Source organism: Mycobacterium sp. Marseille-P9652, assembly GCF_902652685.1.
Classification (GTDB): Bacteria; Actinomycetota; Actinomycetes; order Mycobacteriales; family Mycobacteriaceae; genus Mycobacterium.
In genome coordinates, this window is the sequence record NZ_CACRUY010000007.1 from 1 (window position 1) to 57,671 (window position 57,671).

Sequence of the window (57,671 nt, forward strand, 5' to 3'; positions counted from 1 at the left end):
CCGCCCCCCCGGCCCCCCCCACCAGCCCCCCGCCGGCCCCCCCCACCCCCCCCGCCCCCCCGGCCGCGGGCCCCCACCCCCCCCCGGGGGGGGCCGCCGACACCGCCGCCCCCCCCGCCCCCGCCATTACCGCCCACAAAGCCGCCGGCACCCCCGGCGCCGCCGCTGCCGCCGGTGCCACCCGACGCGACAGCGGCGCCCCCGTCACCACCCGGGCCGCCGTCGCCGAAGAGGCCCGCGGGCCCGCCGGGGCCACCGGGCTGGCCCGGCGCGCCGGACCCGCCGCGACCGCCGTTGCCGAACAACAATCCCCCAGGGCCGCCGGCCTGCCCGCTCCCCGGCGCGCCATCCATGCCATTTCCGATCAGCGGCCGCCCCAAGAGAGATTCAGCGGGCGCATTGATTGCTGCCAATATGTTCTGTTGCAGGGCTTGCAGTGGCGGGGCGCTCTCGGCTTCGGTGGCCGCATAGGCCAAACCTCCCCCGCTCAACGCCCGCACGAACTGGTCGTGGAACCGAATTCCCTGTGCGCTCAGACCGTAATATTCCTGCGCGAAATTTCCGAAGAGCGCCGACACGGCGGCTGACACCTCATCGCCGGCCGCCGGGACAATCTGCGTGGTCGCATTCACCGCGGCCCTGTGCGCCTGGCGAACCGCCAACCCCAGACCGGTGAGCTCAGAAGAAGCTGGAGCGAACTCCTCCGGCATCGCGACAATAAAGGACATGGATACCTCCGAACAATCGGCTCGCGATGGCACGCACGACCTTATTAGACATGCGCCAAACATGCGCGGCGACTAGCGCCGGATCGTCGATCGTTTTCCGGGGTCCGCGTCGGTTCACGGGCAAGCCGGTCGCCAACTCCGGCTATTTTCACCGCATCGGAGGCCACAGGTTGAGATTGCCAATATGTCTGTCGCGCAGCCGGTTGCGGGTTACGCCGCGGGGGAAGCCCAGCCCTGCCGGCCAAGTGGCACCGCGCGTCCGTGGTCAGCAAGTGCACCTTGGCGAGCCCGGGGCACGCGCGGTCAATGAACCGGACGTACGCGCTCGGTCGCCGTCGATGAAGACGTGCCCACGCACGAGTGGTCGGCCGGCGCTGCGGGCTGAGGCACCAACCCACCAGGATGCCCCCTGGGGCGTCAACCACCAGCAAACGCCTCGGATACCCAGAATCGCGGCCGGGTCAGCAGGTCGCGGTCGCCGATCAACGCGTCCGGCGCCGACGATGGACCCCCTGTCGTTCCCGACCGCAACCTCTATGCTGGGCCGGGTGCCGGCCAACGATGGCCACTCGGGACCGGTTCGACCCGCAGGGGGCTCGTCGTGGCCGGGGGGGTTCGGTCCATGACGTATGTGAATGCGCAGCCGCAGGGGATGGCGACGGCCGCGGCGGATCTCGCGGCGATCGGCACAACGATCGACGAGGCCAGCGCCGCCGCGGCGCGCACCACGACCGGCGTCGCCGCCGCGGCCGCCGACGAGGTGTCGACCGCCGTCGCCTCCGTGTTCGATGCCTACGCCCAGGATTGGCGGGGACTGCTCGGACAGGCGGCGCTATGGCAGGCAGACTTCGCCCGGGCGCTCGCCGCCGCCGGCAACGCCTACACCGGCGCCGAGGCCGCCAACCTGGCCGCCCTCGCGGGCAGTCCCGCGACCGGTGGCCCCGCCCTTTCCGCACTGACGGCGCCGGCCTTTCCGAACCCGTACGTCACGTTGGTGATGGGCGGCAGCGGAATGCCGATCCCTCCCCCGGATTTCGTGGCCAACATCGTCGCCAAATACGTCACGCCGAACTTTCCCGCCGGCCTCGTCCAGGCACTCGCCCTGCCGGCCGGGGAGTATCCGGACAGCGGCATCAAGGATCTGCAGCAGAACATCTCGATCGCCCGCGGCTTGACGATCCTGGACAACGCGATCCACCAGCAACTCGCCGCGGGTTACGCCGTGAACGTCGTCGGCTATTCGCAGAGCGCCAACATCGCGTCGCTGGAAATGGGATTTCTGGATCCGACCGGCACACCGAGCAAATTGCCCATCGATTTTGTGCTGCTGGGGAATTCGATGAATCCCAACGGCGGATGGGACGCGCGGTTCCCCGGCCTGAGCCTTCCGACGCTCGGGCTTTCCACGCTCGGCGCCGCTCCCGCCAATGATTTCCTGACCAAGGCCTACACCATCGAATACGACGGGTGGGCCGACTTCCCGCAGTACCCGATCGATGTCTTCTCCGACCTGAACGCCATCGCGGGCATGGTCACCGTGCACACGGGCTACGACAGCCTCACGCCGACACAGATCGGCTCGGCGACCGTGTTGCCGACGCAGGGCCCCACCATGACGACGTACTACATGATCCCCACGCAGAACCTGCCGCTGCTGGAACCGGTCCGGTACATCCCCTACCTCGGCAACCCGATCGCCGACCTGGTGCAGCCGGTGTTGACGCCGCTCGTGAACTGGGGATATGGCAGCCCGGACGTCGGCTGGTCGACCGGGCCGGCCAACGTGCCCACGCCGTTCGGATTCCTGCCACCTCTCAGCGACACCCTCGCCCTCGGGCCGGCCCTCGCGAACGGGGTACCGCAGGGATTCGCCGCCGCGGCCCACGACCTCCTCGTCCAGGGGCCGCCGCAATTGCCGGACCTGTCGCAGGTGGTCGGATTGCTTTCGTCGGGGACGGGCGCGCCCGGGCTTCCCGCAAGCCCACCGTCCATCACGGGCGTCCTGGCGGCCCTGCAGACGGCGAACTCTCAGATCGTCGGCGCCGGGACGACCGCGTTCTCGACGGCCTACTCGACACTGCTTCCGACAGCGGACATTTCGACCGCGGCCCTCGTTTCCCTGCCGTCCTACGACGTCAACCTGTTCCTGGACGGGATAGGTCAGATGGTCGATGGCCAGCCCGTGACGGGGCTCATCAACGCATTCGGCAATCCCATAGCCGCCGACGTGGGACTGCTTCCGTTTCTCGGCGGTCTGGAACTCGCCGTCCTCGGTGAGGCGGGTTATTCAATCCTGACGGGGATGCCGTACGGGAGTTTCTGAGCGCAGAAAAGGCTAAACGGTCGTCGGTTCCAAAAGGATCGACAACCGTTGCGCGAGAAAGTCTGGACGCGATCAATTTTGCGCGGCGCACGGTGTAGATAAAGCATGTTTCGGCCGGTTGAGAGCCTTTTCGGATTCCGTTGTTATTCACGTGTCGAACGGTGCTAGGCTTCGCCGCGTCGACCTTGCTCGGTGTTCGGTTTCGGGAGCTGTTCAACCAAGGGAGGGTGCCATGTCGTTTCTGAATGTCGCGCCGGACGTAGTGAATGCGGCCAGCGGCGACCTCGCGAACCTCGGCTCTTCTCTGCGCGCCGCGCACGCTGCGGCGGCGGCCCAGACGACGGCCATCGCCGCCCCGGCCGCCGACGAGGTCTCGGCGGTGGTGAGTTCCTTCTTCGGCAGCGCCGGCCAGCAGTTTCAGACGGTCGCGGCGCAGGCGGCAGCGTTCCACGACGAATTCGTCGGCGCCCTGAGCGCCGGGGCCGGCCAGTACGTCGCCGCCGAAGCCGCCAACGTCCAGCAAGCGCTGACGAATGCGGTCGAGGCGCCGCTTCAGGCCGTGTCGGGGGCGTCCGGCGCCCTCACCTCGGCCGCCAACACCGTCACCATCCCGCCGCTATCCATCAACCTCCCACTGCTTGGGAATGTTGCGGTGTCACTCAGCGGAACTTTCCCCACTTTGGGCACAACCGGCCCCTTCTCGGGTATCGCGAACGCGACCAACCAATTGATCGGCACAGCAAGCCTGAGCGTGAACGGGACGGTCGCCGTCCTCGGCCCGGCGACGGAGGAAGTCCTAGTCACCGGGGCCAATCTCAACGCCCCCACGCTGATCAACTTCCTGGTCGCCGGCGCCGGCCCCACGGTCACGGGCAACCTCTCGCTCCTCAACAGCACCGAGACATTCTTTTCCCAGATACGCCGCGGCGACCTGCTCGGTGCCGCCATCACGGGCGTCACCGCTCCGGCCAACTACTTGCAGGCGGTGACGGTCGGAAGTACGACGGTCAGCGTGCCGATCGACACCAGCGCGTATGGCGGACCGGTTGGCACGCTCAACATTCCGTTCGAGGGGGTGTTCGCGCCGCCTCAGCCGATAACCGCATCGTGGCCGACGTTCCACGTGACGAACGGGCCGGTCACTATCCAGGTCGACGGCGTCACCAATCTGCCGATCGGGAGCACCAGCGGCTTCTTTCCCTTCCTGGGGCAGACGCTCCTTAGCCTGATCTGAGTCGGCTGACTGCTGTGTCCGGGCATCATCGAATAGCGGGCGGCGCCAACCGTTTCGCCAAATAGGGCGCCGTGCGGCTGTGCTCCGCGCGTGCCACCTGCGCCGGCGCGCCCGCCGCGACAACCCGACCGCCGTTGCTGCCCGCCCCCGGGCCGAGGTCGATCACCCAGTCCGCGCCCGCGACCATCCGCATGTCGTGCTCGGCCACGACGACGGTGTTGCCCGCGTCGACGAGGCGGTGCAACTGACGATCGAGGAGATCGACATCGGCGGGGTGAAGCCCGGTGGTCGGCTCGTCGAGGACGTAAAGGGTATGGCCACGGCGGGGTCTCTGCAGTTCGGACGCGAGCTTGATCCGTTGCGCCTCGCCACCTGACAGCTCGGTCGCGGGCTGTCCGAGACGCAGATATCCCAGCCCGACCTCCCGCAGTGTGGTGAGGCTCCGCGCCGCCCTTGTCACGTCGGCAAGAAAGTCCGAGGCCTCGTCGACGGTCATCGCGAGCACGTCGGCGATCGTACGATCGCGGTAACGCACCTCGAGCGTTTCGTCGGAGTAGCGCGCTCCTTGGCATGCCGGGCAGGTGGCGTATGTGCCTGGCAGGAACAACAATTCGACCGACACGAACCCCTCGCCCTGACAGGTGGGGCAGCGGCCTTCGGCCACGTTGAACGAAAACCTACCCGCCGTCCAACCGCGGCGACGGGCCTTCGGGGTCGCGGCGAATTCGTGGCGCACGGCGTCGAACAAGCCGGTGTAGGTCGCCAGCGTCGAGCGCGGGGTGCGTCCGATCGGGCGCTGGTCGACGGACACCAGCCGATTGATCTCCTCGACACCCTCCGCCGTGACGCCGACGCTGGCATCGTGATCGAGATCGACGACCTCAGTGTCGGTTTCGTCGTCATCGGTTGCGGCCGGCTCGGCTGCGCGTCCGGTGCCGAGATGGCTGTTCACGACGTCGCCGAGGACCTTGACGACGAGCGTCGACTTGCCCGACCCGGACACTCCGGTGACGGCGGTGTACACGCCAAGTGGCAGGTCTACGTCGAGATCCCGCAGGTTGTGGAAGCAGATCCCGCGCAGCCGCAGCTGCGCGGAGCGCGCTCGCGGTCTGCGAGGCGGCGGAGTGACCTCGTCGAAAAGGTATCTGCGCGTGATCGATTCCCCGACGTCGGCGAGGCCCGGCACCGGCCCGCTGTAGAGGACATTCCCGCCAAGCTCTCCCGCCCCGGGTCCGACGTCGACGATCCAGTCGGCACGGCGCACCACGTCCATGTCGTGCTCGACCACGAACAACGAATTGCCCGCGCGCCGCAGGCGATCGAGCACGTCGAGCAGCGGTTCGGCGTCCGCTGGGTGCAGGCCGGCCGACGGCTCGTCGAGCACGTAAAGCACGCCGAACAAGCCGGCGCGCAGTTGGGTGGCCAGCCGCAATCGCTGCAACTCGCCGGGTGACACCGTCGGGGTGCGTCGACTCAGCGTGAGATAGCCGAGGCCGAGATCGATGAGTACCTGCAGCCGTGCGACGAGGTCGGCGGCGATCATCGTCGCCACCTCCGTCAACTCACCGGATTCCGTTGACTCGTAGGCGGCCACGGCATCCGTTCGAGAAGCCGTCGGGCGCAACGCGTCCGCGAGGTCGGCCAACGGCATCCCCGTGTAGTCGGCGATGGTGCGGCCGGCGAATGTCACCCTCAGCGCCTCCGGTCGCAGCCCGGAGCCGTCGCATACCGGGCACTCCACGGCGTCGACGAACTGCAGCACGCGCCGGCGCATCATCGCGCTGTGTGAGTTGGCCAGCGTGTGGCGGACGTGGCGTTCGGCACTGGAGAACGTGCCGTTGTAGTAGTAGTCGGCCTGGACGGGGTGCCGGCTCGGGTTGATCTCGACCGTCGGCTGCTCATCGGTGAACAGGATCCAATTGCGTTGCCGCTTGGGCAGTTTCCGCCATGGCTTGTCGATGTCGTACCCCAGCGTGACCAGGATGTCGCGCAGGTTCTGACCCTGCCACGCGCCGGGCCAGGCGGCGACGGCGCCTTCGCGGATGGTCAGCGAAGGGTCCGGTACCAGTGTCTCTTCGGTCACCCGATGGATCCGGCCCAACCCGTGGCATTCGGGGCACGCCCCAACCGCGGTGTTCGGGGAGAACGCGTCGGAGTCCAGTCGTTCCGTGGTCCCCGGTGGGTAAGTTCCGGCGCGGGAGAACAGCATCCGCAGCAGGTTCGACAGGGTAGTGACGGTGCCGACCGTCGACCGCGACGTCGCCGAACCGCGGCGCTGCTGCAAAGCGACGGCGGGCGGTAGACCGGTGATGTCATCGACCTTCGGCGCGCCGGCCGGCAGCAGCAGCCGACGGGCGTACGGGGCGACCGATTCGAAATAGCGGCGCTGGGCCTCGGCATAGATGGTCCCGAAGGCAAACGACGATTTGCCGGATCCGGAGATCCCGGTGAACGCCACCAGCGCGTCGCGGGGCGCCGCGACGTCGACACCCCGCAGGTTGTGAACCTGCGTCCCGTAAACGCGCACGCAGGAGTCGAGTTCGTCCGTGCGCCGGTCAGACATTGCTGGCATCGTGCTCTGACGGATACCCGTGCTGCAGCCGCGCAAGCATGCTCGTCTAGCTGTTGATGGAAACCCGTCTCCGCAGCGGGGACGCCAGTGCCGCCGCGGCCACGCTGGTCAGCGCCGCCGCCGAGGGCTTCGGTGACCAGCGCAGTGCCGACACCGCCCAGCCGAGCGGCTTTTCGAGTTGCGGATCCGAGCCGTTATGGTTCGTGACCGTCTGCGATTGATCCGCCGACTCGGCGAAGATATCGAGCGTCGCCGGCAAGAACGCCCTCATGTCCTGAGGCCCCCGGCTCGTGACGAGGTTGCGGTCACGCACAACCTCGCGGTCAAGCCAGGTGCCGCCGGCGTTCACCAAGTCGTCGCGGATGCCCGGCCACGATGTCAACGTGCGCCTAGTGAGCAACCCTGCCGACGCAAGCACCCACGGCCCGTGGCACAGCGTGGCGATCGGTTTCCCGGCGTCGTCGAACGCGCGGACGAAATCCCGGGCAGGCGCCGACTGGCGCAACAGGTCGGGGTTGATGAAGCCGCCTGGAAGCAGCAGTCCGTCGTATTCACCAGGGTCGGCGTCGGTGACGAGCTTGTCCACACCGACCCTGGTCGCCGGCATATGCAGATTGACCCCACGGATGCGGCCACGTCGCAGCGACACGACATCCACCTTGGCGCCGGCCAATTGCAATGCGCGCATTGGAACCACCAGTTCCACTTTTTCGAAGCCGTCGGCTGCCAGTGCCGCGATTCTTCGGCCCGAAAGTCGTCGTGCCTGTGACATCTTGCTCTCCCTCACGTGATGGCGCTCGAAGCGCCGGTTTACCTTCTTCCGCGTCGGCTGGCTGCTCAACCGACCGCGACGTGTTCATCTGCGCGAGTGCGGGGTTCGCTCAACGCGCCTGTCCCGCCAAAGCCGGACCGACCCGCGGACGCCGCCAAAGTTCCCAGACCAACCGGCAAACCCCGATGCCGGCGAGCAAGCCGAGCGCCGCGAGGGCGGGCATGTGCAACAAGGCAGGCAGGCTCGCCGCGGCGGCCATTCCGGTAATGGTGCGATCGGGCGGGGCCTGCCGGTGATCACGCCATCGGTAAGCGACATCCGCGAAGTAGAACAACGCCATGCCGCCGGCCAGTGCGACCGCGGGCAGCAAGGGCAGCGGGACGGTGGCGTGCTCGATGGTGGCATGCGCTCCGACGGCGAACAGCATGATGCCGGCGACCAGCGGTAGATGCAGGTAGCTGTACGCATCACGGGCAAGATGGGCCCGTTCTGTACCGGTGGCCTGCTCCAGCCGCTGCCGCGCTCCGGACGCCAGACCGAAGTAGGTCCACCAGAAGGTAGCCATGACGGCCACGCCCAGCACCAGAGCAGCAACGACCTGCCATCGGCCGAGATCCTTTGCCGCTCCGCCCAACTCCACAACCGCCTCACCGAGCGCGATGATGATGATCGAGCCGTGACGCGAGACGAAGTAGGACGGCGAGACGCGGAATCCGCCCAGGCCGAGAATGCCCGGTGCGCCGTAGTCGATCAGCGCCGCGGGCGACCCACAGCAGTTCGCGGCCGGGCGAGTCGACGAAGGCGGCGGCCACGATGCATGCGGGGGCGGCGACGAATGCCGGCGCTATTCGACGGGTGCCCCGCCGCGGCGCGGCGTCCGCGCGCGAAGAAAGCGAGACGAACTTCGCCCCGTGGATCAACCGAACCACCAGCAGGGCGATCGCGAAGACCAGCGCGCCCGCCCCGAACGCTGTCGGAAGCGCTGCTGAGGCGACCAACATCGCAGCCATCGCGGCGATGACTACCGCTTCGTGCCACACGTTGGCGGTGTCGAACGTGTTGATCAGCCACGTGTAACCCACCCAGGGCCACCACACCGCAAGCAGCGCCAGCGCGGCCCGGCCGAATCCCGTCGGCGAGAGATCGTGCAGCGCAAGTAGCGTGACCTGAGACATGGCGAAGGTGAACACCAGGTCGAAGAACAACTCGAGGTTGCCCTCGGAGCGTCGGCCCTGGGACTGATCGGAATCGTCATCGCCGTCGCCCATGGCGTGAACTCCCCCTTCATGCATCAACGCGCCGCGAGCAATCGTCGAGGGGCGCACCGATCGACCGCGAGCCGCGCTCAACACGCGGTCAACCACCACCCGGGGTAACCCGAAAGACTGCTGTCAACCGAAAAATTCGCCAGCCGTGACAGATTGGTCCCACCGCCACATGTTCGGCGCGTGTTTTCGGGTGCCTCATGACCTGTCAGGCCGAACCGGCAAGGCGAAGTTGCGCCTGCGGGTCCGGTTGGGTGCCGCCGACGACACCGCCAATGTTGGGCTTAAGCCTGCCTGGCCGGTTCTGATTTGGGAGGGCATCGAGTGGTTCTTTCGCTCGGCCGCGAGCATCAATCGACCGGAACGACCTAGGTCGTTCCCAAGACGTGAATGATCAGATCGACGACATTGCCATCGCGGGTCACATCTCGGCACAGGCGAACGCACGCGAATGTCCGCATCTCATTGTGGCGCAATACCTTCAGATAACCGAGGGCGTCCAGGAGCGAATGCGCGATTCGACAAGTCAGATCGATGTCGTGCCAAACTCAATGAATTCACCACGGACGTTTGGCCGCGTGGGGTACGGGTATGCCGGGGACCAATGCCAAGCGCTCCGTCATCGATCTTGCTCATCGCCGACCCCGGTGCTCCGGCGGCGATCGCCGAACGCCTTTCGGATTCGCTCCCGAGTGCGCTGTTGAACGGCGATGCCGCAGATGGCAAGTGGGACGTGTCGGTGCGACGCGACTCCTATCCGGTCGACGAGCATGCCGAAGTCTCAGACGTGCTACGCATCATTGACCCGGCTGGCAAGCCCGAGGACATCGTTATCTACCTGACTGATCTACCGAGACGTGTCGGGACGACGCCGGTGATCGTTGACATCAGCGTGAATAACCGGTTCGGACTGATTTCCATCCCTGGAGCCGGCGGTGTGTTCATCGATCGCCGCGTGCGGAACCTGGCGCAGACAGTCGTGACCGAGCTGACATGCCAGTCGCGGAGGCAACACGGATCCATGAAGCGGCTGAGGCGGACACAGGACGACGACGATGTTGTCCGCTACGTCGCGCCGACCGCCCTGTCACGTCTGCGCCTTCTGATGGGGATGGTTTACGCCAACCGCCCCTGGCGATTGGCTGCTGGTTTGTCCAAGGTGCTGATGGCGGCGTTCGCCGCCGGGGCCGTGAGCCTGGCATATCCGACAATGTGGCAGTTGTCCGACACGATGGGCCCGTGGCGTTTGAGCGTGGCGACGATCTTGGCGAGCGCAGCGATGATCGGGTGGCTCATCCTCCACCACAACTTATGGGAACGGCCGCCGTCGGCCGGCGAACGTGAACGCGCAGTGTTGTACAACACAGCGACCGTCGTCACCCTGACCATCGGCGTCGCCATTCTCCACATCGGCCTATTTATCCTGCTGCTGGTGACCGCCTGGTGGACGCTTCCGCCTCAACTGGTCGCCCACAACATCGGGCACCCCGCCGGCCTGTCAACCTTGTTGCTGATGGCCTGGCTGGTGTCTGCGGTCGCGACATTGGGCGGTGCCCTGGGATCCGGGATGGAGGACGACGAGGCCGTCAAGGCCGCGGCATATGGGATTCGGCAACGCCAGCGATTCGACAACTCGGACTGACGCACTTGCCCACGTGGTGCGTCGGTTCCATCGCAAGCCGACTCACTCGACGGCACCGGTCGCCGGTATCGCCAAACCATTCGTCTGCAATGGATTTGCGATTCCGAGAATTCCTTCCGCCGCTGACGACAGCGCCCCACCCTCACACCGGCGTCCTCAGGCGTCCTCAGGACCCCTTCCCCCCGAGGCCGATTGACGACGGCAATTGGCAGCTGCGAGCCGAAGGCGCGCCTACCGTTTCCCGAGATCGGTTGTCCCGCCCGGGCGTTGGCGCCGTTAGCCCCTACTGGTTGAATCGATGCTCCCCGGCGGCTGCGGCAGGCTCCGACAACTATCGGCTAGTGTCTGCCGCCGCGGCCGCCTTTCCTACCCGCGGCCTTCAACGCTTTTCTCGCCAGGGAGGCGATGCCCTGGCCGCCCAGGATCCATGGGCCGGCCACGATAAATGGATCCATCCAGATGTGGGCCAGGTCGCTCCGCTTGCGACCCAACCGCGACGTGATGCCGTGATGTGTCAGTTCGCTCTTGATTCCCGTCTCCGTCACAGGATTGTCGGGACGCGTGGTCAAGAACGAACGCAGGTGATGCTCGGCCGCGTCCACCCGATCCGCATAGAGCAGAATCAGCCAGTGTGCCGCACGGCCCTCGCTGAATGTGTAGGCGTATTTGCGCAGCATGCCGGAGATTCCGCTGGGCGGCTGTGCCGTGCCGAACACGGGTGTGAGGAACCGGTGTTCTGTAGACCGCTCCCGCGGCCACTTCTCGGGTTGCCGCTCGGGGAAGTCCCAGTGCGTTTCGGTGGGTAGGTCCTGCCGCAGCTTGGGATTTGACGGCCGGTCCTTCGGGTCGAGGTCAGCACCCCAACCGGGGATCTGTGCCCGCAACTCGTCGCTGCTCGGCGTCGGCGGATGTGCTTCGGTGTAGGCCGGTAGCCCTTCTGTCTGAGTCATTTCCCTGCTCCTGTCTGTTCAGCTTGCCTGCGGAAGTACGACCGGCTTGATGATGTCGTCGAGCTTGGATGAGAAAATGTGATACCCCTCTGCGATGTGCTCGAGCGGGATCCGGTGTGTCACAATATCACTCGGCTTCAGATAGCCGTTCTTGATGTGGGAGAACAGCCGGGGCCACTGCCGTTTGACCGGGCACTGATTCGTGTGAATGGTCAGACCCTTGTTCATGGCATCGCCGAACTTGATCGCGCTGAACATTGGGCCGTAGGCGCCCATGACAGAGATGGTTCCCCCCTTCCGGACCGAATCGATGGCCCAGTTCAGGGCGACCGGGGAGCCGCCCTGCAACTTCAACTTCGCCGCCGTGACGTGTTGCAACAGGTTTCCGTCGGCCTCCGCCCCCACAGCGTCGATGGCCACATCCGCACCGAGGAAGTCGGTGGCCTTCTTCATCTCGAGCACGATGTCGTCGTAGTCGGTGAAGTTGTATGTCTCGGCGTGAGCGAAGCTGCGAGCCTTGTTCAGTCGGTACTCCAGGTGGTCGATCACGATCACGCGGGCGGCCCCCATCAACCACGACGATTTCGCGGCGAACAGGCCCACCGGGCCGGCGCCGAAGACGACGACGGTATCGCCCTCGACAATGTCCCCGAGCTGAGCCCCGAAGTATCCGGTGGCCAGCGCGTCGGTGCACAGCAGCGCGTCCGTATCGTCCATCCAGTCGGGAATCGGGGATGGGCCAACGTCGGCGAAGGGCACCCGCACGTACTCGGCCTGCCCGCCGTCGTATCCCCCGCAGGTGTGTGAGTAACCGTAGATTCCGCCCACCGCGGTGGCGTTCGGATTGACATTGTGACAGTTCGAATACAGCCCTCGGGCACAGAAGTAGCACGACCCGCAGAAGATGTTGAACGGCACCATCACCCGGTCGCCGCGCTGCAAGTTCTCGACGGAGGAGCCCACTTCCTCGACCACGCCAATGAACTCGTGTCCGAAGGTGTGGCCGACTCGGGTGTCCGGCATCAGGCCGTGGTAAAGGTGCAGGTCCGAACCGCATATAGCGGCCAACTGCACCCTGACGATCGCATCATTGGGATGCTCGATCGCCGGCATCGGCTTGTCTTCGACCCGGACCTTGTAGGGACCGCGGTAGGTCATCGCGCGCATGAAGCTCCTCCTGGACGTGGGTGACGATGGGGCCGGGTTACCCGCGCCAGGCGACCGGAACACTGACCCAGGAGGACCAAAAGTGGGCACCGAAGTTGTCCTCGCGGAACATGAGCGGAGTCACCGAGGAATGCGCGTGAAAGCTGAAGCACGTTGCGGCGCCGGATAGTTTGGCCGCGATGCACACTTACGATTTCGGGGGGTTGAGGAAGAGCCAAGCGCGCGTCGCGGCATGCAGGTTGAAGCGCGTGTCAACGTCCTTCAGGTCAAGACCCGTCAGGGCCGCGATGCGGCCGAGCCGATATCGCAACGTGCTGCGGTGGACATGCAATGCAGCGGCTGATTCGTCGTAATTACCACCGCACTCGAGATAGCTGCTCAAGGTTTGGGCCAGGTCGGAGTTCTTCCTGGCGTCGTAATCGATCAGCGGTCCCAGCCATTGGCGCAGGTAGTCGTCGACGACGCCGGCGGAGTGCGCAGCATCGACCAGGTGGTAGAAACCGAGTTCGTCATAGTCAGACGCCCCGTGTGAGTGGGCGGAGTGCCGCCGGACATTTAGCGCGCGACGGGCTCTGAGGAAGGACTGGGGAATATCTTTCGGATTGTCACAGCGCGATCCGATGCCAATCGCACATGAGATGTTTCCGAGTTGCTTGCTGAGTTCCCGGTGGAGTGCATCGGGAGCCGGATGACTGTCGACGAGCAGTACAACCAGCCCTCCCTTGCGGCCCGCCAGGTAGTTCATGTGCAGGTTCTCCGCGGCGCGGCCCGCGGCGACAATGCCGGCATTGTCGGCACCGCGCCCGCTGTGGATCACCACGGCGTAGTGCGGACGGCGCAAGTCATGAGTCAGCGCCTGGGCACGTGCGTAGGCCTCATCCTCGTCGACACCGGTCAGCAGATCCTCGACCAGGTCACGGCACAGACTCAACTGCAGCTCGGCGAGGTTGCGCTGATGGGCCAACTCGAGTCCGAGCACATTGCTGCAATACCTGAGCGCGAAGAGCCGGTCCTCGTCAACCTCATTTCGGGGGTCGATGAGGGCGACAGCACCGAGCATCTCCGCGTGCGGCTTAATCGAGACCCACAGGCGATCTCCTGAGCGCACCGGCCCGGACTCCGTCGACAGAGATCGCAGAAACCGTTCGCGCTGGCGAGGATTCGGCTTCGGATACCGAACCGGCCGTTCGGGCCCGGCCCACGCGTCAAGGTTCCCGAACCGGTCTTCGACGCAGACCGCAAGCCCCGTCAATCGATGAAGTGCGTCGGCAATCCCTTGCTGGCCCTCGCCGGCGGTCAGCGCCGCCTCCAGGCGCTCGTGGGCATGCGCCCGGGACTCCAGCCGGTGCACCGCTTCGGCGAGAACCTCATTCGCCGCGGCGAGTTGGGCAGCTCGTCGAACTTCCCGCTGATTCAAATCAGCGCATGCCAGCGCGGCACCGGCCTTTTGCGCGAGCAGCTGCAGCAGCAACATGTGCTCCGGGGTGGGCTCGGCGCTGGCGCAGACCACGACGCACCCTCGTACGTCGTCCCGGTGGCATAGGAGGAACGCCCACGCCCAGCCTCCCCGCGGCAGGTCAATCCTGCCCTCCCAGCTCGACCGCTGGAGTATGTCAGTCAGTTCCGGGCGCTCGGGTTGAGAGGGCGGGCACAGCTTCATTCCCTCGTCGATCGCGCAGTAACTTGCCTCGACTCGGCAGGTACACAGGGCCGCAGCCCCCTCGGTCACCACCGCGAAGATGTCCGTGTGGTCCAACGAATGAAAGTTGATTCGGGTCAGCTCCGCCAGACCTCCCGGGCCGCCGGCGGGCCCGTCATCGTCAGCGATCGTCGGGTTGGCATTCATGACGGATTTGCGACTGCCGTAGACGCCTTGCGTCTCAACCAGATTCCGCACCAGTCAGTACAGGGAAGGCGTTCCAATCGCGCGTCGCACACCTCCCCGAGCCGGTAGGCCACCGGACGATTCGCGGCTCCGAACGACTCGGAGCCAGCCCGGCGAGGCCGTAAGTCGCGTGTCTACCCGTGATTTAGCTGCCTAAACCCGTGGGGCGGCGGTTCGGACCGGGTCGGAGCAGCGACGGTACCGCTGCAAACCTGCAACCCTAGCCGGGGGTCTCGCCGCGGCACGCGGCTAAGATTCGGTGTACCGAAGTCGGTCTGCAGCGTTTCGCGCGCTCAGCCTCGAGGGTCGCCGATCGGCACCCGCGCATCGCGCTGCAGCGGGCGCTACCATCAGGTCCGGACCGGAGGTCATTCGGAGAAAACCAATGGCGAGGTCCGCCGGAATCAGACGCGGTGGTGCTATGTCGAGCCAGGGCCGGGGGGGACGCCTGCACGGTCGCACTGCCGAATGCGAGAGGCTGGGCGGTCTGGTCGCGACGGTCCGATCAGGTAGCCACGAGGTTTTGGTTCTGCGCGGTGAAGCCGGCGTCGGAAAAACCGCCCTGCTGGGCTACGCGGTAGAGCTCGCCCCTGAGTTCCGCCACGTCCAGGTGTCAGGCGTCGAGTCGGACATGGAACTCGCGTTCGCCGGCCTGCAACAGCTGTGCGCGCCCCTGATGGATCGATTCGACGACCTGCCGCCACCGCAGCGCGAGGCGCTCAACGTGGCTTTCGGCCGCGGTGTCGGACCCGCACCCGACCGATTCCTGGTCGGGTTGGCGGTGCTGAGCTTGATCGCTGCCACCACCAACGATCAAGCCTTGATCTGCACAATCGATGATGCGCAATGGCTCGATCAGGTATCCGTGCAGACATTGGCCTTCGTCGCGCGGCGCCTGCTGGCCGAGCCGGTTGCATTGATCTTCGCGGCCCGCGACGACGGCGCCCAGGCTTTGGCCGGCCTGCCGGAACTCACAGTCGAAGGGCTGTCCGATGGCGAGGCCCGGGAGCTGTTGAGTTCCGTGGTGCCGGGCCGGATCGACGAGCGGGTACGAGACCGCATCGTCGCCGAGACGCGGGGGATTCCCCTCGCGCTGCTCGAGGTGCCACGGAATCTGTCCGCTGCGGAGCTCTCCGGCGGCTTCGGGGATCTGGCCGTACGCCGCTCGGCAGGACAGCTGGAGGACGGCTTCGTGGCGCGCATCAAGTCACTTCCCGCTGAGACTCAACGGTTGTTGCTCGTCGCCGCAGCCGAGCCGGTCGGCGATGCGGCGCTATTTCTGCGAGCGGCAGCCGTTTTGGGCATCCCGGTCGATGCGCTCGCGCCGGCAGAGGCCGCCGGCGTGATCGAGTTCGGTCCGCGCATGCGCTTTCATCACCCGTTGGTGCGCTCAGCCGCATACCGCGCCGCTGATCTGACTGATCGCAGAGCCATACACCAGGCTTTGGCCGACGCGACGGATTTTCAGTCGGACCCAGATCGGCGGGCATGGCACGCCGCCAATGCCGCGGCAGGACCCGACGACGAGGTGGCCGCCGAATTGGAAGCCTCCGCCGGCCGCGCCCAGAGCAGGGGCGGAATCGCCGCGGCGGCAGCATTTTTGGAGCGCGCAACCGCGTTGACCTTCGACCCGGCCCGGCGCGCTGACAGGGCAATCGCTGCCGCACAGGCCAAGGGCGACGCGGCCGCGCCTGAGGGCGCCTATGACCTCCTCGCCATAGCCGAACTGGGCCCGCTGTCCGACTTTCAACGCGCCCAAGTGGCTCGGTTGCGCGCTCAGATGGATTTTGCCCGTAATCGTGGGAGTGCTGCCGGCGCTCCCGCGCTCGCCCACTCCGCGGCGCAACTGCTCATGGCCGCCATGTGCCTGGATGAGCTCGACTCGGAACTGGCCCGGGAGACCTACCTCGAGGCGCTCGCCGCGAGCATGTACGCCGGGCGACTTTCAGACCCCGACGCACTGGCGAAAGCGGCGAGGGCCGCCCGTGCCGCGGCCGGTCCCGAATCCGCCGCGCGTGAACCGATGGACCTGCTGTTGGTCGGGGCGGCCAACCGAATCATTGGCGATGTCAACAGCGGTGACCACGTGCGCGCAGCACTGGAGCTCATCTGCGCCCAGACGAATCGAACCGATGGCCAGGTGCTGCGCTGGATGTCGCTGGCCTTCCCAGTCGTGCAGGAGTCGTTCGCAGCCGAACTGTGGGATGACGCGATCTACCACCAATTGGCGAAGGACATCGTCCGGCAGACTCGCGACGCCGGTGCACTGGCAATCATCCCGCGAGCTCTCGCGTACCAGGCCAGAGCCCACATACTGGCAGGCGAATTCGCCACGGCAGCAGCACTTATCGAAGAGGCCGCCTCGATCACCGCGGCGACAGGTTACGCGCCGATGAAGTACGACGCATTGCTTCTGGCTGCCTGGCGGGGTATCACGGCCGACGCTGTTCCCTTGATCGAGGCAGCCACCTCCGAGGGCACCGCCAGAGGCGAGGGCCGGCTGCTCGGACTGGCGGGGTATGCGGCCGCTGTGCTCTACAACGGACTCGGCCGATACGAGGACGCGTTCGTCGCCGCCCGCCAGGCATGTGAACACGAGGACCTCGGCTTCCACGGATGGTGCTTGATCGAACTGATCGAAGCTGCGGCACGCTCCGGCGAGCAGGAGACGGCTGCCGACGCGATCCGCCGGCTCGAACAACGCGCGGGCGCCAGCGAAACCGATTGGGGCCTTGGTGTATTGGCGAGTGCGCGAGCCTTGCTAGCCGACGATCAAACCGCCGACAGTCTGTTCACCGAAGCCATCGAACGCTTGGAGCGCACCAAAATCGTCGTGCATTTGGCTCGAACGCACCTGCGTTACGGGGAGTGTCTGCGCCGCGCCAACCGGCGACTCGATGCGCGTCGACACCTCACCGAGGCCCATTCGATGTTCACGCGAATGGGCGCAAAGGCTTTCGCGGAGCGGGTTCGACGGGAACTGGTGGCCCTTGGCGAGAAGGTGCGCAAGCAATCGGTCGGATCAGGGGATCGGCTGACCGCCCAGGAGGCGCAGATCGCACGGCTGGCGGCGGACGGGCTGACGAACCAAGAGATCGGGGCGCAGTTGTTCATCAGCACGCACACCGTCGAATGGCACCTCAGGAAGGTGTTCGTCAAGCTCGGCATCACTTCGCGTCGGCAGCTTCGCACCGTGTCATGGGCCAGCTAGGCCGTCGTCGGCGCCGGATTGACAGCTACGACCTTCGCCAGCTCCCGGCCCCGAGTCGACCACCCCGCCGCCAACCCGGTGAAGGCTGACTCAACTGGGGCTGAGAATGCCCGTAGTCGCACCGATATTTAGTGGCCAGGGGCGGGATCGAACCGCCGACCTTCCGCTTTTCAGGCGGACGCTCGTACCGACTGAGCTACCTGGCCGGAAGGCAGCTAGTGCCTCGCCGTGCTGGCGACCCTGACGGGACTCGAACCCGCGACCTCCGCCGTGACAGGGCGGCGCGCTAACCAACTGCGCCACAGGGCCTTGCTGCTGCTCCGCGTCACCGCGTCGCACGTACCCCCTACGGGATTCGAACCCGCGCTACCGCCTTGAAAGGGCGGCGTCCTAGGCCGCTAGACGAAGGGGGCCAGAACCGAATCTCTCCGGGGTACTCGCCACATGGTGACCGATGGGAGCCAAGTCAGCTTAGGTCACCGCGGGCCGAATCCTCAAACGAGCGTCCTCAGCCACCCAGTATCCTGAATCTTCGCGCGCCCCTATAGCTCAGTTGGTAGAGCTACGGACTTTTAATCCGCAGGTCCCAGGTTCGAGCCCTGGTGGGGGCACCGAGAGCTTCCTCATCCCCGTCGACACCGCACGAATCACCGGTGGGCTGGACCCGCCGACCCGGGAGCGTCCCCGGCGCGAAGTTGTGCCGCCGCGCAGTGTGCCCCCTTTGCCCGCCGAACGGCTTGGCTATGGCTATGCTTCGCAGCGTGAGTGTCGATGCGGCCTACCCGAAGGCGCCAGTAGCCCTGGTCACGATGGAAATTCGCCATCCGGCAACGGATTCCCTGACCGAGTCGTCGAGCGGCGAACTCAGACGCCTGCTCGCCGACCATCTGCCGATCGAACGCCAGGCCCAGGACGTGGCCTGGGGCATGGGCGCCGGCGGGAGCCCGCAACCGCAGGCCGAGCGGTTCGTCCGCTACGTCAACCGCGACAACACGCTCGCCGCGTCGATGAAGAGCCAGGCGATCACCATCGAGACCACCGCCTACACCACCTTCGAGCAACTGCTCGAGGTCGTGATGCGGGTCATCGATGCCCGCTCCTCGGTCTCCGACATCGTCGGGGTGGAGCGCCTCGGGCTGCGCTACGTCCTCGAGGTCCACGTTCCGGTCGGCGTCGCCGGCCGCGTCGAGTGGGCCAACTGGATCGCCGAACCGCTGCTCGGCCCGCAGCAGATCGCACCCGCCGGACTCACCCTCACCGAATGGCAGGGGGCCGCGGTCTACCGCGAGACGCAGCCGGGACGGTCGATGATCGTGCGCTACGGCCCCGGAATGGGCCAGGCGCTCGACGCAAGCTACCACCTGCGCCGCACCATGCCCGTCGAGCAGGGCCCGTTCTTCCTGCTGGACATCGACAGCTTCTGGACGCCCACGGGCTCGATCCCCGAGTTCGACCGCAACTCTGTGCTCGTGACCTTCCAGGACCTCTACGAGCCGGCCCGCGCCGTGTTCCAGGACATGCTCACCAGCCGGCTCAAGGACGACCTGCTCAGCCGCTGAGCCCCCGCGTCACACCGCGTTGTCGCGCTTGTCGCGCAGCACCGCGCTGCTGTAGGTGACGTCGGAGAAGGCGGCCGCGAGGTCGTCGTCGGGATAGTCGAACCCGTTCGCGGCGTGCAGCTCAGCGACGGTCTGCGACGACGTGTCCCAGCCACGCTCGGCCAGGTAGTCCAGGATGTGGCTGCGCTGGCCGTGGTACACCAGGTCGTTGAAGTCGATCTCGAAGCCCAGCTCGCTCATCCGGTCGTGGTGCGAACGCCAGCGCTCGTCCTCGAAAATCGCCGTGTCCGGCACGAACTCGAAGGCCAGCCGGCTACCCGGGGCGCTCAGCGCGGTGACGTTGTCGAACAGCGCGTCCTGCGCGTCGTCCGGCAGGTAGACCAGCAGGCCCTCCGCGCTCCACGCCGACGGGGCCTGCGGGTCGAATCCCGCCGCCCGCAGCGCCGTGGCCCAGTCGTCGCGCAGGTCGACGGCCACGGTGCGCCGCTCGGCCGTCGGCTCGGCCCCGAGGTCGCTCAGGGTCAGAGTCTTGAACTCGATGACCTCGGGCATGTCAACCTCGTAGACGACGGTGCCCGCCGGCCACGGCAGGCGGTAGGCACGGGCGTCGAGCCCCGACGCCAAGATCACGGCCTGGCGCACGCCGGCCTGCGCCGCGTCGAGGAAGAACCGGTCGTAGAACCGGGTTCGGCAGCCCATCCCCCTGGCCATCCGATGCGGATCGAACTCGATGTCCCCACCGGTGGGAATCTCGCCGTTGACCAGCCGCACGTAGACGTCGATGCCCACGGCGCGCACCAGCGGCGCGGCGTAGGGGTCGTCGATGATCTTCTCGTCGGTCGACAGCGCCCGCTGCGCCGCGACCATCGTGGCCGTCGCGCCGACGCTCGTCGCCAGATCCCAACGATCGCGATCGGTGCGAGCCATGGTCGTGTCCTTCCGGCCGAAAAATATAGACAGGCTTAGTACTACCACAGCGCGGTGAGGCCACACGCCGCAACTACGCTGCGGGGTACCTGTTTCGCCAGCGCCCCGGAGGCCTCATGACCGACTTCGCCGAGCGCACCATCGAACTCGCCCGCGCGAACGTCGCCGAGGGCGGCCGGCCATTTGCGACGGTGATCGTGCGAAACGACGAGGTGATCGCCGAAAGCGCCAACAAGGTGGCCCAGACCAACGATCCGACCGCCCACGCCGAAATCCTGGCGATCCGCGACGCCTGCACCAAGCTCGGCGCCGAGCACCTGGTGGATTGCACCATCTACGTGCTGGCCCACCCGTGCCCCATGTGCCTGGGTTCCCTGTACTACTGCTCGCCCCGGGAAGTCGTTTTCCTCACCACCCGCGAGTCCTATGAGCAGTACTACCTCGACGACCGGAAGTATTTCGAGGTGTCGACCTTCTACGAGGAATTCGCGAAGACCTGGGATCAGCGTCGCCTGCCGATGCGCTACGAACCGCGTTCCGCAGCGGTCGACGTCTACCGAAGCTGGAACGAGCGCAACGGCGGTCAGCCACGCTCGACCGTGGTGCCACCGGGCTGAATTGGTCTACTATCTGCGCATGCATGCAGATAGCCGCGAACGCCGCCTGCCCGACGACCAGGCCGGCCTGGTGGTCGAGGTCTTCCGGATGCTGGCCGACGCGACCCGCGTGCAGGTGCTGTGGTCGCTGACGGACCGCGAGATGTCGGTCAACGAGCTCGCCGAGCACGTCGGAAAGCCCGCGCCCTCGGTCTCGCAGCACCTCGCCAAGCTCCGCATGGCCCGATTGGTGCGCACGCGGCGGGAGGGCACGACGATCTTCTACAGCCTCGAGAACGACCACGTGCGCCAGCTCGTCATCGACGCGGTGTTCAACGCCGAGCATGCCGGTCCGGGGGTTCCGCATCACCACCGCGGCCGCGGCGAGCTGAAGACCGCCCCGGAACCGTCGTCCGGTGCCTCCCGCGTGCAGGGCGGCGCCGGCTGACCGGTGTGTGACCCCTAGGAAACGTTGGGGCAGTAGTGCTTTGGATCTCCGCGCTCGTCGATCGGCGGCAGGTTGCGCGCCGGCGTCTGCGGCAGCGGCGCGTCGGGCGCGATGCGCCCGGCGGCGCGATCCAGGCCGGCGCGGGCCCGCGGATGCTTGCGGTACCTGGGCGGCACGAAGGCGAAGACCACCCGAACCAGATTGCCGAAGCGCCGGTGCAGCCACTCGTCGCGGGGCGACCACTCATAGCCCAACCGTTCGCGCACCGCGGGGTGATACAGACCGACCGTCAGCCAGACGAAGAACGGCGCGAACGACTTCGTCAGCCTCGCCCACAGCCAATCCGGAAGCCACGGGGCGATCGGCGGCTTGTCGTACCTCGTCAGATCGAGCACGGCTCGCGTGGCGAAGTTGTCCTCTAACACGTTGCGGCACATGTGGTCCCAGTAGGCCTGGAACTCTTCCCAGGTCTTCGGCACGGGCCGCATGCTCATGCCGTACAGGCGATACCACTGGATGTGTTCCTCGAAGAGCTGGCGCTTGTCCGCCTCGGTCAGACCACTGCCGAACCGTTCGGCAACGTGGATGGTGCCGACGAAGAAGGTGGTGTGCGCCCAGTAGAAGACGTCGGGGTTCAGGGCGTGGTAGCGACGTCCTTGATCGTCGACGCCCTTGATGTCGACGTGGTAGTCGCGCACCTCGGCGGCCGTCACCGGGGCGCGGTCACCGTCGAAGACCACGCCCCCGATCGGGTACAGCGACCGCATTACCCGGGGCAAGGGCTCCCGCAGAAAGGTCGAATGTTGCTCGACGGCCGCGCCCAGCTGGGGGTGCATGTTCTGCATGGAGCCGGCGAACGGGCCCTGCAGTATGCCGCGCCAGTCGCCGAAGTACTTCCACGTCAGCGAGTCGGGTCCGAGCGGCGTCGGCGGTGCCTCGTAGCCGAGGGTCGACACCGGGCAGCCCGAAGCGACGCCGACGGCGGCGTCGGGCGCGTCGTCGCAGCTGGTCTGCGGGCGGTCGGCGGACGTATGTTGAGTCACTATTGGATCCCTGCGTATCGGTAAAATTGACTACATGCGTTGTCAGAATCCAGCTTAGGAGCGATGTGCCGACCGGTCAACGACGAAGCCGTTGGACCGGCGTCCCGCTGGAGAGCCGCCTGGCCCTCCGGCGCGACAATCTGATCGCGGCCGGCGTTCAACTGCTCGGCGGCGAGCGCGGACCGGCGCTGACGGTCCGGGCGGTGTGCCGCAAGGCGGCGCTGACCGAGCGGTACTTCTACGAGAGCTTCGCCGACCGGGACGAGTTCGTGCGCGCGGTGTACGACGACGTCTGCACACGGGCGATGAATACCCTCACCTCCGCGAAAACCCCCCGCGAGGCCGTCGAACGATTCGTCGAGCTGATGGTCGACGACCCGGTGCGCGGCCGCGTGCTGCTCCTGGCGCCCGCGGTGGAGCCCGTGCTCACCCGCTCGGGCGCCGAGTGGATGCCCGACTTCATCGACCTGCTGCAGCGCAAGCTGTCGCGCATCGGCGATCCGGTGGTGCAGACGATGATCGCCACCAGCCTGGTGGGCGGTCTGTCGAGCCTTTTCACCGCCTACCTCAACGGCCGACTCGGCGCCACGCGCGAGCAGTTCATCGACTACTGCGTCAACATGCTGTTCACCACGGCCGCCCCGTACGTGCCGACTCCCGAACTCGGGAAATCCGAGTAGTCCGTATCTTTTTCGCCTCGTTCGGCGCGTCGCGCGGCCCCGCGGCGCGCTCACGAGGGAACTTGATGCTACCGATGGACACAGATATATTGACTGCAACCCGCAGACACAGATAACTGGAGGCCCAATGTCAGCCGAGCTGACCGACCTACAGCTGTTGCACGAACTTGAACCGGTGGTCGAGAAGAACCTCAACCGGCACATCAGCATGCACAAGCCCTGGAACCCGCACGACTACATCCCCTGGTCGGACGGCAAGAATTACTACGCCCTGGGCGGCCAGGACTGGCACCCCGAGGAGAGCAAGCTCTCCGACGTCGCGCAGGTGGCCATGGTGCAGAACCTGGTGACCGAGGACAACCTGCCGTCGTACCACCGCGAGATCGCCATGAACATGGGGATGGACGGCGCCTGGGGGCAGTGGGTCAACCGCTGGACCGCCGAGGAGAACCGGCACGGCATCGCGCTGCGCGACTACCTGGTGGTGACCCGCGCCGTCGACCCGGTGGAGCTGGAGTTGCTGCGGCTCGAGGTGGTCAACCGTGGCTTCAGCCCGGGCCAGAACCACCAAGGTGACTTGTTCGCCGAGAGCCTCGCCCACTCCGTCCTCTACGTCAGTTTCCAGGAACTGGCGACCCGGATCTCGCATCGCAACACCGGCAAGGCCTGCAACGACCCCATCGCCGAGCAGCTGATGGCCAAGATCTCGGCCGACGAGAACCTGCACATGATCTTCTACCGCGACGTGAGCGAGGCCGTGTTCGAGCTGGCCCCGAACACGGCGATGAAGGCGCTGCACCTCATCCTGCGGAACTTCCAGATGCCCGGCTTCCAGGTCCCGGAGTTTCGGCGCAAGGCCGTGGTCATCGCCGTCGGCGGCGTCTACGACCCGCGAATCCACCTCGACGACGTCGTCATGCCGGTCCTGAAGAAGTGGCGCATCTTCGAGCGCGATGACTTCACCGGCGAGGCGGCCAAGCTGCGGGACGACCTCGCGGTGCTGGTCAAGGAGCTCGAGGCGTCCTGTGACAAGTTCGAGGAGTCCAAGCGGCGCCAACTCGACCGCGAGGCCCGCACCGGCAAGCGAACCACCGCGTTCGAGTTGCACAAGACCGCGGGCAAGCTGGCGATGAGCCGCCGGTAGCAGCGCCTTGCGTATCGGCCCGATCGAGCTCGCCAGCCCGGTGGTGCTGGCCCCGATGGCCGGTGTGACGAACGTCGCCTTCCGGACGCTGTGCCGCGAGCTCGAACGCTCGAAGGTCGGCACCGTCAGCGGCCTGTACGTGTGCGAGATGGTCACCGCGCGGGCGCTCGTCGAGCGCCACCCGGTCACCATGCACATGACGACGTTCGCGCCGGACGAATCGCCGCGCTCGCTGCAGCTCTACACCGTCGACCCGGCGACCACGTACGCCGCCGCGCGGATGATCGTCGACGACAACCTCGCCGACCACATCGACATGAACTTCGGCTGCCCGGTGCCCAAGGTCACCAAGCGCGGCGGCGGCGCGGCGCTGCCGTTCAAGCGCAGGCTCTTCGGCCAGATCGTGGCGGCCGCCGTCCGCGCCACCGAGGGCACCGAGATCCCCGTGACGGTCAAGTTCCGCATCGGCATCGACGACGAACACCACACGCACCTGGACGCCGGCCGCATCGCCGAGGCCGAGGGCGCGGCCGCCGTCGCCCTGCACGCCCGCACGGCCGCGCAGCGCTACTCCGGCACGGCCGACTGGAACCAGATCGCCCGGCTCAAGCAGCACGTGCGGACGATCCCGGTGCTCGGCAATGGCGACATCTACGACGCCAGCGACGCGTTGGCGATGATGGCCAGCACCGGGTGCGACGGCGTCGTGATCGGGCGCGGCTGCCTCGGCCGGCCGTGGCTGTTCGCCGAACTGTCGGCCGCGTTCACCGGTAGCACCCCGCCCACGCCGCCCACCCTGGGTGAGGTCGCCGACATCGTCCGCCGGCACGGGCGGCTGCTGGCCGAGCACTTCGGCGAGGATAAGGGCATGCGGGACATCCGCAAGCACGTCGCCTGGTACCTGCACGGATTCCCCGCGGGATCCGAGCTGCGCCGCGCACTCGCGATGGTCCGGACGCTCGACGAGCTCGACTCGCTGCTCGACCGGCTGGACGGCTCGGTGCCGTTCCCGGACGCCGCGACCGGGCCGCGGGGCCGGCAGGGATCGCCCGCCCGCGTGGCGCTGCCCGACGGGTGGCTGACCGACCCCGACGACTGCACCGTCCCCGCCGGAGCCGACGTCATGCACTCCGGCGGCTGAACCGCAACCTGCGCGAAATCGCGTCGAAGCCGATTACTCAGTACGATGTGGACCTTGCTGCAGTGCGCTTTGTGGGGGAGCGATTCGGGCCGCCACACGAGCATGACGACCGCCACGTGAACCCCGCTGGGTGACGTGGTCGCGGCACTGACGACGCCAGTGCCGCCCCGACAGGTGTGCCGGACACCGCGAGTGTCCGCACCAGAGCTTGCGTGAGTGTTTTGGAGGCCGGTGGACATGGGTGACGGCGGGCACGACGCCACTCCCCACCGTCGGCGCGGATCGGGCCGCCCTGAGGCGCCGGGGGCGCAGCCGCTCAGCGCCGCGCCGTGGGAGCGGTTCGCCGAGGCGCCGAGCGACGACAGCGTTCACCGGTGGCAGCCCGAGCCGCCTGCCGAGGACCCGGATTCCCTGGATGCCCACGCCGACCAGGCCGGCTCCCACGCCGCCGGGGCGCTGACCGTCGCGGACCTGATCGCCAAAGTCGGTGCGCCCGCCCCGACACGGCCCGCTCATCACCACGTCGCCCCCGATGACGAGGCCGCCGAGGTGCCCGTCGAACTCCAGGACACCCAGGTGATCGACACGGTGGCCTACTCGTCGGAGGTCGTCTCCGAGCTTCCCGATCTCGGGGCCGCGAACTACCCGTGCGACGACGAGCCCGACCCCGGCTCGGCGGCCCCGAGGTTGCGCCGCGGTGGGCGCGGTCGCCCGCACCGGGCACCGGAGGAGGCCGCCGGCACCGAGGAACCGGGAGCGCGCCACCGGCGCCGCCCGGTGCTCGTGGCCGCGCGGTCGCTGATGGCCCTGGCCGCGGTGCTCGCCCTCGCCATGACGGGCGGGGCGTGGCAGTGGAGCACCTCGAAGAACGCGCGGCTGAACACGATCAGTGCGCTCGACCCGAACTCGGGCGACATCCGCGACCGGGCCGGCCAGTACGGCGACGAGGACTTCCTCATCGTCGGGATCGACTCCCGCATGGGCGAGAACGCCGAGATGGGCGCCGGCGACACCGAGGACGCCGGGGGTGCCCGCTCGGACACCATCATGCTGGTCAACATCCCGGCTAACCGCAAACGCGTTGTCGCGGTGTCGTTCCCGCGCGACCTGGCGATCACTCCCATCCAATGCGAGGCCTGGAATCCCGACACGGGCAAGTACGGGCCCGTGTACGACCAGAAGAAGGGCACGTTCGGGCCCAAGATGGTCTACACCGAGACCAAGCTGAACTCGACGTTCTCGTTCGGCGGCCCGAAGTGCCTGGTGAAGGAGATCCAGAAGCTGTCCGGCCTGAGCATCAACCGCTTCATCGCCGTCGACTTCGCCGGATTCGCGAAAATGGTTGACGCGCTCGGCGGCGTCGAGGTCTGCAGCAAGACCCCGTTGCACGACTACGAACTCGGCACGGTGCTCGAGCACGCCGGACGCCAGGTCGTCGACGGGCCCACGGCGTTGAACTACGTGCGCGCCCGCCAGGTCACCACCGAAACCAACGGCGACTACGGACGAATCAAGCGCCAACAGCGGTTCCTGTCGTCGCTGCTGCGATCCCTCATCTCCGAAGACACGATGTTCGACCTGAACAAGCTCAACAACGTCGTCAACCTGGTCATCAACGACACCTACGTCGACAACGTCCAGACCAAGGACCTGGTCCAGCTCGGGCAGTCGTTGCAGGGCATGGCCGCCGGGCACATGACGTTTGTGACCGTCCCGACGGGCGTCACCGACCAGAACGGCGACGAACCGCCGCGCATGGCCGACATGCGGGCGCTGTTCGACGCCATCATCAACGACGACCCGCTGCCGGAGGAGAACGACCAGAACGCGCAGAGCCTCGATTCGTCGTCGACCACGGGCCCGACCAAAGCACCGACCACGAAGAAGACGCCGCCGCCCACTCCGGAGGCCCAGCACGAGCAGGTCACGGCAACCTCGCCGGGCGACGTGACGGTGCGGGTGTCCAACGCGACCACCCAAAGCGGGCTGGCGTCGAGCGCGACGAGCCAGCTCAAGCGCAACGGGTTCAACGTGATGACGCCTGATGACTACCCCAGTTCGGTGAGCACGACGACGGTGCTGTTCTCGGCCGGCAACGAGCAGGCCGCCGCGACGGTTGCGGCATCGTTCACCAACCCCAAGGTTCAGCGGGTCTCGGGCTACGGGCAGGTCGTGCAGGTGGTGCTTGGACCCGATTTCAACTCGGTGGGCGCTCCCCCGCCCAGCGGCTCGTCGATCAGCATGCAGATCGAGCGCAGTTCCGGCAGCGCGCCCGCGAAGCTGCCCGAGGACCTGACGGTGACCAACGCCGCCGACACCACCTGCGAATAGCCGCCTTTCAGCGCGCGCCGCCACGTTTTCGCCGCGAAGAACGTAGGCTGGGTCACATGCGGACCGCCTACCACGAGCAGCTCGAGGAGTTGTCCGAGCGGCTCGGCGACATGTGCGGGCTGGCCGGAATCGCCATGGAGCGAGCGACGCAAGCCCTGCTCCAGGCCGACCTGGTGCTGGCCGAGCAAGTCATCTCCGATCACGAGAAGATCGCCACGCTGAGCGCCCGCGCGGAGGAGAGCGCGTTCGTGCTGCTGGCCCTACAGGCCCCGGTCGCCGGCGATCTCAGGTCGATCGTGAGCGCGATCCAGATGGTCGCCGACATCGACCGGATGGGCGCGCTGGCCCTGCACGTCGCCAAGATCGCGCGCCGCCGGCACCCCCAACACGCGTTGCCCGAGGAAGTCAACGGCTATTTCGCCGAAATGGGCCGCGTCGCAGTCGAATTGGGTAACAGCGCACAGGAAGTCGTGTTGTCGCACGACCCCGAGAAGGCCGCCCGGATCCGCGAAGAAGACGACGCCATGGACGATCTGCACCGGCACCTGTTCTCGGTGCTGATGGACCGTGAGTGGAAACACGGCGTCGCGGCCGCCGTCGACGTGACGCTGTTGGGCCGCTTCTACGAGCGCTTCGCCGATCACGCCGTCGAGGTGGCCCGGCGGGTCATCTTTTTGGCGACGGGCAGTCTCCCCGAGGACGACGCGAAACCCGCCCCGCGTCAGACCGACGAATCATCCGCCTGACACAGGCTGTTTCAGCGCCGGATTGCCGCGCCCCTCGGGAGTGAACTCACGGCGTCGAGTGTGCGCACAGGGCGCCGAAACGCCGAAATCACCTCCACCAGTACACACTCGACGCCCTGACGCCCGGCCGCGCCGTGGCCGCCGCCCCTAGCCGAAGCGCCCGGAAATGTAGTCCTCGGTGGCTTTCTGGCTCGGGTTCGAATAGATCTTCTCGGTGCTGTCGATCTCGATCAATCGGCCGGGCTTCCCCGTCGCTTCCAGGTTGAAGAACGCGGTGTAGTCGCTCACCCGGGCGGCCTGTTGCATGTTGTGGGTGACGATCACGATCGTGTAGTCCTGCTTCAGCTCGCTGATCAGGTCTTCGACGGCCATCGTCGAGATCGGGTCGAGCGCCGAGCAGGGCTCGTCCATCAGCAACACGTCGGGCTGCACCGCGATCGCCCGCGCGATGCACAGGCGCTGCTGCTGGCCACCGGACAATCCGCCGCCGGGCCTGTCCAACCGGTCCTTGACCTCGTCCCACAGGTTCGCGCCGCGCAATGAGCGTTCGGCCACCTCGTCGAGCACCTGGCGGTTGCGCACACCCTGCAGCTTCAGCCCCGCCACCACGTTGTCTTTGATCGACATGGCGGGGAAGGGATTCGGCCGCTGGAAGACCATCCCGATCGCGCGACGCACACCCACCGGGTCGACACCGGGCGCGTAGATGTCTTCGCCGTCGAGCAGCACGCTGCCCTCGACGCGGCCACCCGGCACCACCTCGTGCATCCGGTTGAGCGTGCGCAGCACCGTCGTCTTGCCGCACCCCGACGAACCGATGAACGCCGTCACGCTGCGCGGCAGAACCGACATCGTCACATCCGCGACCGCGTGGAACGCCCCGTAATAGATGTTGACGCCCTTGAGGTCCAGCCGCTTGGCCACCTAATGCTCCTGCCTCTGTTCCTGCCAACGATGTCCGCAACCAGCGTTCTCCCCAGCGCGGTGGGGCGTCACCAGCATGAGGCCTGACGCGGCACCCCACAACCGATCGGGGCGAAACCGGTGCGCGCACCCTCCGGCCGCCATCCGGTCAGACATCGACCCGCCGAAAACGCTGCCACTCCTTCGTGCTTGGTCACTGGATCGCATCGATCGCGGTAACCAACCGGTCCCTGACATTATCGGGCAACGGGACATAGCCGGCCGAGGTCAGGGCCGCCTGCCCGTGGCCGGCGACGACCGCCAAAAACGACTTGATCGCGCCCGTGCTGTCCCCGTCGTAGCCTTTCGAGCACACGATGTCGTAGCCGGCCAGCACCAACGGGTAGGCGCCCGGCGCCTCGGTGGTGTACGTCGGGTTGAGGTCGAGCAGCAGATCGTTGCCGTCGGCCACGAAGTTCGCGGCTTTGACCGCCCTGCCGGCCGTGTCGTCGGTGAGCGGAATCACACCGCCGGCCGTCCCGATCCGGGCGTAGGGAACGCCCGCGCGGTCCGCGATGCCCTTCTCGACGTATCCGATCGAGCCGGGCGCCCCGCGCACGGCGGCGACGACCCCCTCCGACGTGGCGGCACCCTCGCCCACGCCGCCCCTGAAGTCGGTGCCGATGCCGTTGGCCCAGCTCTGCGGCGCCGCGGCCGTCAGGTATCTCTGCAGGTTGTCCGTCGTCCCCGACGCGTCGGACCGGTAGACGGGCACGATTCTCGTGGCGGGCAGGGCGGCACCCGGGTTGAGGGCCGCGAGGATCGGGTCGTTCCACGCGGTGATCCTGCCGCTGAAGATCTTGGCCAGGGCGTCACTGCTGACGACCAGAGCCGGCACGCCCGGCAGGTTGTAGACCAGCGCGATGGGACCGAACACGACGGGGAGGTCCCACGCGGGGTTGCCGCCGCAGCGCTTGGCGGCGGGCCCGATCTGGTCGGCGACCAGCGGGGAGTCGGTCGCGGCGAAGTCGACGTGGCCGGCGATGAATTGCTCACGGCCCGCGCCCGACCCGGTGGCGGTGTACGACACGCTCTTGCCCGGGCAGGCTTGGCCCCACGCCTGGTTGAACAACGCCACCGCCCGTTCCTGGGCGGTCGACCCTTCGGCCGTGAGGTTGTTCTTGCCGTCACACGCCGGGCCGGCCGTCAGCGCCGCAACGCGACCGCGCCCTCCGTCACCGCAGGCGGCGGTCCCGGCACACAGCCCGACGATCAGGGCTGCAGCGGCCAGCGCCCTCCCCTCCCCGACGAGCCTCACCGATCTCGCTTCCTGACGCGTTCCCAACAGATGCGGGCGGCGCTGGCCACCCCCCGAAGGGAGGTTGCCTGATCACGGCAAAAGTATGCTCCGCCGCCGGCCGCACGGCATCCTCAGCGGTCGGTCCCCGCCGGCGCGTACGCCGTGTCGACGCTGTAGGTGCTGAAACCCAGGCCACGGTAGGTGCGCACCGCGGCCGTGTTGTCGGCCTCCACGTACAGCAGCACGGTCGGTTCCGGGAAGGCCACCAGCCGGCGCGCCAGCGAGGCGACCCCGACCGCCGTCAACGCCTGCCCCAGGCCCCGGCCCTGGGCCGAGGGGTCGACGCCCACCACGTAGACCTCGCCCAGGCCCGGCCGGTCGAGGTGCACCTTGGTCCAGTGAAAGCCGAGGAGTTCGCCGGTGGCTTCGTCGAAGGCCAGAAACAAGCCGGACGGGTCGAACCAGGGTTCCTCGCGCCGCTCGGACAGCTCGTCCTCCGTCCACCCGCCCTGTTCCGGGTGGGTGGCGAAGGCGGCGTTGTTCACCCGCAGCAGTTCGGCGTCGTCCGACGGGCCGGCATAGGTCCGGATCCGCACCCCGGGCGGCGGGGACACCGGCTCGGCCGCGTCGCGCAGCGACCGTCGCATCTGGAGCAGTTCGCGCACCGCGACCAGTCCCAGCGCGTCGGCCGTCGCCCGCGCCGGCTCGAGCGTCCCGTGGGCCCAGAAGCGGTTGCGCCCGGCGGTCCTCTCCACCGCGGCGCGGACCATCGCCGCGCCGATCCCGCGCCGGCGGGCGCCAGGATGCACCACCAGTTCGGCCATTCCCGCCGCCCCGTCGCGCGGCGGGGTCAGGTTGAGGTAGCCGACGATGCCGTCGCCTGGGCCGCGGGTGGCCAGAAGATGCGCGGTGCGGTCGTGGCCGAGCTCTCGCAGCACCTGCTCGCCCACCGGTGCCACGCCGTCGGATTCACTTGCGGCGGTAACGATTTCGCGGACTTGCCGTTGGTCGTCGGCGGTGAGTGCGGTGCGCCACTCGGGCGAGGTCACTGACTGCGCAGGGGGTCGACCAGGGGATCGTGCAGGGCGTCGGCTCCGGAGCCGTCGGTGGGCATGTCGTCGGCATCCCCGGGCTCGGCGAGGGGCGTCCGGCCGCGCGCGGGGCGGACCGCCTTGTACCCGACGTTGCGCACCGTGCCGATCAGCGCCTCGTATTCGGGGCCGAGCTTGGCCCGCAGCCGACGCACGTGGACGTCGACCGTGCGCGTGCCGCCGAAGAAGTCATACCCCCAGACCTCGTGCAGAAGCTGGGCGCGGGTGAAGACGCGTCCGGCGTGCTGCGCGAGGTACTTCAGGAGCTCGAACTCCTTGTAGGTCAGGTCGAGCGGGCGACCGCGCAGCCGCGCGGTGTAGGTGCCCTCGTCGATCACCAGCTCACCGAGGCTCACCTTGCCGGCGCTCTCCTGGTCGGCCAGGCCGCCGCGCCGGCCGACCACCAGCCGCAGCCGGGCGTCGATCTCCGCCGGCCCGGTGGTGGGCAGCAGGATCTCGTCCAGCCCCCAGTCGGCACTGACCGCCACCAGACCACCCTCGCTGACCACCGCCAGCACCGGCACGGAACGCCCGGCGGTGCTCAACAGACGGCACAGTCCCCGGGCGGACGACAGATCGGTGCGCGCGTCGACAAGCACCGCGTCCGCGGTTCCGGCCTCAAGCAACGACGATGGCTCGGGAGGCGCGGTCCGGACGGTGTGGGGCAGAAGCGACAACGACGGCAGGACCGGGTCGGGATGCAACTCCGACGTCAGCAGTAACAGCTCCAAATAAGGCCCCTCCAGCTCGTGGGAAAGGCATCTCCCAATTCATAACGCAATCGCACGTTAGTGGCCAGGTCATCTAACGATAACGTGCTACCAGCACTTTGGGCCGATGTAACAGCAGTGTGACGCTGACCACCGCGGGTCCCGGGCCGAGCCGCGCCGCGAACCTGCGCGAGAATGTTCCGCGTGCGCAAGGTGCTGATCGCGGCGACGGCGACGGCGATCGTCGTGGCCGTCCTCGTCCTCGGCGCCGTCGGGGTGGACTACGGAACCAGCATCTACGCCGAGTACCGACTCTCGACGACCGTCCGCAAGGCGGCCGACCTTGGCACCGACCCGTTCGTCGCCATCCTGGCGTTCCCCTTCATCCCCCAGGCCCTTCGCCGGGACTACAACCAGGTGGAGATCAAGGCCAACGCGGTCGACCACGCCAGGGTCGGGCAGGCGACCCTCGAGGCCACCATGTACTCGGTCGACCTGACTTACGCGTCGTGGCTGATCCGGCCCGACGCCAAACTGCCGGTGGGCAAGATGGAGAGCCGGATCATCATCGACTCGATCCACCTGGGCCGGTACATGGGCATGAACGACCTGATGGTCGAAGCGCCCCAGCGGGAAACCAACACCGCCACCGGGGGCGTCACCGCCTCGGGCATCTCCGACAGCCACGGGCTGGTGTTCAGCGGCACCCCCAAGTCGGCCGGTTTCGACCACCGCGTCAGCGTCTCGGTGGACCTGTCGATCGCCCCCGAGGACCAGGCGACGCTCGTGGTCACGCCCACCGGCGTCCTCACCGGCCCGGACACCGCGAACCAGCCGGTTCCCGACGACAAGCGCGACGCGGTGTTGCACGCGTTCAGCCTCAGGCTGCCCGACCAGAGGCTGCCCTTCGGGTTGGCGCCGACGACCGAGGGCGTGCGCGGCTCCGACGTCATCATCGAAGGCGTCGCCCGGGGAGTAACGGTGACCCTGGATCGGTTCAAACAGTCATGATCCGCGCCGGCGACGATGCAGAACGTAGTGATGGGGTGGGGGCACCTCCCGCTTGCGGGGGAGAGGGGCGCAGATGTTCACCGTGCTAGTAGCGATCGCGGCGGCCATCGCCGTCGCGACGCTTGCGGGCTGGTTGCTGACGCGCCGCTCGGGGCGGGTGAGGGCCGTCGGATCCGCTTCGGATCCCGGCGCCGCCGATCTCGGCCTGTCGCCCGGCGAACCGACCGTCGTCCACTTCAGCGCACCGTGGTGCGGACCCTGCGACCGCGTTCGCCGGGTTGTCGAGCAGGTCTGCCGGGACCTCGGCGAGGTGGCCCATGTCGAGGTCGACCTCGACGCCGACCGCGCGGCGGGCAGGCGGTTCTCGGTGCTATCGCTGCCGACCACGCTGATCTTCGACCGCGACGGACGGCAGCGTTACCGCACCTCCGGGGTGCCAACCGCTGCCGACCTTCGGTCGGCCCTGGCACCGCTGTTGGCTTGATCACCGTGTCATTGGTTAAACTGGCCGGCGTGTCACCCCGCCTCGAGCCCACGCTCACCAAGCGCCGCGCAGTCGATCTGTGCCGCCTCGCGGGTTGTCGCTGTTGCTGTAGCTGCTGAGCTGCCGCGCCCTTCTGCGTAGCGCTCGGAGCAGCCCGGATTCCACCGTGGCATGCCTCCCAACCTTTTTCGTGCATATAGGCGTATCGAGGAGCAATCACGTGCCGACCGGCAATACCACCCCTGACCCCGACGTCGTCGACGTGCGCGGACCGCGGTTCGCCGCCTGGGTCACCACCGCAGTCCTGGTCATCGCGCTGCTCGTCGCGGCGGTCAGCCCGCCCGCGGCCGCCGCCGTGCTCGCCGCGCAGGCGGTGATCTTCGCTATCGGCGCCGTCGGAGGCCCGCGCCGTCACCCTTACGGGCGGGTGTTCGCCCGGCTGGTGGCGCCCCGGCTGGGGCCCGTCAAGGAGCGCGAACCGATCCCACCGCTGAAGTTCGCCCAGCTCGTCGGCCTGATCTTCGCGGTCGTCGGCGCGGCCGGGTTCGCGGCCGGCGCCTTCCTGGTTGGAGTCGTCGCCGCCGCGGCCGCGCTGGTGGCCGCCTTCCTCAACGCGGCCTTCGGCATCTGCCTCGGCTGCCAGCTCTACCCGCTGGTGGCGCGGCTGCGCCGCACGCCCCATCCCGCATGACCACCGGCCCCCGGGCCATCTGTAGGTAATCGAAAGGAATCACCCCATGGCACGCTCCGACGTCCTGGTCTCCCCCGACTGGGCTGAGAGCAACCTCGACGCCCCGAAGGTCGTCTTCGTCGAGGTCGACGAGGACACCGACGCGTACGACGTCGCCCACATCCCCGGCGCGATCAAGCTCGACTGGCGCGACGACCTGCAGGACGCGGTCAGGCGCGACTTCGTCGACGCCCAGCAGTTCTCCAAGCTGCTCAGCGAGCGCGGCATCTCCAACGACGACACCGTGATCCTCTACGGCGGCAACAACAACTGGTTCGCCGCGTACGCGTACTGGTACTTCAAGGTCTACGGCCACGAAAACGTCAAGCTGCTCGACGGCGGGCGCAAGAAGTGGGAACTCGACGGGCGGCCCCTGTCCAGCGACCCCGTCAGCAGGCCCGCAACGTCGTACACGGCGGCGGCGCCGGACAACAGCATCCGTGCCTTCCGTGACGAGGTGATCAACGCGATCAATGTGAAGAACCTGGTCGACGTGCGCTCCCCCGACGAGTTCTCCGGCAAGATCCTGGCGCCCGCGCACCTGCCGCAGGAACAAAGCCAGCGGCCCGGACACATCCCCGGCGCGATCAACGTGCCCTGGAGCAGGGCCGCGAACGAGGACGGCACCTTCAAGTCCGATGAGGAGCTGGCCAAGCTGTACGCCGACGCCGGCCTGGACGACTCCAAGGAAACCATCGCGTACTGCCGGATCGGGGAGCGTTCCTCGCACACCTGGTTCGTGCTGCGGGAATTACTCGGGCACAAAAACGTCAAGAACTACGACGGCAGTTGGACGGAATACGGCTCCCTGGTGGGCGCCCCGATCGAGTTGGGAAGCTGATATGTGCTCTGGACCGAAACAAGGACTGACGTTGCCGGCCAGCGTTGACCTCGAGAAGGAAACGGTCATCACCGGACGCGTCGTGGACCGCGACGGCCAGACGGTGGGCGGTGCCTTCGTCCGCCTGCTGGACTCGTCGGACGAGTTCACCGCCGAGGTGGTCGCCTCGGCCACCGGCGAGTTCCGCTTCTTCGCCGCGCCGGGGTCGTGGACCCTTCGCGCGCTGTCCCGGGTCGGGAACGGCGACGCCGTGGTGACCCCGTCGGGCGCCGGCATCCACGAGGTCGACGTCAAGGTCGCCTAGACCGGATTGCCCTGAGCGACTTGATCGACCGCGGGGGCGAATAGACTCGACGGTGTGGTGCTCTTCTTCGAGATCATGCTGGTCGTAGCGGTGGTCGTCATTTCCTGGTTCGCCCTGTACACGCTCTACCGCCTCATCACCGACGAATCGTGACTTCCGGCGAGACCCCTGAAGGACCGGTGGGCTCCGGCGACCGTGCGGTCGCCGCCGCCGCCGAGCGCGCCAAAGTGACCGCGTCGCGCAACATTCCCGCCTTCGACGATCTGCCGGTTCCGGCCGACACCGCGAACCTGCGCGAGGGCGCCAACCTGCACGATGCGCTGCTGGCCCTGCTGCCGCTGGTCGGCGTGTGGCGCGGAGAGGGCGAGGGCCGCGCACACGACGGCGACTACCGGTTCGGCCAGCAGATCGTGGTGTCCCACGACGGCGGCGACTATCTCAACTGGGAAGCGCGGTCCTGGCGGCTGGACGACAACGGCGACTATCACCAGCCCGGCCTGCGGGAGACGGGCTTCTGGCGGTTCGTCAACGACCCCGACGACCCGACCGAATCCCAGGCGATCGAACTGTTGCTCGCGCACTCCGCCGGATACGTCGAACTGTTCTACGGCCGCCCTCGCAACCAGTCGTCGTGGGAACTGGTGACCGACGCGCTGGCACGCAGCCGCTCGGGTGTTCTGGTGGGCGGGGCGAAACGCCTCTACGGCATCGTCGAGGGTGGCGACCTGGCCTACGTCGAGGAGCGGGTCGACGCCGACGGCGGCCTGGTGCCGCACCTGTCGGCGCGGCTGTCACGGTTCGTGGGCTGACCGCCCGCGGGTCTCGCCCGCCGTTTCCGGACAATCTCGCCCTATCCTTCTGTACTGTTCGACGTCGCAGCGGCCCATCGCATGCCAGAAGGGAGGGCGGCGCCCCATGCGTTCCGCGCGGAGAACTTCGCCCCTGCTGCGGTGGACGGTGACCGGCGTCGGCGTCCTGCTCGTCGGCTACCTGGCCGTACTGGCGTTGTGGCCGTGGATCATTGATGCGCTGCCGCCCTGGCTCGCGTGGTTCGGCCGGCCCGGCTCGATGGCCACGCTCGCCGTCATGGTGGCGGTGCTGGTCGCGGCGTGTGTGTTGACGTTCCGCTCGGGCGGCAACCACCGGCTCGTCGGGGTGTCCTTCACCGTCATCGCGGTCCTGGTGACCATGGACGCGGTGCTGGGCCTGGCCTCGTACTGGTACTGCCACGACGCCAACCACCCCGCCTTCTTCACGCCACTCATGGCGACGGCGCAGTTGGTAAAGGGCAGCATCGGCGACTACTCACTGAGCGGACGCACCTGTCCGAATCCCACGCCCGTCGGGCTGGAGCTGGCGCGGATCGCCGCGCTGGCGGCCATCTTCACCGGTCTGGGCGGGGTTGTGGTGGGCGTCTTCCGGTCGCAGGTCGACCGGCTGCGCGCCAACCTCGCCGACTCGGTCGCCGTCATCGTGGGCGTCGACGACGACACGCAATCCATGATCAGTGCGGTCGCCCGGACGCTCGACCGCCGCACCACGCTGGTGGTCCTCACCGGCGCGGGCGACGACCGCGTCCAGCGCGTCCGCCGCCAGGGCGCCAAGGTGGTGCTGGTCGACTTCAACGCGCCGTCCACCCTCGTGTCGCTTCGGCTGTGGCGCAACCTTTCCCGGCTCTACCTGATGGCGCCCGACCCGGCGATCAACCTGATGTGGCTCGATCTGATCAGCCGCCGGCTCGCCGAGGTCGCCCACAAGCAGCGGCTGCCGCTCATCGTGCGCATGGACGACCCCTGGCTGGCCGAGGCGTGGCGCGCCCAGCAGTTCGGCGGCTCCGACACCCGCTGGGCGGCCGATGTGGTCGGCAAGTTCGAGGTGACCGCCGGCCGGCTGCTCGACGACATCATCGCCACGGGCCAAACCAGGCACGTATTCGTCTGCGGCACTTCCCAATTGACCCTGGCGCTGTGCGCCAACCTGACCCAGCGCGCGCTCGAGCGGGAGTTCTACACCCCGCCCGGCGCCACGCCGTTGCCCGCCCTCACCCTGGTCGAGCGGGACGCGGACGAATACCTGCGCGATCACGAGTTCTATCGGCAGCAGGCCGGTTTCGTATCGGACGGGCCGACCATCGACGCCATCGCGGAGTCGCCCACGATACCCACGCTGCTCAAGCTCATCGGCGACGCCGATCCCGCCACCAGCGCGGTGATCCTCGTCGATGCGCGCGCCGCGACGACCTCCACCCGGCTGGCCGCCCGCTACCCCGAGATGCCCGTCTACGCATCGGATCTCAACACCAGCATCGCCGACGACTCGATTCAGGTCGTCGGCATGCTGCAGTCCTACTCCCTCGTGCTGGACACCCGCGAGGGGCAGGTCCAGGACGCCTGGGAGCGTGCCGCCAGGCTGATCCACGAGCGTTACGTGTCGACGATCGACCCGGGCGCCCCGCGATCCGCGGCGGCGATGCCGTGGTCCGAACTCAACGAGTTCTACCGCGGCTCCAACCGCCGTCAGGTGCGAAACGCCCTGTGGATGGTCGAGCAGATCGCCGGGCACACCTGGAACACCTGGGGCAGCCCGCCCACCCAGCTGTCGGCCCGCGACATGGCCGGGCTGCCGGCGCTGGAACAGCTTGCGCTGATGGGCTTCGACCGCGGTTCGGCTCTCAGCATGGCCAAGGCGGAACACGAGGACTGGTGCCGCTACTACCGGCACAACGGATGGAAATACGGCACGCCCCGCGACGACTCCCGGAAGATCCACGACAAGCTGGTCGACTGGTCCGTCGTGGAGAGCACGCCCGACCTACTCAACGCCGCGGTGCGGAGCCTGGCGGGCACCCTGTGGAGCCTGCGGCAACTGGGTTTCCGGTCGCGGCCGCTGTGGCAGTCCTTCACTCGTTCCGGGACGGTCTCCGCCGAGCAGCACAGCAGCCCCTGGACGTGGACATCGGATTCCGGGCACACCATGCGCGCCGACGCCGGGGACTGGGCGGTGCACGAGGACGGCAAGACGTGGTCGGTGCGCGACGACATCTTCCGGGAGACCTACGAACCGGCCGGCGACGGGCGCTGGCAGCGCAAGGGCCGGGTTCAGGCGCGGCCGGCACACCCCGGAGAGGTCGTCAACACGTTGGAGGGCCCCAACACCGCCGCCGAGGGCGACTGGATCGTCCGGGGTGAGGGCGGCGAGCAATGGCCGGTTCCCGGTGCCGAATTCGCCCGTCGCTACGCCGAACTCCCGCCGCCCGCGGACGCTCGCGTTCCCGACGACGGCGACGGACCCCTATGACGGCCGAGTTTGCGCCATGCCGAAGGCCCAGACACTGATACGGTATCGGCGCGTGTGCAACAGCCGCACGCAGGCTTTCGCCCGTTTCGTTCGATGCGGCTCACTCTAGGAGACTGCGATGGCGCTGTTCATCAGCTATTCGAGCCAGGACAGGTTGACCGTCGATGCGCTGACGAACGCGCTTCGCAAAGCGCAGCAACAGGTGTGGTTCGACCAGGAACTCGGGGGCGGCGACTCCTGGTGGAACAAGATCCTCGAGCAGATCCGCCAATGCGACGTGTTCGTGGTCGCGCTGTCCAACAACTGGCTGCAGTCCAAGCCCAGCCAGGCCGAACTGCGCTACGCGCAGGCGCTGCACCGGCCGATCCTGCCCGTGCGGATCGGTGACATCGACAGCATGCGGGTGAATCCCCTTGCGACGCTGCAGATCATCGATTACCGGGAGCCCACCGTCGACGCCGGCATCCAATTGGTGACCGCGGTGCACGCGCTGCAGCGAAACCCGGCGCCACTGCCGGATCCGCTCCCCGACGAGCCGCCGGTGCCGTTCGGCTACATCACCCGGCTCGGCAACACCCTCGCCGAGAAGGAGCTCAGCCCCCAGCAGCAGATGCAACTCCTGGTCGAGTTGCGATCGGGGCTTGACGAGGACGGGGACGACCCGAGCGCCCGCGGCGACATCGCCCAGCTCCTGCGCATGCTGCGCCTGCGCCACGACGTGACGTATCGAACCCGCACCGAGATCGACAACGTGCTGGCCGAGATCGAGGCCAAGGACGGCCCACCGGGGGCCCACCCGGCCCCGGCCGCCGAGGCCGCGACGACCGCCGCGAAGCCGAGCGCCCCGGCCGCCCCCTCGGCGGCTCCCGCTACCGCGCCGTCCAGCGGCGGGTCGAACAAGCGACTGCTTCTGATCGGCGGGGCGGTCGTTGCCGTGATCGTCGCCGTCGCAATCGTGGTCGTCTTGGCCACCCAGGGCGGCAAGTCGAAGCCGGCGTCCAAGGCCGGTCCAGCCTCGACGACCTCGGCGCCGGCGGGCGCGGCGAACACCAACGTCACGGACGCCGGGAGGCTCGACTCCTACCTGGTCGGCGCCGAGGACGTCGGCGCGATCGTGGGCGAGCCGAATCTCGTCGTGTCGGAGAAGGCGAGCGCGATGCGTTCACCCAGGTGGGCCCTGTCCAACCCCGATTGCCTGGGCGCCTATGAGCCCATGGCGGACGCCGCGTACAAGGGCAGCGGCTACACCGCCGTCGCCGGCCAGGCCGTCCACAGTCCCGGTGAGGAACCGGCGCACCGGATCTTCGAATCCGTGGTCGCGTTTCCGTCGGCCGACAAGGCCGGTGCGTTCGTCCAGGGCTCGGCGGACAGGTGGAAAGCCTGTGCGGGGCAGATGGTGACAACCACCTACGGCGGCAAGACCTACGGGTGGAAATTCGACGCCCTCGACGGCACCCCGCCGCGGATCGCCCAGCAGCGGACGCAGGCGGACGGCACCCGGATCTGCCACCACGTGTTGCGGGCGGCGTCGGCGGTGGTCATCGACGTGCTGCTGTGCGGACCCGATTCGGAGGCGGGTCAGGCGGGCCGGATCGCGGAGCAGATCTCGGCGAAGGTGGCGCAATAAGGGTCCTGACATGGTGCGGCCCCCGAGCAAAGCTCCCGATTGGACGGACCGGGAAGCTCGGGGGCCGGGTGGCTGCGGGGAATTCGCCAGCGCAATCTGCCGGTTATTCCAAGCCACTGCTGCTAGCGCGCAGCCACCTCACATGTCCATGAAGCTATCAAATTCTTGGACTAACGATCCGGTGGCCTTAGCGCCCTGAGCTGCTGTTATGGGGCGTAAATCCACTTCCGTTTCACGGACAGCGCTCCATGTCACAATAACTGCATGAACGCATCTTTGCTCACAGCGCTACTCCCCTCCTGGCGGCTCGCCATGGAGGGCAACAAGTCACCCGGCACAATCACCACCTACACCTATGCCGTGACGGTGTACCTGGAGTGGTGCGAACGGCTCGAACGACCAGCCCTCGACCGCGACTCGCTGCGGGCCTGGATTGCCGACATGCTCGGCAGCCTGTCTGCCTCGACCGCCCGTATCCGGCAGCAGGCCGTCAAGAGCTATGCGGCCTGGCTTCATGAGGAAGGTGAGATCGACGCAAACCCGTTCACGGGCGTGGCACCCCCGAAGCTCTCCGCGAAGGTCACCGAGGCCCTACGCGACGACCAAGTGGCGGCCATGATCAAAGCCTGCAAAGGAACGTCTCTAGCAGATCGCCGCGACGAAGCGTTAGTGCGGTTCATGGCAGAGACCGGCACCCGCGCACAAGAGACGGTCGGAATCCTGCTGGCCGAGACGGACCTCGCCGCACGCCGCACCATCGTCCGTAAAGGCAAGGGGCGGAAGGAACGAGTGGTTCCATTCAGCAGGGAGTGTGCAGAGGCTATTGACCGATACCTGCGAATGCGGCGGCGACTGAATATGGCCATGGAAGGCCCGCTCTGGGTAGGGGTTGGCGGAAAGTCGTTCGGGTACTACGGATTACGCAAGACACTGCAACAACGGGCTGAGAGCGCCTCTGTGCCCAATTTCCATCTGCACCTGATGCGGCACACTGCCGCAACACGTTGGTTGCGCCAGGGGGGCAGCGAGGGTGGTCTGATGGCCATCGCTGGATGGGACCAGCGCAGCATGTTGGACCGCTACACTCGGGCCAGCGCCACCGACAGGGCGCTCAGCGAGGCACAGACCCTTAGCCTCGGCGCTTTCTAGCGCGGGCCGATTTCAGGGCCAGCCGTTTAAAGTAGGCCGTCTTCAGGTTCTCGGCGCGCTTCATGCGTTCTTCTGGCGGTAGCACACTGTCGGGGTCTACCTCACGCTCAAACTTGGCCATCATGGCGGCGCGGGCCGGTGCGGTGCGGGCTGCGCGATCTTCTGTGCGCGCCCATGATTCGTGGGAAGCGATGGATGCGAGTAGCTTTCGTTCAGTCTGGTTCATCACATACGCGCCGAACAATGTAGGCGCGAGGGACTCGTCCAACGACTGAGGTCATGCTGCCATCCTCCCATGCCAGTTTTGGCGTGAAACGGAAACAGGTGGCCGAATTATCTTCCGTTTCACGCCGAGGCCGAACGCCTACACTGGTCCTGTCAGTCGCGGCAGCAACCGCTGATTAATATCGAAATCGGAAGGCATGCAGTACAATTACAAGTAGAAGAGATGAAAGATGTTGGACATCCAGGTGATCGAGAGTCTTCTCTCCACCGTCCTAAACCTTGAACTCTAAATCTTCTTCCCATGGACCCGCGTAACGCTATCTCCGCACGAGGGGTACGGTGCAGCTACGCCGCGCGGCGCGGTCTCCACAACTGGTGATCACCAACATGTTTGGTGTGACAATCGAATAGAAAATGCTCCCCCGAACTACCTGGGTAAGCCAAGGCAAGCGGGGAGAGTTAGCTGGCGGATGGAGCAACCCCGGTCAACGTTGGCCCGAGTCACGGGCTGGGGTTCGTCGTGTCTCCGAGAGGACTGTTTCGTATCAAGCCTGCTATCTCGGACACGGCTAGGCAGCACGAAGCGCGCTGCCAGGATTGGCTTGTCCATCTCCGCAATGGAATTGACAAGACCCAGAGGACTGCCCCACATCGGTGCCCAGGCAGCCGCAAGAGTTCTGGACCAAGCGCGTGCCCCGACCCCTGGGGCGCAGAAATAGCGAGACTCGCCACCGATAACGACGCAAATGATTTCGGACTGGCGAGTCACAACTACAGCGAGCCAGTTCCGCTCGCCACAACGGCAGGGAGAGAGTCGAAGCCATGAGGGGCAACGTCCGTACCGCCGCGAAGCGGCATATGAAAGAGGACCGTCGTCAGGCAGCTAAAGAGAAGGCCGATCTAAGCAGGGCCAAGAACAACAACTGGGGTCCACTAGAACAATCGGCGCGGCAGGCACTCGCCGCTGAGCGTCGCCGCCAGGGGATACCAGACACCCCACTCCCAAGCCAGTGTTGGCGCCGAACAAAAGATTTGGAGAAAGCGACATGACACAGACAGATCGACTACTCGGCGTTCGGGAAGTCGCCGGGCTGCTCGGCGTATCACCTGGCACCGTCTACAGCATGCGGTACAGGGGCACCGGCCCGGCCGGGTGGCGGCGTGGCAAGCGGCTCGTGTTCCGCCGCAGCGACGTAGAGAATTTCCTTATCCGCGAGTGTGAACGGACGCTGAAGGGTGAGGGTGGTTGAGCGCCAAAGGCTTTGGCAGACCCTCCGACGGAGGGTGTCGCGACCAGGGCTTTTAGCGAAAAGCGGTCTCGCGCATCAATATCGTCAAAGTTGGCGGCGGACCCGACCTGCGGTTTTGCAGAAAACCTCCCGACCGGATATGCCCGGGGAGAGAGAGGCAGATATGCTCGAGGTGTCAGGATTTCCGGCGCCTTGGGGTACCCCCCAGGCAACCCAAATGCACTGTGCCGCAGTCGCATAGAGAAGGGGTGAGCTAGAGGCGGGGCGTGGCGCTACAGCGGGCGCACTCGCGTAGGTGATGCGCGACGCACAACCGCTGCCGGTCCGTCCAGGCTCATGGATGCGCCGATGAGGCGCTACGTGCGGATACAAGAGCCGGTGGGCAGTCCCAATGAGCCAGCAGACGGGTAGCCGGTTCGACGAAAGCGAAAGAGCCGTTCGAGGCTCAGTGGGTGTTGTTGAAGGAACTTGGCTTGGCCTGAGAGTCGGAACATGCCCGCCAGGCTGCTGCATCGAGGCGGCGGTCGGGGTTGCGAGGGGATCGCTTCCTGTCTGCCCGCTAGCGTTGCGCATTACAGATCAAGGAGTGCATGTGAGCCTCTTCGAGACGATGGAGCCATACGCCTGGCATGGAAGTTGGGCAGTCTGGGGATCGTGGGATGCCATACCTCCGTTTGACCGGCACGGCAACCTCCGATTCCCAACGCACGAAACCCAGCACCTCAACAGACTGCACGGCCAGGCCGTGATCCTCGGACTCAACCCAGCGGGCGATGGGCAACCCCCGGTGCGCATACCCGGGCGCGAATGGGCCAACTTTCACACGCCGGGCGTACACAACGACCACTTTCTTGCCACAGCGTTTTACGGAACGTGGCTTTGGGGTTGCTACATGACAGACCTCATACCAGAGACACATCAAAGCAAGTCGGCAAAGGTGAATCCCGGCGATAGGGATGTCGAAGCCTTCATGCAGGAAGTGTCCTTGCTTGGGGAACCAGACCAGTTGTTCGTGTGCCTGGGTGACAAGAGCTACAAGGCGCTGTCCAGGTCATTACCTGCGGATTCGCGGGTTGTGAAAGTTCCGCACTACAGCGCCTCCAATGCGCGTGTGCATAAGGGACGGCCAGAGGTGTATCGAGAGTTCTGCCAGCAAGCGTTGGCTGAATACCTCTGATCTGCCGCTCCGGGCCTAATTCCCGCTGCCTCACGCGAGGGACGCCATGATGGCCGTTGCTAGGTGGGAGAGGGTCTGTTGTGGGAGTCTGCTGGGGTGTCCGCTGATCCGGCGGCCACTGCTCCCTCGGGGGTGGTGACGTTTCTGTTCACCGACGTGGAGGGTTCGACCCGTCGGTGGGAAGCCGATGCGGACGGCATGCGGGTGGCACTGGCCGCGCACGACGAAGTGTTGCGCTCAGTGATCGACGCTCACACCGGCTTCCTGTTCAAACACACCGGCGACGGGGTGTGCGCGGCATTTAGTTCGCCGAAGGCAGCGGTCGATGCGGCGGTGGCCGCCCAGAGAGCACTGAAATTGCCGGTACGGATGGGCATCGCGACCGGGGAAGCCGAACTGCGCGACGGGGATTACTTCGGTGCGGTGCTCAACCGAGCGGCGCGGGTTATGGCCGCCGGGCATGGTGGGCAGATTCTTGTGGGCGAGTCAACAGCGGGTCTGCTCAGTGGTGTGGAGCTGGTGGATTTGGGGCCGCGACGGTTGCGAGACCTACCCATCCCGGTCGGAGTGTTTCAGGTCCGAGCGCCGGGCCTGCAGGCAGACTTTCCCCCGTTGCGGGCGCTTGATGCTAGCCCGGGGAATTTGCGGCCTGTGAGCACGAGCTTTATCGGGCGTGAGTCGGAGGTCGCCGAGCTGCAATCGGCGGTGAAGGCTCATCGATTGGTGACGTTGACTGGGGCGGGCGGGGTCGGCAAGACCCGGCTGGCCACCGAGGTCGCGGCACGGGTAGCCGACGACTTTCCCGACGGGGTGTGGTTTTTCGACTTGGCTGCGGTGGCTGATCCGGCGGCGGTGCCCGACGCGGTGGCTGCGGTGTTGGGCATCATCCAGCAGCCGGGCAAGACGGTGACCGAGTCGGTGGCGTCGGCGTTGGAGGGCCGGGTGCGGCTGCTGGTGTTGGATAACTGCGAGCACGTGGTCGACGCGGCGGCCGATCTGGTTGAGGCGATCCTGGCCACTTCGGTGACGGTCAGCATCCTGGCTACCAGCCGCGAAGGTTTGGGGGTCAACGACGAACAGCTCTGGCGGGTCCCGTCCCTCGACGTCAATTCTGGCAGCCAATCGGCTGCGGTGAACCTTTTCCTCGACCGTGCTCGCAGCGTCGTGTCGGACTTCTCGCTGGGCCAGCACGGCGAGGCCGACGCGGTCGTGGAAATCTGCCGCAGACTCGACGGCATCCCGTTAGCGATCGAGTTGGCGGCCTCGCGAATGGCGTCGATGACCGCACGCGAGGTCCGTGATCGTCTCGACCAGCGGTTCCGGCTGCTGGTCGGCTCCCGGCGTGGCCTGTCGCGCCACCACACCCTGCGGCACGCGGTGGCGTGGTCCTATGACCTGCTCGACGACGCGGAAAAGAAGCTGCTGGAGCGGTGTTCGGTGTTCGCGGGTGGATTCGATTTGCACAGCGCCTGCGCCGTTGCTGGATTTGATGGCCACGACGACTTCGCCGTGCTGGATCGGCTGGACGCCTTGGTGCGCAAGTCGTTACTGGTGGCTGACCGGTCTTCGGGGCGGACCCGGTTTTCGATGTTGGAGACGATTCGCGAGTTCGCTGAGGAGCAGCTCGTCTGCTCAGGCGCAGTAAATGAGGTGCGAACCGCGCATGCTCGCTATTTCGCCGGGCGCGAAGCCGACATCCTGGCCCTGTGGGACAGCGCCCGCCAGCGCGAGGCGTATGACTGGTTCTCTGCTGAGTTAGCCAATTTGCGCACCGCGTTTCGATGGGCCACCGATGAAAGTGACCTCGACAGGGCCGTCACCATCGCAACGTTCGCATCGTTTCTGGGTTATCTGGTGGAAAGTTATGAACCGATCACTTGGTCAGAAGAGCTGATCGAACCCGCTCGCGCCGTTGACCATCCCCGGCTGGCAGCTCTGTACACCATGGCGTCGAATTGCTATACGGCAGGACGGGTCGAGGCGGCGATTCGATACAGCGACGACGGAAGCAAAATCGTTCTCGGCAGGAGTTGCGATGTGCTGCCGTACGGCTTCGAAGGCAACATCGGAGGTGCTTACATGTACGTCGGGCATCCCGAACGGTGGGTCGAAATATGTCGTGCCGAGCTGCGTCGCCGCCGCGACGCAGCGGTCGGCATCCGGGCATCTCTGGTTATGGGGCTGGTGTTCGCCGGTTCGGGTGAAGAAGCGAGGGTTGTCGCGGCTGGCCTGATTGAGGCAGCGGAATCAACGGAGAACCCGTGCGTGGTGTCCTTCGCGCTCTCCGCTGACGGCCTCGCGTTCAGCGACACAGACCCTGCCCGCGCACTCGATGCCTTACGACGGAGCCTGGCAATCGCCCAAGACAGCGGCAATCGCTTCATCGAGTCCATGATTGCGTATAACCTGTCTCGCCTAGAGGCCACGCACGGCGACATGGCGTCCGCGTTCGACTGTCTCAGTTTGGCAATCCGGAACATGCACGACTCGGGCGACACCACCACGATGCGCACGCCTCTGGCTCTCCTCGCCACGGTCTTGGACCAGCTCGGACGCTACGAGTCGGCGGCCACAATTGCCGGGTTCGCTCTAAGTCCCCTCACCGAAATGCTGTACCGGGAGGTAAGCGCCGGAGTTGCACACCTCCGCGAAGTCTTCGGCGATCAGACCTACGAATCACTCGCACGCAAAGGCGGGGCGATGACCACCGCAGCGATGGTGACCTACGCCTACGACCAAATCGACCAGGCCCGAACAGAACTCGAACACCCTGGTTGAGTTGCGCTAGCCGCGTGTCCAACGCAAAAGCGCCGCAGCCTCTCAATCAGCAGTTTGTTCGGCCAAGACGCGGTATACCGTCGCCCGACTCACGCCGAGGGCATTGGCAATCGTGCTCGCCGACTCACCATTAGCGTGCATCCGCTGCGCCAGACCGGCCTTCTTCGCGTCAAGCGCCTTGGGTCGTCCGATGTGCTGGCCGCGTGCCCGACGCGCTTCCCGTGCCGCTGTACGGCGCTCACGGCCGAGTTCCAGTTCAAGTTCCGCCAGACTGGCAAGCACCCCGGCCACCATGCGGCCTGTGGCGTTGGACGTATCGATTCCCTCGCGCAACGAGCGGAGAACGATGTTTCGCTCGCCAAGCTCGCGAATAGTCATCATGACCTCGGCGGCATTACGGCCCAACCGATCTATTCCGACCACGACGATTGCGTCACCGGGTCGTGCGTAGTCCATTAAGGCGGCGAGGCCGGGCCGCTGCTCGCGGGTTGACGTTCCAGAAAGCTTGTCTCTGTAAATCCGATCCGGATTCACGCCCGCTGCTGTGAGGGCGTCGAGCTGCTGGTCCAAAGATTGGTGGCCGGTTGAGACGCGGGCGTATCCGATTTGGACGCCCGTGGTCGTGGCAGTCGTTGCGTTCACGATCACCAGTCTGTCTCAGAAGTATCTCAGGCACAAGGTTGTGCGACTCTTAATTTGAGGCAAGTTTTGCGACACACCCATCTGGGCGTTTCTCTCCGGCTGTAGCACTCGCTGCGTACCGTCGGAATCTAAGGTTCTGAGACATACCGACTCGGGGAACCAAGTAGGTTCGTCGTTTGTCTTGTCAACGTTGCCCTTCCTCTGCGAACGAGAGTCGGCTCGCTTCACGTTTAGTCTTCCGGCATGGATCGCATCTGGCAGTGGGCGTGGGATCGGTACGGACCGAGGTACTCGTGGGCGATGTGGGCGATGGCGTCTTCCAGTGCCCTGGCGATCTACCTGTTCGAGTCGTTTGTCGTCGTGGCTTTAGAGCAGTCTCATCGTTACGTCGAGGCAGCCGCCATCACGGTGGTCGTCGTCGCGGTCTTCGGTTACGTGAGTATTCTTCCGGGCCAAGGTGTCGCGCGCCGTGTGGAGCGGTGGGCAGCCGGTTACGAGGTCGATCGGGAAGCGGCACTGGCTGCCACCTACACGTTTGCTCGCAGGTTCTTTGCGCGAACGTTCGCCGCTATGGTCGCGTCTGCCGCTCTGCTAGCGGTTGCAATTGGTGGGATTACCGGAGCGGCGGGGTCGCGGCTGGCTCAGTATGGGGTCTGGGGTGCTTTCGTCGGATTCTCCGCGATGCTGGTTGCTGGGCACAGCTTGGTGGAAGCGATGCTGCGGCCAGCCAGAATCACGATTGCGGGGGGCGCGGGGATCGGCGATGTCTTGCCCCGCTCGCGTCCGACTGTCGCTGCGTGGTCCATGATGGCCCTGCTCTCGACGGCGTTCTCCTACGTCGTCGTAGGTGTGATGCTGGGAGCCATATTCCACCGAGTCGCTCAGGTTCCTGTGCTTGCTGTTGTGATTGGGTGTGCGGTGACACTCGGCTTTGCGGTGCCGATTACCGTCTGCGTCGGATACTCACCGTTGTTGAGGCCCCTACGAGACCTTGCCGAAGGCACTGAGCGTGTCGCGGCGGGCGACTACAGCCAACGCCTGCCGGTGGTTCAGGACGATGACCTCGGCGCGCTGGCCGCGTCTTTCAACCGCATGCAGGCGGGTTTGGCTGAGCGACAACGACTTCACGCCGCGTTCGGCACGTACGTCGACCCCGCCCTCGCCATAAGGCTCCTTGAGCAAGGGGACGATGTATTCACCGGTGAGCGCAGAGAAGTGACGGTGATGTTTGTCGACATCCGCGACTTCACCCCATTCGCGGAGGCCAACACCGCCGAAGACACCGTCGCCCGACTCAACGCGTTGTTCGAGATCGTGGTGCCTGCGGTGGTTGATGCGGGTGGGCATGTCAACAAGTTCCTCGGAGACGGCGCATTAGCCGTGTTCGGCGCACCCAACGACCTAGCAGACCATGCCGAGTCGGCTTTGACTGCCGCCGTGAGGATTCACCGCCTGGTTGCCGAACGCTTCGGTGGAGAGCTTCGGATTGGCATCGGGATCAACACAGGCACCGTGATCGTCGGAACCATCGGCGGCGGCGGCAAGCTGGAGTTCACCCTCATCGGGGATGCCGTCAACGTCGCGGCCCGCGTCGAGCAACTCACCAAGACCACGGGCGACACGGTTCTGCTCACCCAACAGTGTGTTGATGCTCTGCCGTCGCGACCGCCCGGACTTATCGACCGGGGATTGCATGTCCTGAAGGGAAAGTCAGCTTCCGTGCAAGTCTTCGGCCTCGACTAAGACACCAACGTGCGGGTCAACGTCACCCGCTAAGGGGCGGTGAAACAGGCGTCTGCCGCTTCACCATAGCGGTCCCTACTTCCGCTGCAGCTTTCGAGAAATTCACACAACGAAAGTATTGAGACAGACGGGACCCGACGCGGCCAACGGGGTCCGTCGTTCTCTCGCAATCAGCGTGACACTGCGTAGAGCCGGAAGTATCCGCCCGTCGAGGCGCTAAACGTTTAATGTCGCGGGATGGATCGCATTTGGCAGTGGGCGTGGGATCGGTACGGGACGCGCTATTCCTGGGTGTGTTGGCTCGTCGCATTTGCGTCACTGTTGCCGACCTTCCTGCTTTGGTCGTTTGTTGTTGTCGCTTACGAGAAGTCAAGTCACTACGTCGAGGCGGCAGTGGTCACCGGCGTCGCCGTAGTGGTGTTGGCGTTCGTGGTGAATCTTCCCGGTGTGGGACCGATCCGTCTGGTTGAGCGGTGGGCGGCTGGCTGCGCGGTCGATCGTGCGACGGCACTCGGAGCGACATACGCCTGGGCACGCGCAGCGGGGGTTCGAGGGTTGTTGATCACGCCGGTTTGGGCCGTGGTGCTGTTGATGGTTGTCGGCGTGATCGCCGGGGCGAGCGGGTCGCGGCTCGTCCAGTACGGGACTTTGGCCGTGATTGTGGGCATCGCTACATATCTCATCGGTATGCACACCGGTTTGGAGGGAGGAATGCGACCGGCGCGGGCCGCTCTCGCGGGGGACACGGGGATTGGTGACTCTCTGCCGCGCTCCCGTCCGACTTTTGCTGCGTGGCTGAACCTCTCAATCGCTGCTTGTGTGTTTGCGTTCACGACTGGGGGCGCCATGCTGGGGGTCGTGTTGGACCGGGGCGGGGAGCTACCCGTCGTTGCCGTTGTGATCGGGGGCGCGGTGACGCTCGGCTTCGGAGTACCGGTCACCGTGGGTGCGGCTGTCTCGCCGTCGCTTCGGCCCATTCGCGACCTTGCCGAAGCGACTGTGCGGGTGGGGGCCGGTGATTACAGCCAACGCCTTCCGGTGGTTCAGGACGATGATTTGGGTGCGCTGTCGGCGTCGTTCAATCGGATGCAGGCGGGGTTGGCTGAGCGGCAACGACTTCAGGCCGCGTTCGGCACCTACGTTGACCCGGCGTTGGCGGCGCGGCTGCTGGAGCAGGGCGACGATGTGTTCACCGGTGAGCGCCGCGAAGTGACAGTGATGTTCATCGACATCCGCGACTTCACCCCGTTCGCGGAGGCCAACACCGCCGAGGACACCGTCTCCCGCCTCAATGCCTTGTTCGAGATCGTGGTGCCTGCCGTTGTCGACGCCGGTGGGCATGTCAACAAGTTCTTGGGTGACGGGGCGCTGGCCGTTTTCGGCGCACCCAACGACCTAGCCGACCATGCCGACTCGGCTTTGTCTGCTGCCGTGATGATTCACCGCCTTGTTGCCGAGCGGTTCGGTGGGGAGCTTCGGATTGGTATCGGCATCAACACCGGGGTGGTGATCGCCGGAACCATCGGTGGTGGCGGCAAGCTTGAGTTCACCCTCATCGGTGACGCCGTGAACGTGGCAGCTCGCGTCGAGCAACTGACCAAGACCACCGGCGACGCTATCCTGCTCACCCAGCAGTGCGTTGGTGCTCTGGCTTCGCGACCCTCTGGACTGATCGACCGAGGACTCCATGTGTTGAAGGGGAAGGCCGCCGCCGTCCAGGTGTTCGGCATAAATCAAGAGTGAGAGGCGCGGGTCGAACTGACCCGTTGAGGGCATCACTTTGGCTGCGGCTTTCGAGAACCTCACAACGAAACTTTCGGACATCTCCGTACGACCAACGTCACGTCTAATCGGATCGCACCGGGGCGGAGCTGGACCAGCGTTTCGTTTACAGACCAGACGGACCGCGCGAAGGTAAAGTTTCATTTCGTGAAGGCGCGGGACGCCCGGTATGACCTTTAACGCGTCGGAAACGGGATGGTTGCTCGGCGGTCGCAGCGGCCTTCGAGCGTATGGGCCGATGAATTGGCAAGATGTCAACGCTAGCTTCGTCGCGAAGCTTCCCCTTGAGGCGACCGGCTTTCAGTCAGGCGAGGCCGAGTTTGTCTACCGTATCGGCAAGAAACGTGCCTCTGAGCCGACGTTGCTTGTCACTCTGCGCCAGATTTGCATTTATCGACTAGATGTCAATGGCACGCATCGCGATGGAAGCAAACTGCACCAATTTGTAACGCACATTCAGCGGCGGCCCGCCTTCAGCGCTCCGGAGTCCTTCTACCCAAACCCAACCGGCGTTCCCACCGTCCAGGTGGGACAACGTGTCACACCTCAGGTCTATCGTGCGATCCTGGCAGCGTTCGCCGCACCGATCGGGATGGATATTCTTGATGTGCAGTGGAGTGATCCGCCAGCAGGGAGGCAGCCATGAAAGTCATCGACGCGATTGTCAAGGGCTACCGCGAGACTCTGAAGGCAGTGCCGTATGGCGACGGGCACTTGGTCAGCCTCCCAACTACCTTTGCGTCCGGAAATCTAGTGACGGTGCTGGTCACGATTGATGACGGGGTAGTGACAGTTACCGACCGGGGTTTGGCCGCTGACGAACTCTCGGATGCGGGCCTCGACTTCTCGTCTGGCCGTCTCGCGCGGTCGTTCGCGGCTGTACGTGACTCAACAGGGCTTCCGCCGATGTTCGGGGCCGAAGAATGGGAACTCACGGCGGCGGCGGATGCCGCTGACGTAGCGGTCGCCATCCAGGCCGTCGCGGACGCTGCGATCCGTGCGGAGGGTTTGCGGGCCTTGGCCGGGTCAAGGAGGTCCGCCACTTTCGCCGACCGCGCGATAGATCGCGTAGCCGCTAGGACACCCGTGGTCCCCCGCGCCAGGATGCCCGGGAAGTATGGGCCGGGCCGCCTCGTCACGCTCTCTTACGCGGGTCGCGATAGTGAGAACTACTACCTCCAGGCTTTGGCAGGACGGGACAGCGACACCAGGATTCGTTCGTACGACCACGCCTCCGGCTTGTTCCTAGGAGCAACGCCGAGTCTTAATCACCGCGTGGCGCTCTTACAAAAGGGCGACTGGGAACCGTGGCAGGTGCATAACCTCACAGAGGTCTGCAAAGTAATCGATGAAACCGAAGCTGATCAGTTCATCGCAGAAACAGCGGCATAGCCCCTTCAGATCATTCTCTGCGTCTACCCAGACACATCCGAAGGGGACCGCTTCTCCGTTGGCCCGGACATCAGCCGCCGAGTTGAGGACAGTAGGCGCTGACGGCAGCGTCGATCATCGCGGTGGCCGCGCCAAGCGTCCCGTTAGGGGTGTTTCGTAGCGTCGCCGAGATCGCGTCGTCCCTGGTTTCGTCGCCGTTTTGAAGGTGCATGCATACCTCGCGACCGCTAGAAGTCATAGCCCCTGGGTCGCGGATGATGAGGTTGGGAATCTGAGACAGCAGGCCGAGAAAGTATTCGTCGGCAGCTTGCGGTGCGGCCGCGCTTGCGACTGCTGAGGACGCATCGCCGCACGGACACCACTTTTCGACACCGCCGTGATGCGAACATGTGCCGTTTCGGGTGACGCTGTGTGAGTACAGGCCGTCTCTACACTCGGCGGAGGCACCAACTGGGTTGTCGTCGACACCTTCGACACATTCCCCAGTCCGCTTGCTTCTGTAGTCGCATGGCGACTCGGGGAACGGCATCCGCACCGTTGGGACGCGGTCAAGCGACCCCGGGTAGGCACCTGAATAAGCCGATGGCACAGAAGCGAACGTGGCCATGACGACAGCTACGCACAGCAAGCCACGACAAATGAACATGCCGACCCCTACGTGATACGCCTGCTTTTGATGACGTTGCCCGAGCGTATGCGTCCAAAGAGTTGATCACATCAGTTCTGTAAAAATTCCATCGCATGCGCTTCTATATCCCCTAAATTGACCTCAGGGGAGCGCTTTAACGGCTACGCAGGGCGGTGCTTTCCCTTCAGATGGCCGTTACTAATAACCGTTGAGCATTGATAGAAGCGCACTGCTTAGCAGCTAGTACGCCTGGATTGTCCATCAGCAACTCACGCCAGCCATATCGCCTAGTCGTCGTCGTTCGGGACAAGGAGGACATAGGCGTTTGACCTTGCGGCCTGGGCACGGTCTGCCCCCAACGAATACAGTTGAGCGCCTACTCAACTCGTGAATGATTGGCTACCGTTCGGCGCATGACCCCTCAGCAGAACGTCACCGCCACACAACTCGCCCAGGAGCCGGAATGGTTACCCATCAAGGCGTCCAAGCTCAGCGCTGAGACGCTGGCCCATATCGACAGACTCGTGGACGAGTCGCCGCTCCTCGCCGCCGAGGACGTAGCCGCGCTCTCGACCATTCTCGGTCGCCAACCCCTGCTTCCGTAACCACACAAAACACCCGCGCCCAACACGACGAGGCACGGGGGTTTTGGCTGGTTCACACCTACGATGTGGGTGTGGATACGCCGAAAACCCCAGGTCAAATCGCCGTTGGCTGGGCCTTCTCGAAAGTCCCAGTGGTCGGCGATCTGGCGAAGGACCTTTACCACAATCTCAATGAGTGGCGGAGGTACCGGGCTGAGCAAACTGGGCAACAGATAGCCGAAATCGTTGGCGTCGAGGAGCTGTATCGACTCGCCCGCGAAAACGAGGACTTGGCTGCGCTGCTGGTTCAGGTTCTAGACGCAGTGGAGCGCTCGGGCTTCGAGGCCAAACGGCGGCTGTTGGTGTTGGCTGCTGCAAATGCCTTCAAGAACAGCGAAGAGGTAGATGTTGCGATACTCATCGCCACTGCACTGAGCCAGTTGGACACAGTGCACATCCGGGCACTGGCTCGTCTGGTAGCGCTTTCGGATTCGCGAGGCCCTCGGCCGGAGAAATATGACAGCAATGGGGACGCAGCGCGCGACTACGACGGCCCAATGAAGCAGGCGGGAGCCGACCTGCCGGTTCCCGTTCTAGTTACGTTGGTCAACACTGGTGTTGTCTTACAGTATGGAATGACCTTCGGCCCGGGGAGCTTCCTTCACGACGTGAGCGACTTTGGTCGCCAAATTCTGCGAGAGCTTCAGAGGGCGGACCCGGACGACGAAACCATCCGCTGGGTTCCGCCGGATTAGGAAGCCTGGCCACAATGGCAGACCCCCCGGCACAATTGGGCACCGGGGGGTCTGGGTTGTAGTGCACGGGCTGGGGGGTTAGCCCAGTCCAAGATAACTAGGACGACAGCGCGTCCACCTGACCTTGTAGTCCCTTATAAGCGGACAGCGCATGTCCATCGGTATCTATCAATTTCGCGGACCACCTCCTTCCCTGTGTACGGCCGACCGTACCGATAATTCGGGCCGCCGACAACAGGATTCAGCGCTCAGCGATCACCGGCTATCGCGGAGTCGACCAGTTTCGCGAACTCGGCGCCCATGGGCGGCGGCGGCAGTCGCCGGCCGTCGAGCGTGTGCACCCGAGCGGCCAGGGTCATGCTCGACACCAGCCAAACCCCTTGCGCGGCAAACAGGTCCGGCACCCGCAGCGCGCGGTAGTCGCAGTCGTAGCCTTTGGCCCGGGCGACCTCGAACAGCGCCTGCTGGGTGGTTCCGCGCAGGATCGGATACCACGGCGGCGGTGTCAGCAGGCAGGGCGCGCCGGTCTCGGATTCCACCGCGATGACGACCGTGGACCGCGGGCCTTCCAGGACGTAGCCGTCGGAGCTGACGAAGACGACGTCGCCGGCCCCCTGCCGCGCGGCGTGCCGCAGCGCGGCCATGTTGACCGCGTAGGAGAGCGTCTTTGCGCCGGCGAGGAGCCACGGCATCGCGTCGGCGCCGGTCGCGGGCAGGCCGCGGTCCAGCGTGATCGCCGCGAGCCCGTCACGCCGCACCGCCGTCACCCGCTCGGGGACGGCGGTGACCATCACGTACGCCGTCGGCGCCGAACCGCCCTCGCGGCCGCGGCTGTAGATCAGCCGCATCGCGCCCTCGTCGGCGGTTTGCGCGGCCCACTGCCGGGTGGCGATGCCGATCGCCCCCCGCCAGCTCGCCAGGTCGGGCGCGGGCAGGTCCATCAGCCGGGCCGACTGGGTCAACCGCTGCAGGTGCGACTCCAGAAGGCAGGCCGCGCCGTCGCGCACGAGCAGGGTCTCGAAAATGCCGTCGCCCCGCACGGCGGCGAGGTCGTCGGCGTGCAGCAGCGGCGCGTCCGGCGCGTGCAGCTCGCCGTCGAGCGTGACGATCACCCCCGTGGCCATGGAGCAGAAGCCTAGTACCCGCGTGTCTCGGCTCGCCGCCACGAGCGTGACGCTGGCGGCACACTCGGCGGCGAGCGTCACGCTGGCGTCACAGTCGGCGGACTCGAGCTGCTGATCCGTAGAGTTGACGTGTGAACCCCGCAGTACCCGCACCCGATCCCGGCCCCGACGCCGGGGCGGTCTGGCATTACGGTGATCCGCTCGGTGAGCAGCGCGCCGCCCAGAATGACGCTGTCGTGGTCGATCGCTCGCACCGCGCGGTGCTCACCCTGACCGGCGGCGACCGGCAGACGTGGCTGCACAGCCTCACGACCCAGCACGTCAGCGATCTGCCCGAGGGCGCCAGCACACAGAACCTCAGCCTCGACGGCCAGGGCCGCGTCGAAGACCACTGGATTCAGACCGAGCTCGGGGGCACCACCTACCTCGACACCGAGCCCTGGCGGGGCTCGCCGCTGCTCGAGTACCTGCGCAAGATGGTCTTCTGGTCCGACGTGGCGCCGGCCGCCGCCGACATGGCGGTGCTCTCGCTGCTGGGGCCACGGCTCGCCGACCGCGCGGTGCTCGACGCGCTCGGCCTCGACAGCCTGCCCGCTGAACAGGTCGCGGTGCCCCTGGCGGGCGGCGGCTTCGCCCGCCGAATGCCGAGCACGCCCGGCGGGCCGGTCGAAGTGGACCTGGTCGTCCCGCGCGCCGAGTCGCCCGGCTGGCAACGCCGCTTGGAGCAGGCGGGCCTGCGGCCGGCCGGGGTGTGGGCTTACGAAGCGCACCGGGTGGCGGCCCTGCGCCCGCGGTTGGGCGTCGACACCGACGAACGCACCATCCCGCACGAGGTGGGCTGGATCGGCGGGCCGGGCGAGGGCGCGGTGCATCTCGACAAGGGCTGCTATCGGGGGCAGGAGACCGTCGCGCGGGTGCACAATCTCGGCAGGCCGCCCCGGATGCTGGTGCTGTTGCACCTCGACGGGTCGGTGGACCGGCCGTCGACGGGCGATGCGGTGCTCGCCGGGGGCCGGGCCGTCGGCCGCCTCGGCACGGTGGTCGAGCACGTCGATCTCGGGCCGGTCTCGCTGGCGTTGGTCAAGCGGGGACTGCCCGCCGACACCGAATTGGTGACCGGTCCGGAGGGGTCGGTGGCCGCCGTCATCGACCCGGATTCGCTGCCGTCGACCGAACACGTCGGCGCCGGACGGCTGGCCGTTGAACGCTTGCGGGGCGGTGCGTGATAATCGTCGATGACGTCCGCCACAGCGGGCAGGGGGCTCCGACAGTCCTCCGTGAGGCACGGTAAACTGTCGGCAGGACAATAACGAAACCAGGAGATCGGAGCCGCCTACTCGTTAGGCCGCTCCGTTATTGCGCGAGGGGGTTCCCCCATGGGCCGCGGCCGGGCTAAGGCAAAGCAGACCAAGGTTGCAAGAGAACTCAAATACAGTTCTCCGCAGACCGACTTTCAGCGGCTTCAGCAGGAGCTGTCCGGAACGAGCGCCGACGAACCCGGCGCGGTGGACAGCGACCTCTTGGACGACTCCCTTGAAGAAGACGACTGGCGCCGTTAGCGCTTTCCCAGCGGGGGCGTCAGTGGTGACGTTCCCGGCCCCCTAGAACCTCGGGTGCTGCCCGACCAGGTTTACTCTCGGACTTCCTTTTCCGCCTTTGCCGACTGTGCCGAGCACCCAGCAATCCAGGTGCCGGGCGGTCAGTATGGCCAGGGCCCGGTCGGTGTCCTCGGGCGCCACGACGGCCACCATGCCGACGCCCATGTTGAACGTCTTCTCCA

51 protein-coding genes, 4 tRNA genes and 1 pseudogene (1 of these 56 running past the window's edge) are annotated in these 57,671 nt (G+C 66.4%); 35 read left to right on the plus strand and 21 right to left on the minus strand.

Going from position 1 to position 57,671, the window contains the following annotated elements; translation table 11 throughout:
* The coding region (locus GPY60_RS06015) for a PE family protein (RefSeq protein WP_156686734.1) at positions 1 to 728 on the minus strand (728 nt) is incomplete at its 3' end.
* A gap of 622 nt (positions 729 to 1,350) precedes the next feature.
* Here GPY60_RS06015 and GPY60_RS06020 point away from each other — a divergent pair.
* A complete protein-coding gene (locus GPY60_RS06020) occupies positions 1,351 to 3,051 on the plus strand; it encodes a PE-PPE domain-containing protein (protein ID WP_156686735.1) in 1,701 nt (566 codons plus the stop codon).
* 232 nt (positions 3,052 to 3,283) lie between these two features.
* The gene (locus tag GPY60_RS06025; RefSeq protein ID WP_156686736.1) at positions 3,284 to 4,285 is read left to right on the plus strand and encodes a PE family protein; all 1,002 of its coding nucleotides are present in this window, start codon (positions 3,284 to 3,286) and stop codon (positions 4,283 to 4,285) included.
* A 25-nt stretch (positions 4,286 to 4,310) separates the two neighbouring features.
* On the opposite strand, the gene GPY60_RS06030 is transcribed toward GPY60_RS06025, so the two are convergent.
* The 4 genes and pseudogenes from GPY60_RS06030 to GPY60_RS27410 form a co-directional block, all read right to left on the minus strand.
* Positions 4,311 to 6,857 carry an excinuclease ABC subunit UvrA gene (locus tag GPY60_RS06030; RefSeq protein WP_197283558.1) on the minus strand — a complete coding sequence of 849 codons (2,547 nt, stop codon included), beginning with the start codon at positions 6,855 to 6,857 and terminating at the stop codon, positions 4,311 to 4,313.
* Positions 6,858 to 7,089: 232 nt separating this feature from the next.
* Positions 7,090 to 7,629, minus strand: a pseudogene (locus tag GPY60_RS06035) (type 1 glutamine amidotransferase domain-containing protein); the annotation flags it as partial.
* 109 nt (positions 7,630 to 7,738) lie between these two features.
* A complete protein-coding gene (locus GPY60_RS27405; protein WP_370462659.1) occupies positions 7,739 to 8,383 on the minus strand; it encodes a low temperature requirement protein A in 645 nt (214 codons plus the stop codon).
* Positions 8,277 to 8,897 carry a low temperature requirement protein A gene (locus GPY60_RS27410; protein WP_255457210.1) on the minus strand — a complete coding sequence of 207 codons (621 nt, stop codon included), beginning with the start codon at positions 8,895 to 8,897 and terminating at the stop codon, positions 8,277 to 8,279. The genes GPY60_RS27405 and GPY60_RS27410 overlap by 107 nt, the downstream gene beginning before the upstream one ends.
* Before the next feature lie 350 nt (positions 8,898 to 9,247).
* Between GPY60_RS27410 and GPY60_RS27675 the strand changes: the two genes are divergently transcribed.
* Positions 9,248 to 9,598 (plus strand): DUF1931 family protein, encoded by a 351-nt coding sequence (locus tag GPY60_RS27675; RefSeq protein ID WP_156686857.1) that lies wholly within the window; start codon positions 9,248 to 9,250, stop codon positions 9,596 to 9,598.
* Positions 9,499 to 10,536, plus strand: a complete 1,038-nt coding sequence (locus GPY60_RS06050) for a hypothetical protein (protein WP_156686739.1) — start codon at positions 9,499 to 9,501, stop codon at positions 10,534 to 10,536. The genes GPY60_RS27675 and GPY60_RS06050 overlap by 100 nt, the downstream gene beginning before the upstream one ends.
* Positions 10,537 to 10,874: 338 nt before the next feature.
* On the opposite strand, the gene GPY60_RS06055 is transcribed toward GPY60_RS06050, so the two are convergent.
* The 3 genes from GPY60_RS06055 to GPY60_RS06065 all read right to left on the minus strand — a co-directional run bounded on the left by GPY60_RS06055 (position 10,875) and on the right by GPY60_RS06065 (position 14,550).
* Complete coding sequence (locus tag GPY60_RS06055) at positions 10,875 to 11,486, minus strand: hypothetical protein (protein ID WP_156686740.1); 612 nt, start codon at positions 11,484 to 11,486, stop codon at positions 10,875 to 10,877.
* 18 nt (positions 11,487 to 11,504) lie between these two features.
* Positions 11,505 to 12,653, minus strand: coding sequence for a zinc-dependent alcohol dehydrogenase (locus tag GPY60_RS06060; protein WP_156686741.1), 1,149 nt, complete (start codon positions 12,651 to 12,653; stop codon positions 11,505 to 11,507).
* A 187-nt stretch (positions 12,654 to 12,840) separates the two neighbouring features.
* A complete protein-coding gene (locus GPY60_RS06065) occupies positions 12,841 to 14,550 on the minus strand; it encodes a PucR family transcriptional regulator (protein ID WP_156686742.1) in 1,710 nt (569 codons plus the stop codon).
* A gap of 409 nt (positions 14,551 to 14,959) precedes the next feature.
* Between GPY60_RS06065 and GPY60_RS06070 the strand changes: the two genes are divergently transcribed.
* Positions 14,960 to 17,749, plus strand: coding sequence for a helix-turn-helix transcriptional regulator (locus GPY60_RS06070; RefSeq protein ID WP_156686743.1), 2,790 nt, complete (start codon positions 14,960 to 14,962; stop codon positions 17,747 to 17,749).
* A 132-nt stretch (positions 17,750 to 17,881) separates the two neighbouring features.
* Here the strand turns inward: GPY60_RS06070 and GPY60_RS06075 are convergent.
* The 3 genes from GPY60_RS06075 to GPY60_RS06085 form a co-directional block, all read right to left on the minus strand.
* Positions 17,882 to 17,955: transfer RNA gene (locus tag GPY60_RS06075), tRNA-Phe, on the minus strand.
* A 26-nt stretch (positions 17,956 to 17,981) separates the two neighbouring features.
* Positions 17,982 to 18,058 (minus strand) — tRNA-Asp (locus tag GPY60_RS06080).
* 31 nt (positions 18,059 to 18,089) lie between these two features.
* Positions 18,090 to 18,162: transfer RNA gene (locus tag GPY60_RS06085), tRNA-Glu, on the minus strand.
* Between the two features lie 125 nt (positions 18,163 to 18,287).
* Here GPY60_RS06085 and GPY60_RS06090 point away from each other — a divergent pair.
* Positions 18,288 to 18,360 (plus strand) — tRNA-Lys (locus GPY60_RS06090).
* A gap of 138 nt (positions 18,361 to 18,498) precedes the next feature.
* Positions 18,499 to 19,308: a TIGR04255 family protein gene (locus GPY60_RS06095; protein ID WP_156686744.1), complete on the plus strand. Its 810-nt coding sequence runs from the start codon at positions 18,499 to 18,501 to the stop codon at positions 19,306 to 19,308.
* A 9-nt stretch (positions 19,309 to 19,317) separates the two neighbouring features.
* On the opposite strand, the gene GPY60_RS06100 is transcribed toward GPY60_RS06095, so the two are convergent.
* On the minus strand, positions 19,318 to 20,235 hold the full coding sequence (locus tag GPY60_RS06100) for a class I SAM-dependent methyltransferase (RefSeq protein ID WP_156686745.1): 918 nt from the start codon (positions 20,233 to 20,235) through the stop codon (positions 19,318 to 19,320).
* Between the two features lie 116 nt (positions 20,236 to 20,351).
* Here GPY60_RS06100 and GPY60_RS06105 point away from each other — a divergent pair, with 116 nt between their 5' ends.
* The gene (locus GPY60_RS06105; RefSeq protein ID WP_156686746.1) at positions 20,352 to 20,852 is read left to right on the plus strand and encodes a nucleoside deaminase; all 501 of its coding nucleotides are present in this window, start codon (positions 20,352 to 20,354) and stop codon (positions 20,850 to 20,852) included.
* A 19-nt stretch (positions 20,853 to 20,871) separates the two neighbouring features.
* Positions 20,872 to 21,279, plus strand: a complete 408-nt coding sequence (locus tag GPY60_RS06110; RefSeq protein WP_156686747.1) for an ArsR/SmtB family transcription factor — start codon at positions 20,872 to 20,874, stop codon at positions 21,277 to 21,279.
* A gap of 14 nt (positions 21,280 to 21,293) precedes the next feature.
* Here the strand turns inward: GPY60_RS06110 and GPY60_RS06115 are convergent, their stop codons facing one another.
* On the minus strand, positions 21,294 to 22,322 hold the full coding sequence (locus GPY60_RS06115) for an oxygenase MpaB family protein (protein WP_156686748.1): 1,029 nt from the start codon (positions 22,320 to 22,322) through the stop codon (positions 21,294 to 21,296).
* 65 nt (positions 22,323 to 22,387) lie between these two features.
* On the opposite strand from GPY60_RS06115, the gene GPY60_RS06120 reads away from it, so the two are divergent.
* From GPY60_RS06120 to phoU, 5 genes are all read left to right on the plus strand, one after another.
* On the plus strand, positions 22,388 to 23,002 hold the full coding sequence (locus GPY60_RS06120; protein ID WP_156686749.1) for a TetR/AcrR family transcriptional regulator: 615 nt from the start codon (positions 22,388 to 22,390) through the stop codon (positions 23,000 to 23,002).
* 127 nt (positions 23,003 to 23,129) lie between these two features.
* Positions 23,130 to 24,146 carry an acyl-ACP desaturase gene (locus GPY60_RS06125; RefSeq protein WP_156686750.1) on the plus strand — a complete coding sequence of 339 codons (1,017 nt, stop codon included), beginning with the start codon at positions 23,130 to 23,132 and terminating at the stop codon, positions 24,144 to 24,146.
* 7 nt (positions 24,147 to 24,153) lie between these two features.
* Entirely contained in the window at positions 24,154 to 25,287 is a 1,134-nt protein-coding gene (gene dusB / locus GPY60_RS06130) for a tRNA dihydrouridine synthase DusB (protein ID WP_156686751.1), read from the plus strand.
* A 237-nt stretch (positions 25,288 to 25,524) separates the two neighbouring features.
* On the plus strand, positions 25,525 to 27,618 hold the full coding sequence (locus GPY60_RS06135; protein WP_156686752.1) for an LCP family protein: 2,094 nt from the start codon (positions 25,525 to 25,527) through the stop codon (positions 27,616 to 27,618).
* A gap of 56 nt (positions 27,619 to 27,674) precedes the next feature.
* On the plus strand, positions 27,675 to 28,364 hold the full coding sequence (phoU, locus tag GPY60_RS06140; protein ID WP_156686753.1) for a phosphate signaling complex protein PhoU: 690 nt from the start codon (positions 27,675 to 27,677) through the stop codon (positions 28,362 to 28,364).
* A gap of 147 nt (positions 28,365 to 28,511) precedes the next feature.
* Here phoU and pstB read toward each other — a convergent pair whose 3' ends face one another.
* From pstB to GPY60_RS06160, 4 genes are all read right to left on the minus strand, one after another.
* Positions 28,512 to 29,288, minus strand: coding sequence for a phosphate ABC transporter ATP-binding protein PstB (pstB, locus tag GPY60_RS06145; RefSeq protein ID WP_156686754.1), 777 nt, complete (start codon positions 29,286 to 29,288; stop codon positions 28,512 to 28,514).
* Between the two features lie 193 nt (positions 29,289 to 29,481).
* Positions 29,482 to 30,585, minus strand: coding sequence for a phosphate ABC transporter substrate-binding protein PstS (gene pstS / locus GPY60_RS06150; RefSeq protein WP_156686755.1), 1,104 nt, complete (start codon positions 30,583 to 30,585; stop codon positions 29,482 to 29,484).
* A gap of 113 nt (positions 30,586 to 30,698) precedes the next feature.
* On the minus strand, positions 30,699 to 31,616 hold the full coding sequence (gene mshD / locus GPY60_RS06155) for a mycothiol synthase (RefSeq protein ID WP_156686756.1): 918 nt from the start codon (positions 31,614 to 31,616) through the stop codon (positions 30,699 to 30,701).
* Positions 31,613 to 32,389, minus strand: coding sequence for a winged helix-turn-helix transcriptional regulator (locus tag GPY60_RS06160; RefSeq protein ID WP_156686757.1), 777 nt, complete (start codon positions 32,387 to 32,389; stop codon positions 31,613 to 31,615). The genes mshD and GPY60_RS06160 overlap by 4 nt, the downstream gene beginning before the upstream one ends.
* 174 nt (positions 32,390 to 32,563) lie before the next feature.
* Here GPY60_RS06160 and lmeA point away from each other — a divergent pair, with 174 nt between their 5' ends.
* The 13 genes from lmeA to GPY60_RS06220 all read left to right on the plus strand — a co-directional run bounded on the left by lmeA (position 32,564) and on the right by GPY60_RS06220 (position 47,241).
* The gene (gene lmeA / locus GPY60_RS06165) at positions 32,564 to 33,379 is read left to right on the plus strand and encodes a mannan chain length control protein LmeA (RefSeq protein WP_156686758.1); all 816 of its coding nucleotides are present in this window, start codon (positions 32,564 to 32,566) and stop codon (positions 33,377 to 33,379) included.
* 73 nt (positions 33,380 to 33,452) lie between these two features.
* On the plus strand, positions 33,453 to 33,863 hold the full coding sequence (locus GPY60_RS06170; protein WP_156686759.1) for a thioredoxin family protein: 411 nt from the start codon (positions 33,453 to 33,455) through the stop codon (positions 33,861 to 33,863).
* A 29-nt stretch (positions 33,864 to 33,892) separates the two neighbouring features.
* On the plus strand, positions 33,893 to 33,982 hold the full coding sequence (locus GPY60_RS27680) for an Ms5788A family Cys-rich leader peptide (RefSeq protein WP_370462657.1): 90 nt from the start codon (positions 33,893 to 33,895) through the stop codon (positions 33,980 to 33,982).
* Positions 33,983 to 34,083: 101 nt separating this feature from the next.
* A complete protein-coding gene (locus GPY60_RS06175) occupies positions 34,084 to 34,554 on the plus strand; it encodes a DUF4395 domain-containing protein (protein WP_156686760.1) in 471 nt (156 codons plus the stop codon).
* A 46-nt stretch (positions 34,555 to 34,600) separates the two neighbouring features.
* Entirely contained in the window at positions 34,601 to 35,434 is an 834-nt protein-coding gene (locus GPY60_RS06180; protein ID WP_156686761.1) for a sulfurtransferase, read from the plus strand.
* A 1-nt stretch (position 35,435) separates the two neighbouring features.
* Positions 35,436 to 35,738, plus strand: a complete 303-nt coding sequence (locus GPY60_RS06185) for a DUF1416 domain-containing protein (RefSeq protein ID WP_156686762.1) — start codon at positions 35,436 to 35,438, stop codon at positions 35,736 to 35,738.
* Positions 35,739 to 35,884: 146 nt separating this feature from the next.
* Positions 35,885 to 36,547, plus strand: coding sequence for an FABP family protein (locus GPY60_RS06190; protein WP_370462660.1), 663 nt, complete (start codon positions 35,885 to 35,887; stop codon positions 36,545 to 36,547).
* A gap of 106 nt (positions 36,548 to 36,653) precedes the next feature.
* Positions 36,654 to 39,035 (plus strand): hypothetical protein, encoded by a 2,382-nt coding sequence (locus GPY60_RS06195; RefSeq protein ID WP_156686764.1) that lies wholly within the window; start codon positions 36,654 to 36,656, stop codon positions 39,033 to 39,035.
* A 118-nt stretch (positions 39,036 to 39,153) separates the two neighbouring features.
* A complete protein-coding gene (locus tag GPY60_RS06200) occupies positions 39,154 to 40,662 on the plus strand; it encodes a sensor domain-containing protein (protein ID WP_156686765.1) in 1,509 nt (502 codons plus the stop codon).
* Positions 40,663 to 40,926: 264 nt separating this feature from the next.
* Entirely contained in the window at positions 40,927 to 41,811 is an 885-nt protein-coding gene (locus GPY60_RS06205) for a tyrosine-type recombinase/integrase (protein ID WP_156686766.1), read from the plus strand.
* A gap of 1,271 nt (positions 41,812 to 43,082) precedes the next feature.
* Positions 43,083 to 43,286 (plus strand): helix-turn-helix transcriptional regulator, encoded by a 204-nt coding sequence (locus GPY60_RS27685; RefSeq protein WP_156686767.1) that lies wholly within the window; start codon positions 43,083 to 43,085, stop codon positions 43,284 to 43,286.
* 592 nt (positions 43,287 to 43,878) lie between these two features.
* Positions 43,879 to 44,463 (plus strand): hypothetical protein, encoded by a 585-nt coding sequence (locus GPY60_RS06215; RefSeq protein WP_156686768.1) that lies wholly within the window; start codon positions 43,879 to 43,881, stop codon positions 44,461 to 44,463.
* Between the two features lie 96 nt (positions 44,464 to 44,559).
* Complete coding sequence (locus GPY60_RS06220) at positions 44,560 to 47,241, plus strand: adenylate/guanylate cyclase domain-containing protein (protein WP_231639383.1); 2,682 nt, start codon at positions 44,560 to 44,562, stop codon at positions 47,239 to 47,241.
* A gap of 42 nt (positions 47,242 to 47,283) precedes the next feature.
* Here GPY60_RS06220 and GPY60_RS06225 read toward each other — a convergent pair whose 3' ends face one another.
* Positions 47,284 to 47,883, minus strand: a complete 600-nt coding sequence (locus GPY60_RS06225; RefSeq protein ID WP_156686769.1) for a recombinase family protein — start codon at positions 47,881 to 47,883, stop codon at positions 47,284 to 47,286.
* A gap of 243 nt (positions 47,884 to 48,126) precedes the next feature.
* Between GPY60_RS06225 and GPY60_RS06230 the strand changes: the two genes are divergently transcribed.
* From GPY60_RS06230 to GPY60_RS06245, 4 genes are all read left to right on the plus strand, one after another.
* A complete protein-coding gene (locus GPY60_RS06230; RefSeq protein WP_156686770.1) occupies positions 48,127 to 49,626 on the plus strand; it encodes an adenylate/guanylate cyclase domain-containing protein in 1,500 nt (499 codons plus the stop codon).
* Positions 49,627 to 49,863: 237 nt separating this feature from the next.
* Positions 49,864 to 51,369: an adenylate/guanylate cyclase domain-containing protein gene (locus GPY60_RS06235; protein ID WP_156686771.1), complete on the plus strand. Its 1,506-nt coding sequence runs from the start codon at positions 49,864 to 49,866 to the stop codon at positions 51,367 to 51,369.
* Positions 51,370 to 51,577: 208 nt separating this feature from the next.
* Positions 51,578 to 52,054, plus strand: coding sequence for a hypothetical protein (locus tag GPY60_RS06240; RefSeq protein ID WP_156686772.1), 477 nt, complete (start codon positions 51,578 to 51,580; stop codon positions 52,052 to 52,054).
* Complete coding sequence (locus GPY60_RS06245; protein ID WP_156686773.1) at positions 52,051 to 52,800, plus strand: hypothetical protein; 750 nt, start codon at positions 52,051 to 52,053, stop codon at positions 52,798 to 52,800. Before GPY60_RS06240 ends, GPY60_RS06245 begins: the two co-directional genes overlap by 4 nt.
* Positions 52,801 to 52,870: 70 nt before the next feature.
* Here the strand turns inward: GPY60_RS06245 and GPY60_RS27415 are convergent, their stop codons facing one another.
* Positions 52,871 to 53,446, minus strand: a complete 576-nt coding sequence (locus GPY60_RS27415) for a DUF3761 domain-containing protein (RefSeq protein ID WP_156686774.1) — start codon at positions 53,444 to 53,446, stop codon at positions 52,871 to 52,873.
* Between the two features lie 395 nt (positions 53,447 to 53,841).
* On the opposite strand from GPY60_RS27415, the gene GPY60_RS06255 reads away from it, so the two are divergent.
* Positions 53,842 to 54,033 (plus strand): hypothetical protein, encoded by a 192-nt coding sequence (locus GPY60_RS06255; protein ID WP_156686775.1) that lies wholly within the window; start codon positions 53,842 to 53,844, stop codon positions 54,031 to 54,033.
* Positions 54,034 to 54,104: 71 nt separating this feature from the next.
* A complete protein-coding gene (locus tag GPY60_RS06260; protein WP_156686776.1) occupies positions 54,105 to 54,767 on the plus strand; it encodes a hypothetical protein in 663 nt (220 codons plus the stop codon).
* 248 nt (positions 54,768 to 55,015) lie between these two features.
* On the opposite strand, the gene GPY60_RS06265 is transcribed toward GPY60_RS06260, so the two are convergent.
* Positions 55,016 to 55,879, minus strand: coding sequence for an aminodeoxychorismate lyase (locus GPY60_RS06265; protein ID WP_156686859.1), 864 nt, complete (start codon positions 55,877 to 55,879; stop codon positions 55,016 to 55,018).
* Between the two features lie 143 nt (positions 55,880 to 56,022).
* Between GPY60_RS06265 and ygfZ the strand changes: the two genes are divergently transcribed.
* Together ygfZ and GPY60_RS06275 are read left to right on the plus strand one after the other, a co-directional pair.
* A complete protein-coding gene (ygfZ, locus tag GPY60_RS06270; RefSeq protein WP_156686777.1) occupies positions 56,023 to 57,117 on the plus strand; it encodes a CAF17-like 4Fe-4S cluster assembly/insertion protein YgfZ in 1,095 nt (364 codons plus the stop codon).
* A 150-nt stretch (positions 57,118 to 57,267) separates the two neighbouring features.
* Positions 57,268 to 57,450: a DUF3073 domain-containing protein gene (locus GPY60_RS06275; RefSeq protein ID WP_156686778.1), complete on the plus strand. Its 183-nt coding sequence runs from the start codon at positions 57,268 to 57,270 to the stop codon at positions 57,448 to 57,450.
* A gap of 42 nt (positions 57,451 to 57,492) precedes the next feature.
* Here the strand turns inward: GPY60_RS06275 and purM are convergent, their stop codons facing one another.
* On the minus strand, positions 57,493 to 57,671 hold the final stretch of the coding sequence (gene purM / locus GPY60_RS06280; RefSeq protein ID WP_156686779.1) for a phosphoribosylformylglycinamidine cyclo-ligase. The gene runs 916 nt beyond the window's last position; only the last 179 of its 1,095 coding nucleotides appear in the window; its start codon lies beyond the right edge, outside the window; its stop codon occupies positions 57,493 to 57,495.

Coding starts and splice junctions, on each gene's coding strand:
- GPY60_RS06105 (WP_156686746.1), top strand. CDS start 20,352: ATGACCGACTTCGCCGAGCGCACCATCGAACTCGCCCGCGCGAACGTC.
- GPY60_RS06200 (WP_156686765.1), top strand. CDS start 39,154: ATGGCGCTGTTCATCAGCTATTCGAGCCAGGACAGGTTGACCGTCGAT.
- GPY60_RS27410 (WP_255457210.1), bottom strand. CDS start 8,897: ATGGGCGACGGCGATGACGATTCCGATCAGTCCCAGGGCCGACGCTCC.
- GPY60_RS06110 (WP_156686747.1), top strand. CDS start 20,872: ATGCATGCAGATAGCCGCGAACGCCGCCTGCCCGACGACCAGGCCGGC.
- GPY60_RS06030 (WP_197283558.1), bottom strand. CDS start 6,857: ATGCCAGCAATGTCTGACCGGCGCACGGACGAACTCGACTCCTGCGTG.
- GPY60_RS06170 (WP_156686759.1), top strand. CDS start 33,453: ATGTTCACCGTGCTAGTAGCGATCGCGGCGGCCATCGCCGTCGCGACG.
- GPY60_RS27415 (WP_156686774.1), bottom strand. CDS start 53,446: ATGTTCATTTGTCGTGGCTTGCTGTGCGTAGCTGTCGTCATGGCCACG.
- lmeA (WP_156686758.1), top strand. CDS start 32,564: ATGTTCCGCGTGCGCAAGGTGCTGATCGCGGCGACGGCGACGGCGATC.
- GPY60_RS06230 (WP_156686770.1), top strand. CDS start 48,127: ATGGATCGCATCTGGCAGTGGGCGTGGGATCGGTACGGACCGAGGTAC.
- GPY60_RS06180 (WP_156686761.1), top strand. CDS start 34,601: ATGGCACGCTCCGACGTCCTGGTCTCCCCCGACTGGGCTGAGAGCAAC.
- GPY60_RS06055 (WP_156686740.1), bottom strand. CDS start 11,486: ATGACTCAGACAGAAGGGCTACCGGCCTACACCGAAGCACATCCGCCG.
- GPY60_RS06255 (WP_156686775.1), top strand. CDS start 53,842: ATGACCCCTCAGCAGAACGTCACCGCCACACAACTCGCCCAGGAGCCG.
- GPY60_RS06100 (WP_156686745.1), bottom strand. CDS start 20,235: ATGGCTCGCACCGATCGCGATCGTTGGGATCTGGCGACGAGCGTCGGC.
- GPY60_RS06205 (WP_156686766.1), top strand. CDS start 40,927: ATGAACGCATCTTTGCTCACAGCGCTACTCCCCTCCTGGCGGCTCGCC.
- phoU (WP_156686753.1), top strand. CDS start 27,675: ATGCGGACCGCCTACCACGAGCAGCTCGAGGAGTTGTCCGAGCGGCTC.
- GPY60_RS06125 (WP_156686750.1), top strand. CDS start 23,130: ATGTCAGCCGAGCTGACCGACCTACAGCTGTTGCACGAACTTGAACCG.
- GPY60_RS06020 (WP_156686735.1), top strand. CDS start 1,351: ATGACGTATGTGAATGCGCAGCCGCAGGGGATGGCGACGGCCGCGGCG.
- GPY60_RS06070 (WP_156686743.1), top strand. CDS start 14,960: ATGTCGAGCCAGGGCCGGGGGGGACGCCTGCACGGTCGCACTGCCGAA.
- GPY60_RS06060 (WP_156686741.1), bottom strand. CDS start 12,653: ATGCGCGCGATGACCTACCGCGGTCCCTACAAGGTCCGGGTCGAAGAC.
- GPY60_RS06135 (WP_156686752.1), top strand. CDS start 25,525: ATGGGTGACGGCGGGCACGACGCCACTCCCCACCGTCGGCGCGGATCG.
- GPY60_RS06245 (WP_156686773.1), top strand. CDS start 52,051: ATGAAAGTCATCGACGCGATTGTCAAGGGCTACCGCGAGACTCTGAAG.
- GPY60_RS06195 (WP_156686764.1), top strand. CDS start 36,654: ATGCGTTCCGCGCGGAGAACTTCGCCCCTGCTGCGGTGGACGGTGACC.
- GPY60_RS06275 (WP_156686778.1), top strand. CDS start 57,268: ATGGGCCGCGGCCGGGCTAAGGCAAAGCAGACCAAGGTTGCAAGAGAA.
- GPY60_RS06095 (WP_156686744.1), top strand. CDS start 18,499: ATGCTTCGCAGCGTGAGTGTCGATGCGGCCTACCCGAAGGCGCCAGTA.
- GPY60_RS27685 (WP_156686767.1), top strand. CDS start 43,083: ATGACACAGACAGATCGACTACTCGGCGTTCGGGAAGTCGCCGGGCTG.
- GPY60_RS06185 (WP_156686762.1), top strand. CDS start 35,436: ATGTGCTCTGGACCGAAACAAGGACTGACGTTGCCGGCCAGCGTTGAC.
- GPY60_RS06240 (WP_156686772.1), top strand. CDS start 51,578: ATGACCTTTAACGCGTCGGAAACGGGATGGTTGCTCGGCGGTCGCAGC.
- GPY60_RS06025 (WP_156686736.1), top strand. CDS start 3,284: ATGTCGTTTCTGAATGTCGCGCCGGACGTAGTGAATGCGGCCAGCGGC.
- GPY60_RS06050 (WP_156686739.1), top strand. CDS start 9,499: ATGCCAAGCGCTCCGTCATCGATCTTGCTCATCGCCGACCCCGGTGCT.
- GPY60_RS06235 (WP_156686771.1), top strand. CDS start 49,864: ATGGATCGCATTTGGCAGTGGGCGTGGGATCGGTACGGGACGCGCTAT.